This window comes from Achromobacter sp. (genome assembly GCF_050285565.1).
GTDB lineage: Bacteria > Pseudomonadota > Gammaproteobacteria > Burkholderiales > Burkholderiaceae_B > Achromobacter.
Genome location: NZ_JBLZXG010000007.1, coordinates 1 through 55,539, shown reverse-complemented (window position 1 = coordinate 55,539; position 55,539 = coordinate 1). Strand labels below are relative to the sequence as shown.

Genomic DNA, 55,539 nt, shown 5'->3' with positions numbered 1-55,539 from the left:
ATGCCGGCGCCCGCGGCATCACGCTGTGCGACACCACCGGCATGGCCTATCCCACCCAGGTGGGCGCGCTGTGCGCGGACGCCGCGCGGCGCCTGCCGGGCGCCGCGCTCACCGTCCACCTGCACAATACGCGCGGCATGGCGCTGGCCAACGCCGTTGCCGCCTGGCAGGCGGGCATCGTCCGCTTCGACGCCGCCGCCGGCGGCCTGGGCGGATGCCCGTACGCGCCGGGCGCCAGCGGCAACGTCAACACCGAGGAACTGGTCCACATGTTCGAGTGCATGGGCGTGGAGACGGGCGTGTCGCTTGAGCGGCTGCTCGCCATCCTGCGCGGGCTGCCGGGGTTGGTCGGCCGCGAGCTGCCCATGCCATTGCTGCGGGCCGGGTCGCGCCTGGCCGCGCATGCGCCGCCCGCCTGGCTGGCCGAGCGGTTCGGGCCGGCCGCCGAGTCCGCATAGGCTTTCGCTTTACGCCACGCGCCCGCCATCGGGTGCTTCATATAAAAAACAGCAAGGAGACAACCGCATGACCGCATTCCGTCCCGTTCCCGCCCTGCGTGCCTGCGCCCTCGCGCTGGGCCTGGCCGCCGCCGGCGCCGCCCAGGCGCAGGCGGACTTTCCCAATCGCCCCGTGACGCTGATCGTGTCCGCCGCGCCGGGCGGCACCACCGACATCGCCGCCCGGCTCATCGCCCAGCCGCTGGGCGCCGCTCTCGGGCAGAGCGTCGTCGTGGAAAACAAGCCGGGCGCTTCCGGCGGCATCGCCGCCCAGGCCGTCGCCCGCGCCAAGCCCGACGGCTACACGCTGCTGCTGCAATATTCGGGCTTTCAGGTCATTACCCCGCACGTCACGCCGACCTCCGGCTGGGACCCGATCAAGGACTTCGCGCCGGTGGCCAATGTGCTGTCCGCGCCCCAGGTGGTGGTGGTGCGGCCGGATCTGCCGATCAAGTCGCTCAAGGAACTGGTGGCGTACGCCAAGGCCAACCCCGGCAAGCTCAACTACGCCTCGTCCGGCAACGGTTCGTTGCAGCAGGTCGCCACCGAACTGCTCAATCAGATGGCGGGCACGCAAATCACGCACATCCCGTACAAGGGCACCGGCCCGGCCCTGAACGACCTGCTGGGCGGCGCCGTCGACATGACCATCACCACGCCGCCGCCGCTGCTGGGCCAGATCGCCGCCGGCAAGCTGCGCGCGCTGGCCGTCACCGGCAACACGCGCCTGGCGTCGCTGCCCGACGTGCCCACCGCCGCCGAAGCTGGTTATCCCGACCTGATCGTTTCGTCCTGGTTCGCCATGTATGCGCCCAAGGATACGCCGGCTCCGGTGGTGGACAAGATCGCCGGTGAAATCCAGAAGATCATGCAGACCGACGCTTTCCGCCAGAAGGCGGCCGAGCAGGGCGCGGAGGCGGAATTCATGGGGCCGAAGGCGCTGGGCGACTACACCCAGGCCGAGCTGGACCGCTGGGGCAAGGTGGTCAAGGCGGCGGGAATCACGGCTAATTGAGGCCGGCGGCGCGGGCGGAAAACCCGCGCTATAATTTGCGCCTCTGCCCCGGCCCTGCGTCGGGGCACGACATCCGAGCGGGTGTAGTTCAATGGTAGAACGGCAGCTTCCCAAGCTTCATACGAGGGTTCGATTCCCTTCACCCGCTCCACTTCAACTTTCCACGGCGTTCCAAGTAAGTCCATGGAGTGTCGCAAGTCATTGTCGCGGTTCGTTTTTTCCGGAAATTCCTTTCCAGTGACGTCCAGCGAAATCCACTGAAAGCCGGTCCAAACTGGTACAAAAAGTGGCCCAGGCAATGCGCGAACTTCCCTTGCCGCATTGTTGCTGGAGGAGCAGGATCCCGATAGGAAGCATGGCACTCAACTCGCTTTCACGGAGTTGGGATCATGCTTTTGGACCTCATGGCCCGGCAGGCCAAGTCGACCGGCAAGCCATACGCGCTGGCCGACTTCGACGGCCTCTATCTCTACGTTTCTGCCATCCGCACCAAGGCTTGGCACTTCCGCTATTCGTGGTTTGGCAAGCATGAGCGCATCACCCTCGGCAACTATCCCGCGCTCTCCCTGAAGGACGCTCGTGCGCTTCGCGATGAAGCCCGCTCGCTGCTCGCCAAGGGTGTCAATCCCACAGCGAACGCAAGCGCAAGCGGCACGCGATCGTCCTGGCCGGCGAGCACACCTTCATGGCCGTCTACGAGCAATGGCTAACCCGTCCCGGGACCTGGAAGTGATCGCGCTGCCCTTGCGACCGGTCGAACAAAACCCGTCCTGCGCATGCGCGAGTTGCCGGTCATTCTGCACACGCTGCGCAAGTACCGCGGGCGCTTGAACACGCAGTTGGGCATCCGGCTGCTGATGCTTACCGGCGTGCGCACGGGCGAGCTGCGCTTGGCCACGCCCGATCAGTTTCACCTCGACCGGGGCCTTTGGATCACCGCCGTGCGCCTGACCAACTCCTCGCCTCACCGAATCGACCTCGATCCACGGACGCTGCAAGGCGATTTCGTGGCCGCATGCCGAGCGCCTGGCGTGATTCAAGTACCCTATAGCCCATCCCCGCGACCGTACGACAAGCATGCAAGACGATCTTTTCGGAGAGGCGCTACCGGTGCCGCCGGCCAACGCCTCGCGGCCGGCAGCGCCGCGCGACAATCCCGACCTTTCCGCCCTGCGGAGCATGGCCAAAGTGCTTCCCGCGCCCGCGGGGCAAGAATGGCGCGCGCTCGCGCGGCAGTTGCCCACACAGTTGCGCTTTGGCGTCTCCACCTGGTCATACCCCGGCTGGGAAGGGCTGGTCTGGGACGGCGAATACGATTCGAGCACGCTGTCCAGGCACGGCCTTGGCGCCTACCATCAGCATCCGCTTTTGCGCACGGTCTGCGTGGACCGCACGTTCTGGCAACCGCTGACGGCGAGCCAGTATGCCGGTTATGCGGGGCAGGTCGATGATGATTTCCGCTTCGTCGTCAAATGTCCCTCCAGCGTTACCGATGCCCAGGTGCGTGGCGAGGAAGGCAGGACGCGCGAGGCCAACCCGCTTTTCCTCGATCCGTCGCTGGCGGTCCAGGACTTCGTGCGGCCGGCGCTCGAAGGCCTGGGGGCCAAGCTCGGCGTCCTGGTGTTCCAGTTGAGCCCGCTGCCGCTGGGCTTGCTGAGCCGCTCGGCATCGCTGTTCGAGAAGCTGGGGCGCATGCTGGCCGCTGTGCGGGAGGCATTGTCCGCGCACCAGGGCGTGATCGTCGCGGTGGAAGTGCGGGACCCGGAACTGCTGAGCCAGGCGATGGTGGACACGCTCAAGGCGCATGGGGCCACTTTCTGCCTGGGGCTGCATGGCAAGATGCCGCCGATCGACGCGCAACTGCCGATGCTGCGCGCGCTATGGCCGGGGCCGCTGGTCTGCCGCTGGAACCTGAACCGCGTTTTCGGCGCATACGGCTATGCCGACGCGCAGAAGAAGCATGATCCGTTCAATGCCCTTCTTAGCGAGGACCTCCCCACGCGCACGGTGCTGGCGCGCACGATTCGCGGCATTACGGGCGCGGGCCAGCCGGCCTACGTGACGGTCAGCAACGACGCCGAGGGCTGCGCGCCGCTGTCAATCCAGAAGCTGGCCCAGGCCATTGCGGGCTAGATCGGGCCCGCCCGGTTCGTCATGCGGGGCGCCGAGCTTGCCGAGCGGGCGTGCCGGGCGGGGTAAAATTCGCTCCCCATGCGCTACGCCGATTTCCACCAACGTCTCGCCGCCCTAGGCGCCCAGCCTGCTCATCGCGGCCGGGTCATGCGCGCCTGGCTGACTGGTCAGGCGTTCGACAGTGACACGTGGCGGCGGCGCTTCGACAACTATCTGCCGTTGGCGCTGCGCCAGGCGCTGCCCGCCCTGGCGGCGGAACTGGATGGCCTGGCCCGCGTCCGTTCCGAACATGCCGGCCACGATGGCTCGCGCCTGCTGGTCGATCTGGCCGACGGCCAGATGGTGGAAAGCGTGCTGCTGCCGCGCGACGGACTCTGTGTGTCCACCCAGGTCGGCTGCGCGGTCGGCTGTCGGTTCTGCATGACCGGCAAGAGCGGGCTGATCCGCCAGGTGGCCAGCATGGAGATTCTGGCGCAGGTGGTGCTGGCGCGGCGCTTGCGCGCGGTCAAGAAAGTGGTCTTCATGGGCATGGGCGAACCGGCGCACAATCTGGACAACGTGCTGGAAGCCATCGACCTGCTGGGCACCGAAGGCAACATCGGCCACAAGAACCTGGTGTTCTCCACCGTGGGCGATCCGCGCGTGTTCGAGGCGCTGCCGCGTCAGCGTGTCAAGCCGGCCCTGGCGCTGTCGCTGCATACGACCCGGGCCGACCTGCGCGAGCACCTGCTGCCGCGCGCGCCGAAGATCGCGCCTCGGGAACTGGTGGAACTGGGCGAGCGCTACGCCCGTGACACCGGCTACCCGATCCAGTATCAGTGGACGCTGCTCAAGGGCATCAATGACGGCGATGACGAACTCGACGCCATCCCGGGCCTGCTCAAGGGCAAGTTCGGCGTGCTCAACGTGATTCCCTTCAACAGCCTGGAAGGCGACGACTACCAGCGCCCCGAGACCGAACGCATCCGCGAGATCGTGCGCACGCTGCATCGCCGTGGCGTGCTGACCAAGATACGGAACAGCGCCGGGCAGGATGTGGATGGCGGCTGTGGCCAATTGCGCGCCCGCGCCGTGGGGGCCGAGCAGGTGGTGCAACTGCGCCGCAACCGCGCGGCCAGGCAGGAAGCCGCGTAGACCGGCCTGGCCGGGAACGCGGTGGCGCGGCGTCGCGGCCGATCACGCGTCGGCGGGATTGATCAGCGAAGTCAGCACGTGGTCGGCCCAGGCGCCGTTGATCTTCAGATAGGCGCGAGCCATGCCTTCGCGCTCGAACCCCAGGCTGTTCAGCAGACGCGCGCTGCGCGTGTTCTCGGGCCGGTGGTTCGCCATGATGCGGTGCAGCCTGTGTTCGGTAAACATGAAATGTGTCGCGGCGGCGAGGCATTCCCGCATCAGTCCCTGGCCTTGGCGATCTTGCGCGAGCGAGAAGCCGAGATGGCAGGCCTGGAAAACCCCCCGCACGATATTGGTGAAGTTGCAGGTGCCGACCAGGCTGTCGTCGATCCTGTCGAACAGCAGTAGGTGCACCGCCTGCCCGGCGGCGGCGCTCATCTGCATCGCGGCCAGCCGTTCTTCGGTCGACGAGGCGGTGTAGAACGCGTCGGGCCGGGCCGGTTCCCACGGCTGCAGGTGGGCCCGGTTGGCAAGGTGGTACGCCAGCAAGGCGGGGGCATGCTGGCGAATCGCCGGCCGCAGTGACAGGCGTGGCGTGATCAGGGGACGGGCCGGTGCCGTCGGGGCGGGCATCATGGGTCGATGAATGGCGAGCAACGAAAGGCGCAAAGATACCGCGAATGGGGCGGGGCTGCGCAAACGCGTCGGGTTGACGGCCCCGGCTCGGCTATGCCGGCATGTCGGCCGGGTGGTCCGCCGGTTCGCGGTTCAGCTTGGCATGCCGGTACAACGCTTCCCGGTCCACGATCGTCATGCCGCCATAGTGCGTCTGCAAGACGCCTTCGCGCGCCAGCCGCGTCAGCGCGGCGTTGCAGCGTTGGCGCGACACGCCGCACAGGCCGGCGATTTCTTCCTGCGAGATCTTGAGGCGGCCGTTGGTGCCGGAGTGCTGTTCGGCGTTCAGTTGCGCGGCGACTGCGCGGGCCACCGTGGTGTCCACGTCCAGCAGCACGTTGCCGGTGTAGCAGGCCATCAGCCAATTGACGCGCTGCGCCAGGTGTGTCATCAGCGCCTTGGTGAACTCGATGTTGTGGTTCCACAGGCGCTCGCAGGTGTCGCGCGGCAGGATCGCGATCTGGCTCGGGCGCAGCGCCACCACTTCATACTCGAACGGTTCGCGGCGGATCATGGTGGCCTCGCCGAACCAACTGCCGGTGCTGAAGCCGGCCAGCGACAGCGATTTGCCGTCGGAGCCGCGCGACGACCATTTCACCAGGCCGTCCACCACCCCGTACCAGCCCAGCGATTTCGAGCCTTCGCGGAACAGGCGCTCGCCCGCCTGCAATGACACCACCCGCAACTCGGCCCGCACCAGGTCGCGTTCCAGGCGCGGCAGGCCGTTGTACCAGGGTACGACAGCCAGCATCCGGTCCAGCGGGTCTTGCCTGGATCGCCGTTTCGGGCTGGCAGGTTCATGGCCGCTTGCGGCTGCCGCTACGCGCATGGTTGTCCCCGTTCCGCCGTGGTGAGGGCGCCCAGGTAAACCCTAGGGCGCTTTGTCAACATGATGACTGTTCGCATTTGGGGCCAGTCCGAGAATATTCGGGGCCCCAGAGCCAAAAAAACCATAAGAGGAGACAAGTATGTTGTCAATGCCACGCAGGTTTTCGCGCGCGGTCCTGGCCGGCGCCATCGCCGGCGCGCTGCTGCATGCGGGCGCGGCCCGGGCGCAGATTTCCGACGACGTGATCCGGATCGGTTTCATCACCGACATGTCGGGCGTCTATTCGGGGCCGGACGGCCCGGGCGGGGCCGAGGCCATCAAGATGGCCATCGAGGAGATGGGCGGCCAGATCAACGGCAAGAAGATCGAACTGTTGACGGCGGACCACCAGAACAAGGCCGACATCGCGTCGGCCAAGGCGCGCGAATGGTTCGACCAGCGCGGCCTGGACATGCTGATCGGCGGCACTAATTCCAGCACGGCGCTGGCGATGTCGAAGGTGGCGGCCGACAAGAAAAAGCCCATCATCGTGGTCGGCGCGGGCGCGCCGGCGCTGACCAACGAGCAGTGCACGCCCTACACGCTGAACTACGCCTACGACACCGTGGCGCAGGCGCGCGGCACCGGCGCGGCGGTGGTGAAGGCGGGCGGCAAGAGCTGGTACATCCTGACGGCCGACTACGCCTTCGGTCACGCCTTGCAGGCCGATACCACCAAGGTAGTGGAGGCGGGCGGCGGCAAGGTGGTCGGGTCGGTCAAGCATCCGCTGTCGACCAGCGACTTCTCGTCGTTCCTGCTGCAGGCGCAGGCCAGCAAGGCCGAGATCCTGGCGCTGGCCAATGCCGGCGCGGACGCCACCAACGCGATCAAGGCGGCCAACGAATTCGGCCTGACCAAGACAATGCGGCTGGCCGGCATGATCATGTTCATCAACGACATCCACGCCATGGGCCTGCCGACGGCGCAGGGCATGTACCTGACCGACAGTTGGTACTGGAACGCCTCGGACGAGACGCGGGCCTGGGCGCAGAAGTTCTACGAGCGCCGCAACGCCATGCCGTCGTCGCTGCAGGCGGCTGATTATTCGGCGGCCATCCAGTACCTGCGCGCGGTCAAGGCCACCGGCACCGACGATGCCGACAAGGTGCTGGCCTATCTGCGCGAGAACAAGCTCGACGATGTCTACATCAAGAACGGCGTGGTGCGCCCGGACGGGCGCGTGGTGCATGACATGTACCTGCTGCAGGTCAAGACGCCCGAGGAATCGAAGGCGCCCTGGGACTACTTCAAGGTGGTGCAGACCATCGACGGCAACGAAGCCTTCACCACCAAGGCCGAGACCCGCTGCACCCTCTGGAAATAAGAGAACCGCCATGGCAAAACGCAAAGTGATCGTGACCATTGCCCCCACCGGGGGCATGGCGTTCAAGAGCCAGAACCCGCATCTGCCAACCCAGCCGGCCGAGATCGCCGCGGACGTCTACCGTTGCTACAACGCCGGGGCCAGCGTGGTCGCGCTGCACGCGCGCCGTCCCGACGACCAGGCCACCTGCGACGCGGCCATCTATCGCGACATGAACCAGCGCATCCGCGAGCGCTGCGACATCGTGCTGAACAATTCCACCGGCGGCGGCGTGCATGGCGACATGGTCAGGGAGACCACGCCGGGCACCTGGGAGATCCTGTGGGAGGAGCGCCTGAAGGGCATGGATGCCGGCGCCGAGATGTGCACGCTGGACGCTACCACGCTGAACCTGGCTTTCGGCGACCGCGAATACCTGATGAACACGCCCCTGACCCGCGCGCGCGAGCTGGCGGCCGGCATGAAGGCGCGCGGCATCAAGCCCGAGTGGGAGGTGTTCAGCCCGACGCACATCCTGCAGGATGCGACCACGCTGATCAACGAAGGGCTGGACGAGGAACCGCATTTCATCAACCTGGTGATGAACGTGCACCGCAACTTCCAGAATGCGATGCCGTTTTCGCCGCGCCACCTGCAGATGATGGTGGACTTGCTGCCCAAGAACAGCATCTTCTGCGTCAGCGGCATCGGGCCGTCGCAACTGGAGGCCAACATCAGCGCCCTGCTGCTGGGCGGACATGCGCGGGTGGGGCTGGAGGACAACCTGTACTACCGCCATGGCGAACTGGCGACCAATGTGCAACTGACCGAGCGCATCGTGCGCATCATTCGCGAACTGGACATGGAGCCCGCCACGCCCGCCGAGGCGCGCGAGATCATGGGATTGCCGCTGCGTAGCGGCGTGCGGCCGGAATTCGCGCTGTGAGGCACGGCGGCGCGGGTTTTCGAGGGGGAATAGCCTGATGATCGAATCGTTGAAGGGCAAGCGGGTGCTGATCACCGCCGGGGCGGCGGGCATCGGCCTGGCCATCGCGCGCAAGTTCCTGGCCTCGGGCGCGCAGGTGCACATCTGCGATGTGGCCGCGCAGGCGGTGCAGGCGGCGGTGCAGGCGCATCCCGGCTTGAGCGGCAGCGTCACGGACGTGGCCGATGAAGCCCAGGTGCTGGCCATGTTCGCGGATCTGGCCCGGCGCTGGGGCGCGCTGGACGCGCTGGTGAACAACGCCGGCATCTCGGGCCCCACCAGCCGGCTCGAAGACACCGAGCTGGCGGCCTGGCAGGCCACGCTGAACGTGAACCTGACGGGCGCCTTCCTGTGCGCGCGCAGCGCGGTGCCGCTGCTGCGCGAGGCGGGCGGCGGGGCCATCATCAACATCTCGTCGGTCGCGGGCCGCCTGGGCTTTTCGCTGCGCAGCCCCTACAGCGCCAGCAAGTTCGGGCTGGCCGGGCTGACGCAGACCTGGGCGATGGAGCTGGGGCCGTCCGGCATCCGCGTCAACTCGGTGCTGCCGGGCGTGGTGGCGGGCGACCGCGTGGAACGCATCATCGCCGCGCGCGCGGCGGCCGGCGGCGTCAGCCACGACGCCATGCGCGCGCGGTTGGTGGAGAAAGTGTCGCTGCGCAAGATGACCCAGCCCGAGGACATCGCCAATCAGGTGGCGTTCCTGTGTTCGGACGAGGGCGCGATGATCAGCGGCCAAAGCATTTCGGTTTGCGGCAACGTCGAATATCTCGGGTGATGGCGTAGCGGCCGGCGCGCCATGTCCGCACGCCGCGCCGTGATGCCGGCGGCGCGCTCGGCCCGCGCCGCGCCGTCATGTCGCGCGCGCTAGGCCCGCGCCGCGCGTTAACGGTTTTTCACAAAAGCCACACAAAAACCGGCGGAACCCGCGCCGGCTCTTTTCCTATCATCCCCAGGCGCCACGCCGGCTGCGCGCTGCCGGCCGCCGTGCCCGCGCGCCGCGCCTTCTTCCCTTGCCCCTGTCCTCGCTCGCGCCCTGACGCCGGCCCGAAGGCTTTTGATGCTCAAATTTCTCGTTCGCCTTGTCGTCGTGGTCCTGATCAGTCTCGGCCTGGCCTACCTGTTCCTGGACAAGGGGCTGGGGACGCTGCTCAAGCCGATGGTGGAGGAGGTTGCGTTCCAGTCGCTGCGCGGCCAGTTTCACGAATTGCACGCGCGCCTGGACGCGGTGGCCCCGGCGCAGCGCGACAGCGTGCTGCGCGAGCAGGTGCAGCCCCATTACGGCATCGCGATGCGGGTCTTGCGTGGCGACCAGGTGCATCTGACCGATGACGAGCTTGAGCAGCGGCAGACCCTGGGCGTGGTGATGCGGGACGATTTCGATACGCACCTGGTGCCACTGCCCGGCGAACCCGCGCAATGGCTGGAATTGCGCCTGCCGAACGTGTTCGACACGGTGCTCGCGGTGTCCGTGTGGATCTGCCTGGGCGTGGTGGTGGTGGTCGGCCTGCTGGCGCTATGGGCGCTGCCGATGTGGCGCGACATGGACGCGTTGCGCAATGCGGCGCTGCGCATGGGGCAGGGAGAACTGAGCATGCGCGTGCGGCTGTCGCGCATCGCCGGCATCCGCCACGTCGGCGAGAGCTTCAATCAAATGGCCGAGCGCATTGCCGCCCTGATCGACAATCAGCGCAGCCTGACCAACGCCGTCTCGCACGAGTTGCGCACGCCGCTGGCGCGGCTGTCGTTCGAAGTCGACCTGCTGGCCCGCGATGGCCTGTCACCGGCGCATCAGCGCGTCTTGCGCGACATGCGCGCGGACATCGCGGAGCTGGAGAGCATGGTGGCGGAACTGCTGGTCTACGCCCGGCTGGAGCGTCCCATGGAGGAAACCGTGCGGCTGGAAACGGTGGACACACGCGACTGGCTGGGCGAGGCCCTGGCCCAGGTGGCCCATCAGGCCCAGGCCCGCAACGTGTGCTGCGTGGTGGCGGCCGGCCATCCGCCGCATGTCCGCCTGCATCCGCGCTACATGAGCCGGGCCCTGCTGAACCTGGTGCAGAACGCCGTGCGCTATGCCAGCGGCCGCGTCGATATCGCGCTGACGCACACGCCGCCGGGGCATTTCGAGTTGATCGTGGACGACGACGGGCCGGGCATTCCGGTGGCCGACCGCGAACGGATTTTCGAACCCTTCATCCGGCTCGACGAGAGCCGCGACCGCGGCACGGGCGGCGCGGGCCTGGGACTGGCGATCGTGCGACGCGTCGCGGCCGGTCACCGTGGCGCCGTCTGGGTCTGCGACAGCCCGATGGGGGGCGCGCGTTTCGTGCTGCGCTGGACGGTGACGCCGCCGGGTCAGGATGCGGCTGGCCGGTAGCGCGCCGGCTTGCATTTTGTGGCACACGGCGCGCAAAAATGGTGTTTGATACAGGGGTTCGTTTTTCCCATCATAACGAGAACACCATGAGACATTTCCTGCCCGCGCTGGGCGCAGCCCTCGTCTTGTCCCTCGGCGTCCACGCCGCCTCGGCCCAGCAGGCGGCGGCCCAGCCGCCGCGCGACCCCTTCTTCTGGCTGGGCGAGATCAACAAGGCCACGGCCGTCATCAATACCGACCAGGGGCTGCTCGACAAATCCATGGCGCCGCGCCTGGCGGCGGGCGTGGCCAAGGTGATCCATGACGGCAACCAGCCGGGCGCCAAGCGGCCGGCCAGCGTCATCACCTTCGAGCCGTTGCTGATCAAGGCGGCGGGCGAGGACGTGACGCTGCTGCACGCCGGCCGTTCCAGCCAGGACATGCACGCCACCTATCGCAGCGCCATCCTGCGCGACAAGCTGCTGGAGCTGGCGGATCAGCTCAATGCCACCTCGACCACGCTGGTGGAACTGGCCGCCAGGCACAGCGCCACCATCGTGCCCAACTACACCAACGGCGTGGCGGCCCAGCCCAACAGCTACGGCCACTACCTGCTGGGGCAGGCCGCCGGCCTGGCGCGCGACGCGCAGCGCATCCGCGAAGCCTATGTGCGCATCGACCGCTCACCCATGGGCACCACGGTGCTCAATGGCACCAGTTGGCCGCTCGACCGCAAGCGCATGGCGCAGTACCTGGGCTTCACGGCGCTGGTCGACAACGCCTATGACGCCTCGCAGATCTCGTCGATGGACCAGCCGGTGGAAGTGGCGTCGATTGTCACCAGCATCGCGCTGCGCACGGGCAACTTCGTCGAGGACGTGATGACGCAATATGCGCAGTCGCGTCCCTGGATCCTGCTGGAAGAGGGCGGCGGCAACACCTACGTGTCCAGCGCCATGCCGCAAAAGCGCAACCCCGGCCTGCTCAACGACACGCGCAGCGATGCCTCGACCGCGGTGACGCTGGCGATGGGGCCGGTGATCCAGACGCACAACATCACACCCGGCATGAGCGATCCCAAGGACGTCAAGCAGAACTCGGCCATGGTGGATGCCGGCATCGCGGCGCTCAAGCGCTGGGATCGCGTGCTCAAGGCCATGGTGATCAGCCCCGAGCGCGCGCTGGAGGAACTGAACAGCGACTGGACCGCCTCGCAGGAACTGGCCGACGTGCTGATGCGCAAGTACAAGCTGCCGTTCCGCGACGGCCACCATTTCGCCTCGGAGGTGGTGAGCTACGCCAAGGCCAACAACATCAAGCCGCTGGACTTCCCGTACGACCAGGCGCGCAGCATCTACGCCGAGGCGATGAAGGGTTCCAAGTACCCGAACGAACTGCCGATGAGCGAGGCCGAGTTCCGGTCGACGCTGGATCCGGTCGCCATCGTCAGGAACCGCGCCACCAGCGGCGGCCCGCAACCGGCGGAAATGGCGCGCATGATCAAAGAGGCGCGCGAACAACTGGCCGCGCAGGACAAGTGGATCAAGGAACGCCGCGCGCACATCGCCGACGCGCTGGCCAGGCTGGACAGGGACTTCGACGCGCTGGTGGCCAGCGCGCCGAAGGAAAAAACCCAGTAGGGCGCGGCCGGCGCCTCAGAAGCCGGACCGCGGCACGTGCACCCGGCCTTCCATCAGCACGCGCGCGCTGCGGCTCATGATGGCCTTGGTGACCGTCCATTCACCATCGATCAGTTGGGCCTGGGCGCCGACGCGCAGCGTGCCCGAGGGATGGCCGAAGTTGACCTGGTCGCGCTGCCCGCCGCCGGCCGCCAGGTTGACCAGCGTGCCGGGCACGGCGGCGGCGGTGGCGATGGCCACCGAGGCGGTGCCCATCATGGCGTGGTGCAGCTTGCCCATGGACAGGGCGCGCACCAGCACGTCGATATCGCCCGCGCCGATCTGCTTGCCGCTGGAGGCTGTGTAGGCCTTGGGGCCGGCCACGAAGGCCACCTTGGGCGTGTGCTGGCGCGCCGCCGCTTCTTCCAGGGTCTTGATCAGCCCCATGCGCAGCGCGCCATGGGCGCGGATGGTCTCGAAGCGCGCCAGCGCGGCGGCGTCGCCGTTGATGTCGTCCTGCAGTTCGGTGCCGGTGTAGCCCAGGTCTTCGGCATTCAGGAAGATGGTGGGGATGCCGGAGTTGATCATGGTGGCCTTGAAGGTGCCCACGCCGGGCACTTGCAGGTCGTCCACCAGGTTGCCGGTGGGAAACATCGAGCCGCCGTCGCCTTCCTCGGCCGGGTTCAGGAATTCCAGTTGCAGTTCCGCGGCCGGGAAGGTCACGCCGTCCAGCTCGAAGTCGCCGGTTTCCTGCACCGCGCCGTCGGTGATGGGCACGTGGGCGATGATGGTCTTCTGGATGTTGGCCTGCCAGATGCGCACCACGGCGATGCCGTCGCGCGGCACGCGGGCCGGATCGACCAGGCCATTGGTGATGGCGAAGGGGCCGACGGCGGCCGACAGGTTGCCGCAGTTGCCGCTCCAGTCGACGAAGGCCTGGTCGATCGAGACCTGGCCGAACAGGTAGTCGACGTCATGCTCGGGCCGGCTGCTCTTGCCGATGATGACGGTCTTGCTGGTGCTGGAGGTGGCCGCGCCCATGCCGTCGATCTGCTTGCCGTAGGGGTCGGGGCTGCCGATGACGCGCAGCAGCAGCGCGTCGCGCGCCGGGCCCGGCACGCGGGCGGATTCGGGCAGGTCGTCGAGCTTGAAGAACACGCCTTTGCTGGTGCCGCCGCGCATGTACGTGGCGGGAATCTTGATCTGGGGGGCATGGGCCATGGGGGGCAGTCCTGATGTCTTGGGTGGGGAAGGCGGGCGCCTTGGCGCCCGCCATGCGAAGGTGTGTCAGCCGGCCTGCTTGGCCGCGCCGGCGGCCGATTCGGCTTCCAGGAAGTCCTGCGCGAAGCGTTGCAGCACGCCGCCGGCCTCGTAGATCGACACTTCTTCCGCGGTGTCCAGGCGACAGGTCATCGGCACTTCCAGCGTTTCGCCGTTGCGGCGGCGGATCACCAGCGTCAGGTCGGCGCGCGGCTTGCGCTCGCCCACCACGTCGTAGGTCTCGGTGCCGTCCAGGCCGAGCGTTTTGCGGTTCACGCCCGGCTTGAATTCCAGCGGCAGCACGCCCATGCCGATCAGGTTGGTGCGGTGGATGCGCTCGAAGCCTTCGGCGGCGATGGCCTCGACGCCGGCCAGGCGCACGCCCTTGGCGGCCCAGTCACGCGACGAGCCCTGGCCGTAGTCGGCGCCGGCCACGATGATGAGCGGCTGCTTGCGGCCCATGTAGGTCTCGATGGCTTCCCACATGCGCATTTCCTTGCCTTCCGGTTCGACGCGGGCCAGCGAGCCCTGCTTGACCGTGCCGTCGGCGTTCCTGACCATCTCGTTGAACAGCTTGGGATTGGCGAAGGTGGCGCGCTGCGCGGTCAGGTGGTCGCCGCGGTGGGTGGCGTAGGAGTTGAAATCCTCTTCCGGCAGGCCCATCTTGTGCAGGTATTCGCCGGCGGCGCTGTCCATCAGGATGGCGTTGGACGGCGACAGGTGGTCGGTGGTGATGTTGTCGCCCAGCACGGCCAGCGGCCGCATGCCGCGCAGCGTGCGCTCGCCAGCCAGGGCGCCTTCCCAGTACGGCGGGCGGCGGATGTAGGTGCTCTGCGGGCGCCAGGCGTACAGCGGATCCACGGCGGCGTCGCGCTCGTTGCGCAGGCCGAACATGGGCGCGTAGACCTTGCGGAACTGTTCCGGCTTGACGGCGGCCTTGACCATGGCGTCGATCTCTTCGTCGCTGGGCCAGATGTCCTTCAGGCGGATCTCGCGGCCGTTGGCGTCCGTGCCCAGCACGTCGCGCTCGATGTCGAAGCGGATGGTGCCGGCGATGGCGTAGGCCACCACCAGCGGCGGCGAGGCCAGGAAGGCCTGCTTGGCGTAGGGGTGGATGCGGCCGTCGAAGTTGCGGTTGCCGGACAGCACGGCGGTGGCGTACAGGTCGCGGTCGATGATCTCCTGCTGGATCTTCGGGTCGAGCGCGCCCGACATGCCGTTGCACGTGGTACAGGCGAACGCCACCACGCCGAAGCCGAGTTTTTCCAGCTCTTCGGTGAGGCCGGCTTCGTCCAGGTACAGGGCCACGGCCTTGGAGCCGGGGGCCAGCGAGCTCTTGACCCACGGCTTGCGGGTCAGGCCGGCGCGGTTGGCGTTGCGCGCCAGCAGGCCGGCGGCGATGACGTTGCGCGGGTTGCTGGTGTTGGTGCAACTGGTGATGGCGGCGATGATGACGGCGCCGTCGGGCATCAGGCCCGGCTGGTTCTCGACCGTGCCGGCGATGCCGCGCGCGGCCAGGTCGGACACCGGCAGGCGGCGGTGTGGGTTGGACGGGCCGGCCAGGGTGCGCACCACGGTCGACAGGTCAAAGCGCAGCACGCGCTCGTATTCGGCGGTCTTGAGGCTGTCGGCCCACAGGCCAGCGGTCTTGGCGTAGGTTTCCACCAGCGCGATCTGCTCGTCCTCGCGGCCGGTCAGGCGCAGGTAGTCGATGGTCTGCTGGTCGATGGCGAACATGGCGGCGGTGGCGCCATACTCCGGCGCCATGTTCGAGATGGTGGCGCGGTCGCCCAGCGTCAGGCTGGCGGCGCCTGCGCCGTGGAACTCCAGGTAGGCGCCCACGACCTTTTCCTTGCGCAGGAATTCGGTCAGCGTCAGGACCACGTCGGTGGCGGTGATGCCGGGGCCGGCGCGGCCGGTCAGCTCGACGCCGATGATGTCGGGCAGGCGCATCCACGAGGCGCGGCCCAGCATCACGTTCTCGGCTTCCAGGCCGCCCACGCCGATGGCGATCACGCCCAGCGCGTCCACGTGCGGGGTGTGGCTGTCGGTGCCGACCAGCGTGTCGGGGAAGGCCACGCCGTCCTGCGTGTAGATCACCGGCGACATGCGTTCCAGGTTGATCTGGTGCATGATGCCGTTGCCCGGGGGCACCACTTCGATGTTGCGGAAGGCCTGCTTGGTCCAGTCGATGAAGTGGAAGCGGTCTTCGTTGCGGCGGTCTTCCACCGCGCGGTTCTTGGCGAAGGCGTCGGGGTCGTTGCCGCCGTATTCCACGGCCAGCGAGTGGTCGACGATCAGCTGCACCGGCACCACCGGGTTGACCTTGGCGGGATCGCCGCCCTTGTCGGCGATGGCGTCGCGCAGGCCGGCCAGGTCCACCAGCGCGGTCTGGCCGAGGATGTCATGACAGACCACGCGCGCCGGATACCACGGGAAGTCCAGGTCGCGGCGGCGTTCGATCAGCTGCTTGAGCGCGTCGGTCAGCAGCGCCGGATCGCAACGGCGCACCAGGTTCTCGGCGTGCACGCGCGAAGTGTAGGGCAGGCGGTCGTAGGCGCCGGGGGCGATGGCGTCCACGGCGGCGCGCGCGTCGAAATAGTCCAGGCGGGTGCCTTGCAGGGGCTTGCGATAGGATTTGTTCATGCCTCGGTGCGCTTCAGGTTGCCCTGAGCGATCTGTTTTTCAATGTTGAGACGGGATGCGCGGATGTGGCGGCGCATCAGGAGTTCAGCCAGCTCGCCATCGCGGTCGGCGATGGCGTCCAGAATGCGGTGGTGCTCGGCATACGACTGCCGCGGGCGGTTGGGGGTGGTCGAGTACTGGATACGGTACATCCGCGCCAGTTGATAGAGCTCGTCGCACAGCATGCGGAACAGCATCTGGTTGCCGCTGCCCTTGACGATGCGGTAGTGGAAGTCGTAGTCGCCCTCCTGCTGGTAGTAGCCGATGCCGGCCTGGAAGGCCTCGTCCTTTTCGTGGGCGTGCAGCACCTGGCGCACTTGCTCGACTTCGGCCGGCGCCATGCGTTCGGCCGCCAGGCGGCAGGCCATGCCTTCGAGCGATTCGCGGATTTCGTAGAGTTCGGCCAGTTCCTGCGGGCTGAGCGACACCACCCGGGCGCCGGCGTGCGGCACCCGCACCAGCAGGCGCTGGCCTTCGAGCCGGTGCAGGGCCTCGCGCAGCGGCCCGCGGCTGACGCCGTGGATGCGCGCCAGTTCGGGTTCCGAGATCTTGCTGCCGGGGGCGATTTCGCCCTTGACGATGGCGGCCTGGATTTTGCGGAAGATCTGTTCCGCCAGGGTCTCGCTGTCGTCGGGCAGGGCGCCGGGCAAGGTCAGCACTTTGCTCATGGTGTCGACAATCAGGTGATTTTTTGGGTCAAAATCCGCTGCTTAACGCCGCTGGGCGTTGGATTGTCAACAATTTACCCGTGGTCTGAGAAGGCTGCAAGCGGCCCGGCTATCCTTGCGTGACAATAGTAATGTTATTACATATCATTCAATATCCGCCGACGGCCCGCGAGGGCGTTGCGGCCTGTTTGCCCTCTTGCCGGAGCCCCCGCATGAAAGTCCTTTCGTCGCTCAAAGACGCCAAGACCCGCCACCGTGACTGCCAGGTGGTCAAGCGTCGCGGGCGCATCTACGTGATCTGCAAGTCCAACCCGCGCTTCAAGGCGCGCCAGGGCGGGGCCAAGCACAAGTAGCCGCGCAGGGGGGCGCCGGGGCGCGTGGCGTTGCGCCCTGGCCAGCCGCCGCGACCGCGCGCGGCGGGCCGGCGGCGCCGGGCTTTCAGGGGCCGGTGTCCGGATAGTTCGGGCCGGCGTCGCGGAAGCCGCCGCTGCTGTATGGATTGACGGCACCGGGGTGCGGCGGGCCGCCCGGGCCCAGTGAGGAACAGCCGCTCAGAATCAGCAGGGCGGCCAGCAAGGCAAGCGCGCGTGGGGTGGTGGCATGCATGGTCATCTCCGGCGGCTGCCCCTCGGTAGCCGCATACAGCCTATTTTTCTGCTGCCAGTTTACGCCTGACGCCGGCTTATGGGGAGGGCCGTATCGCCGGCGCGTCCGGTGCGCGCGCGTGGCGCCCGAGTTGCGCATCGATGAACGCGACAATGGCGCGGGTGGCGTCATTGTCGCCGCCGACGTCGGTGTCGATCTGCCCGTGGTTGCGCGCAACCGGCAGCACCTGCGCCTGGCCGCCCCGGGCCGTCAGCTGCGCCGCATAGTCGCGCGACCGCTGGCACGAGTGCGGTCGCAGCGACGAACAGACCAGCAGGGTGGGCGGATTGGCCCCGCTCAGTTGCGCGGCCGGCGAGGCCGCGCGCCATTGCGCCGGATCATTGCCGAACGCCTTGTCGTAGAACGGCGCGTGTTCGGCGGCCATGATGCGCGGCAGGTCGAAGGGCGTGCCGTCCAGGATGATGCTGGCCCGCCATGGCGCCGCGCCGGTACGCTGGCGCATGGCGGCATCGGCCGCCAGCAGGGCCAGCAGGTGGCCGCCGGAAGAATGCCCCATCAGCACGAGGCGGCCGGGATCGGCGTGCCAGGCGGCGGCGTGGCGCTGGATCCACGCCACGGCCAGGCCCAGGTCTTCGGCCTGGGCACGCGGCGGCGCGTCGGGCAGCAGGCGTGTGTTGACGGAGACGACCACGAAGCCCAGCGGCAGCCAGCGCGCGAGCTTGTCCTGGATGAAGGCCGGATCGGCCTTGTCGCCATGGGCCCAGGAACCGCCGTGCACCAGCAGCAGGATCGGCGCGGGGGCGGCGCCGGGCGTGTCGGGGCGATAGAGGTCGGCCCGTTGCGCGGCATCCGGGCCATAGCGCAGGTCGGTGGACGCGGCCGCCGCCGCCATGCGCGGCGGCACGCAGAGCAACGCGATCAGGCAGAGCAGGCGGATGACGGGCATGGCGGCGGGCATGGGGGGGCGGTCGCAAGTCGGCTTGCCGCGTAATGTAGCGCGGCCGCCACCGCCGTGGCGGGGGTGTCCGGCGCCTGCCTGACCGCCGTGCTGCGTACCGGTACCTACCGATGGGAAATACCCGACGCGCCGTATCCAACGTCGCGCCCGTCCTGGAACAGTGTGTTGCGCCGCCAGTGTCTGCGGCATGGCCGGCGGAGGGCTTGGCGGCCGGCGATTTGCGCTACATTTGCCCGACGCGGGCGCCGGCCGATGGCCGCCGCGCTCGCCACCCCGCATCGCCACCCGGATCTCCAGGAGCCTCCCCGCATGTCCTCCCTAGACTCGTTCGCCATCACCCGGAAATGGCCCGCCCGCCATCCCGACCGCATCCAGCTGTATTCGCTGCCCACGCCCAACGGCGTCAAGGTGTCGATCCTGCTGGAAGAGCTGGGCCTGCCGTATGAGCCGCACCGGGTCAGTTTCGATTCGCAGGATCAGTTCTCGCCGGAATTCCTGTCGCTCAGCCCGAACAACAAGATTCCCGCCATCCTCGATCCCAATGGCCCCGACGGCAAGCCGCTGGCGCTGTTCGAGTCGGGCGCCATCCTGGTCTATCTGGCCAGCAAGACCGGCCAGTTCATCCCCGCCGACACCGCCGGCCGTTTCGAGACGCTGCAATGGGTGATGTTCCAGATGGGCGGCATCGGCCCGATGTTCGGCCAGTTGGGCTTCTTCCACAAGTTCGCCGGCAAGGACTACGAGGACAAGCGGCCGCGCGACCGCTACGTGGCCGAATCCAAGCGCCTGCTAGGGGTGCTGGACAAGCGCCTGGAAGGGCGCGACTGGGTCATGGGTGAATACACCATCGCCGATATCGCCATCCTGCCGTGGGTACGCAACCTGATCGGCTTCTACGGCGCCGGCGAGCTGGTCGAGTTTTCGCAATTCAAGAACGTGGCCCGCGTGCTGGACGCCTTCGTGGCGCGTCCGGCGGTGGCCAAGGGCCTCACGATCCCGGCCTGACGGCGCGGGCGGCGCGGATCCGGCGGGTGTCGCGGCCCGGCGGATCCGCGCGCAAGTGTGCTTCCGCCTGATCGTTGCCCTGTTAATTAGTCTGAAGGATCGAGGCGGTTTGCGCCGCATCAAACAGGCCCGGTATCCACATGCTTTTTGGTCATATGCTTATTACCAAAAGGCGTAAGCTGGCTCCATAAGCTGGACGACGCAGTACGAACCCCCGACGTGCGCGCTGCCCGGCACGCAACGGAGGGTCAGCATGAAGCATTTCGGGATCAAGGCGGTGGCGCTCCTGGCGCTGGCGGGCCTGGGCGGCGGTATCGGCGGCGCCCACCTGTTGACCGCCATCCGCAAGACCGATCACACCGCCGCCGTCGATCCGCAGGACCGGCGGCTGGCCGAGGCCGGCGCCTACATCGCGCGCACCGCCGACTGTGTCGCCTGTCACAGCGTGCCGGGTGACAAGCCCTTCGCGGGCGGCCTGGCAATGCAGACGCCGGTCGGCACGATCTATTCCTCCAACATCACGCCCGACCAGGTCTCGGGCATCGGCGCCTACAGTTACGCCGATTTCAAGAACGCGGTGCAGTACGGCATCCGCAAGGACGGCGCGGCGCTCTATCCCGCCATGCCGTATCCGTCGTATGCCATCATGCCTGACCGCGACATCCAGGCGCTTTACGCTTATTTCATGTCCGACGTCGCGCCGGTCGCCAAGCCCAGCGCCGATTCCACCATCCCCTGGCCCCTGAACATGCGTTGGCCCATGGCCTGGTGGCAACTGCTGTTCGCCGGCAAGCGCGACTTCGCCGCGCCGGCGGGCGCGGACGAGCGGGTGACGCGCGGCGCCTACCTGGTGGAAGGCCCGGGCCATTGCGGCGCCTGCCACACGCCGCGCGGCCTGGCCTACCAGGAGAAGGCGCTGTCCATGGCAGACGGCGATGCCTTCCTGTCCGGCGCCGTGATCGACGGCTGGCGCGCCAAGAGCCTGCGGGGCGAGGCGCGCGGGCTGGCCTCCTGGAGCGCGGAGGACATCGCGCTGTTCCTCAAGACTGGCCGCACCGACCGGGTGGCGGTGTTCGGCGCCATGGCCGACGTGGTCGAGCACAGCACGCGCTACTTCACCGATGACGACCTGAGCGCGATCGCCGCCTACCTGAAGCAGTTGCCGCCGGTGCCGGGCAAGGCCACCGCGTTCCCCGCCAAGGCCGACAGCACGACCGCGTCGCTGCTGGACGGCCGCTACGACTCGCGCGGCGCCGTGATCTACATGGAGCACTGCGTCATCTGCCATCGCGCCGACGGCCAGGGCATGCCGCGCGTCTTTCCGGCGCTGGCGGGCAATTCCGCCATCTTCGCGCAGAACCCGCAGTCCATCATCCAGATCACCCTGGAAGGCGGCGGGATGCCGGCCAATGACCATGACGCCATGGCCTTCGCCATGCCGCGCTTCAATCACCTGAGCGACCAGGACATCACCGACGTCATCAATTTCATCCGCACGGCCTGGGCCAACCAGGCGCCGCCGATCGCCAGCGACGAGGTGGCGCACATCCGCGCCTTCCTGGCCGGCAAGAAGCCCAACATCGTCTCGGGAGGCAAGCATGAGTAAGCTGCACAAGATCGCCGCCGCGCTGGCGCTGATGGCCGCCGGTGGCATGGCCGCGCTGGCCGCGCCGCCCGCGCCGGCCGAAACCCAGACCTTCGCGGTGCTCGACAAGGACGGCAAGCGGCTGGCCGACTACACCATCCCGTCCGACACCCTGATCGACAAGGAACCCAACGCCGGACAGATCCGCTACGGCCAGCGTCTGCTCAACGAAACCCGCCGGCTGTTGCCGAACAACACCGGCGCCAGCCTCAATTGCAGCAGTTGTCACGTGCAGCAGGGCAAGAAGCCGCTGGGCGCGCCCTATATCAATTCGTTCAATTCGTTCCCGCAGTTCAATCCGCGCGCCGGCCGCGAGGTGTCGCTGGCCGATCGCATCAACGGCTGTTTCCAGCGTTCGATGAACGGCAAGCCGCTGGCCAAGGAATCGCCCGAAATGCGGGCGATGCTGGCCTACATGAAGTGGCTGGCGCAGGACGTGCCGCATGGCGCCAAGGTGCAGATCAAGAACGCCTGGCCCATCGATACCAAGCTGGTTCCCGACGCGGCGCGCGGCAAGACCCTGTACGCGGCGCAGTGCGCGGCCTGCCATGGCGCCGACGGCGAGGGCAAGCGCGATCGCGCCGGCAACATCGTCTTCCCACCGCTGTGGGGCGAGGAATCGTTCAACATCGGCGCGGGTCTGGCGCGCACCTACAAGGCGGCTGCCTTCATCCGCAACAACATGCCGATGGGCGTCAATACCCATGGCAACTGGGGCGAGGGCCGGGTGCTGTCCGATCAGGACGCGGTCGACGTGGCCGAATACTTCACCCACATGCCGCGGCCGGATTTCCCGCCCAAGGACAAGGACTGGCCGGACGGCAAGAAGCCCAAGGACGCGCGCTACTGAGAGGCGCGCCGGGGCAGGGCGGCGGCGCGCCCAGCGGCCTACAATCGGCGGGTCTTCCTACCTCCGGGCCCGCCATGGAACTGCGCCAGCTTCGTTATTTCGTTCGCGTCGTCGAAGCCGGCAGCATTGGCCGCGCGGCCATGTCGCTGGGCATGGTGACGTCCGCGCTGAGCCAGCAGATCAGCCGGCTCGAAGGCGAACTGGCCACGCGACTGCTGCAACGCAGCGCCAGCGGCGTGGTGCCGACCGACGCCGGGCTGGCGTTCTTTCGCCAGGCCCAGCTGGCGCTGCGCCACGCCGACGATGCGATCCAGGCCGCGCAGCAGGCGCGCCTGGCCGGCCATGTCAGCGTCGGTCTGCCGTCCACCACCGCCGCGATCCTGGGCGCGCCGTTCGTGCAGGCCATGAACCAGCGCTATCCGGACATCCGTCTGCATCTGGTCGAGGCGCTGTCGGGTCATCTGGCCGACATGCTCAACGGCCGCCAGCTCGACGTGGCCATCGTGTTCCATGCCGAGGCGGCGCGCCGCTGGCACGTCACGCCATTGCTGGACGAGCCCCTGTACTTGTGCGCCCGGCGCGACCTGCCGGGCCTGCCGGCCGGCCCCACCACCCGCCTGGAGGAGATCGCCGGCCTGCCGCTGGTGCTGCCCGGTGGCCGCCATGGGCTGCGCGCTTCGGTCAACCAGGCGTTCCAGCAGGCCGGCCATGTGCCGCGCGTGGTGGCCGAGGTCGATGGCCTGGCGTTGCTGATGGACGTGGTGCAGTTGGGCTATGCCGCCACCATCCAGCCCGGCTCCGCCACCGCCCGCCTCGCGCCCGGCCAGTTGTTCATGGCGCGCATCGACGAAGCCGACCTGTTCCGGCCCAATCTGTTGGCCAGCCTGTCGGAGGAGGAGTTGTCGCCCGCCGCGCTGGCCGCGCGCCTGGTGCTGGCCGATGTTGCGCGTACCTTGGCGCGCGACGGCAAATGGGCGGTCACGACGCTGCACACCGGCTGAGCGCGGCGCGCCCTTCACGAATCATGAAGACCCGTTGACGGCGCGCTGATATCGCGCCGCGCCGCGCCGGCCTACAGTCCGTTCCTTGATCCGGGAACGATGACATGGTCGATGTATTGGTGATAGGCGGAGGCAATGCGGCGCTGTGCGCGGCCCTGATGGCGCGCGAGGCCGGCGCCAGCGTGCTGCTGCTGGAAGCCGCGCCGCGCGCATGGCGCGGCGGCAATTCGCAGCACACGCGCAATCTGCGCTGCATGCACGATGCGCCGCAGGACGTTCTGGTGGATGCCTATCCGGAAGAGGAGTACTGGCAGGATCTGCTCAAAGTCACCGGCGGCCAGACCGACGAAAAGCTGGCGCGGCTGGTGATCCGCGAATCGGCCACCTGCCGCGACTGGATGCGGCGCCACGGTGTCAATTTCCAGCCGCCGCTGTCGGGCGCGCTGCACGTGGCCCGCACCAATGCCTTCTTCATGGGCGGCGGCAAGGCGCTGGTCAACGCCTATTACCGCAGCGCCGAGGCCCTGGGCGTGCGCATCCGCTACGACGCGCCGGTGGACGCGCTGGAACTGCAGGACGGCCGCTTCAAGGCCGCCCGCATCGGCGCCGAACGCATCGAGGCGCGCGCCTGTGTGCTGGCGGCCGGCGGCTTCGAATCCAACCGCGAGTGGCTGCGCGAGGCCTGGGGCCAGAACGAGCGCGGCGAATGGCCGGCCGACAATTTCCTCATCCGCGGCACGCGCTTCAACCAGGGCGTGCTGCTCAAGTTCATGCTGGACGCGGGCGCCGACCGCATCGGCGATCCGTCGCAGTCGCATTGCGTGGCCATCGACGCGCGCGCGCCGCTGTACGACGGCGGCATCTGTACCCGCATCGACTGCGTTTCGCTGGGCGTGGTGGTCAACCGCGACGCGCGCCGCTTCTACGACGAAGGCGAGGACTTCTGGCCCAAGCGCTACGCCATCTGGGGCCGCCTGACGGCGATGCAGCCGGGGCAGATCGCCTATTCCATCATCGACGCCAAGGCCGTCGGCCGCTTCATGCCGCCGGTGTTTCCCGGCGTCACCGCCGATTCCGTGCCCGAACTGGGGCGCCGCCTGGGCCTGGATCCGGTGGCATTCGAGAACACCATCCGCGAATACAACCAGGCCTGTCGCGCCGGCACCTTCGACCACACGGTGCTGGACGACTGCCGCACCGAGGGGCTGGCGCCCGCCAAGACCCACTGGGCCCGGCCCATCGATACCGCGCCATTCTACGGCTACGCGCTGCGGCCCGGCATCACCTTCACCTACCTGGGCCTGAAGGTGGACGAGAGTGCCGCGGTCCGCTTCAACGGCGTGCCTAGCGACAACCTGTTCGTGGCGGGCGAGATGATGGCTGGCAATGTGCTGGGCAAGGGCTACACGGCGGGGGTCGGCATGTCGATCGGCACGGCCTTCGGCCGCATCGCCGGCACCCGCGCCGCCGCGGCCGCGCAACGCACTCACCGCACCGGAGCACAACATGCGGCAGCTTGAGACCCTGGCCCGCGAGGCCCAATCGTTCGGCCAGCCCGCGCCGGCCGCGGCCGAGCAACCCGTGCGCTGGCATGGCCGTGGCGCCGCCGCGCTCAGCCACGACGAAACCGAAGCGGCGCGGGTCATGCAGATCTGCAACGCCTGTCGCTACTGCGAGGGCTTCTGCGCCGTCTTTCCGGCCATGACCCGGCGCCTGGAATTCGGCAAGGCCGACCTCAACTACCTGGCCAACCTGTGCCACAACTGCGGCGCTTGCCTGCACGCCTGTCAGTACGCGCCGCCGCACGAATTCGCGGTGAACGTGCCGCAGGCCATGGCCCGGGTACGGTTGCAGACTTACACCGAATACGCGTTCCCGGCCGCGCTGGGCAAGCTGTACCGGCGCAACGGGCTGGCGCTGTCGCTGGCCACGGCGGCCGGGCTGGCGTTGTTCCTGGTGCTGACGGTGATGCTGACGGGCGGCCTGTGGCACGCGCCGCTGGCGGGAAATTTCTATGCGGTGTTCCCGCACAACACGCTGGCGTTGATGTTCGGCGCGGTGTTCGGCTTCGCCATGCTGGCGCTGGGCATCGGCGCGGCGCGCTTCTGGCGCGACGTCAGCCCCGGCGCGGCCAGTGGCGCGGCCGTGGCCGAGGCCGCGCAGGACGCGCTGCGCCTGCGCTATCTGGATGGCGGCCATGGCAAGGGTTGCAACAACGCCGACGACGCTTTCACGCTGTGGCGCAGGCGCTTTCACCACTTCACGTTCTACGGCTTCATGCTGTGCTTTGCCGCCACCGGCGTGGCCACGCTTTATCACTACCTGCTGGGCGAGCCGGCGCCGTATCCGTTCTGGAGCGCGCCGGTGCTGCTGGGCACGGCGGGCGGCATCGGCCTGTTGATCGGGCCGGCGGGGCTGCTGTGGCTGAATCTGAAGCGCCATCCGTTGCAGGGCGACGCGGCGCAAAAGCCGATGGATCGGGGTTTCATCGCCTTGCTGCTGCTGACCAGCGCCACCGGCCTGGCGCTGCTGGCCGGCCGCGATACCGGCGCCATGGCGCTGTTGCTGGCGGTGCATCTGGGCGTGGTGATGGCGCTGTTCCTGACCTTGCCCTACGGCAAGTTCGCGCATGGCATCTACCGCTCGGCCGCGCTGCTCAAGTGGGCGATCGAGAAGCGCCAGCCCGACACGTTGCGCGCGGGCGCCGATTGAGGCGCGCCCGCCGCCCCGCGCGGCGGGCGCGCGTTCGCATGACGGCGCCCTCGAAGGCGCCGCGATTCCAATATTCTTCAGGAGACTTGCATGTTCGCTCATCGCCTTGCCCGCCTGGCGTTCGCCGCCGGCTGTCTGCTGCCGGCCCTGCCGGCGGCCCACGCGCAGTCTTTTCCCGCCAAGCCGATCACCCTGGTGGTGCCGCATTCGGCCGGCGGCACCTCGGACATCCTGGCGCGCACGGTGGCGGCCGAGGCCGCCAAATCGCTCGGCCAGACCGTCGTGATCGACAACAAGGGCGGCGCCAACGGCACCATCGCCGCCAAGCAGGTGGCCGCGGCCGCCCCGGATGGCTACACGCTGCTGCTGGCGACCGCCAGCACCCACGGTATCAACCCCTCGCTGTATTCGAACATTTCGTATGACGCCGCCCGGGACTTCAAGCCGGTCACGCTGCTGGCCACGGTGCCCAACGTGCTGGTGGTCGGGCCCAATGTGAAGACCGCCAGCGTGCAGGCGCTGATTGCCTACATCAAGACCCAGGGCGACCGCATCAACATGGGCTCGGCCGGGGCCGGCACGCCGGGCCACCTGGCCGGCGAGATGTTCAAGCGCGCCGCGGCCTTGCAGTTCACGCACGTGCCTTACAAGGGCGGCAGCCCGGCCATTACCGACCTGATCGGCGGCCAGATCGACTTCATGTTCACCACCATTCCGGGCGTGTTGCCGCACGTCAGGGCCGGCACCTTGCGGGCGCTGGCGGTGACCTCGCCGCAGCGCTCGCCCGCCCTGCCGGAAATCCCCACCATGGCCGAGTCGGGCCTGGCGGGTTTCCAGGCCCTGTCGTGGCACGGGGCGGTGGCGCCGGCGGGCACGCCGGACGCGGTGGTGGCCCGCCTGAACGAGGCCTTGAGCGCGGCGTTGGCCGCGCCGGCGGTCAAGCAACGCCTGATGGAGGAAGGGGCGCAGGCGTCAACGCTGCACACCGCGGCCTTCGGCGGGTTCATCCAGCAGGAGATCGCGGCCTGGGCACAGGCGGTGAAGGATTCCGGCGCCACCGTGAACTGAGCGCGGCGTGGCCGCGCCCGTCAGGCTGGGGTGTTCAACGCGCCTGGTAGGCGTCGCACAGGGCCAGGTATTCGTCGCCGCTGATTTCCAGCGCCATCGCCTGGATCAGCACCCGCTTGCGGTCCGGCAGCGAGGTCTTGAGCTGGATCTGCCGGGCGGTCGGGATGCCGACGTAGGTCTGGTTGACGTAGGTGTTCTCATTGATGGCCTGCCACGCAATGACGGTGCCGTCCGTCAGCCGCAGGCCTTCGCGCGTGAAAGTGATCACCGGTTTGGCCGGGCCGAAGGCGCGCATCAGGCTGCGGATCACCAGCCAGACGCCGATGGCCGCGATGGCGGCGAAGAACGCCATGCCGCCGAGATTGTCGCGGGCGCGCACCGCCAGGGCGCCGAACGCCAACGCGGCCACCGTCCAGATGACGGCGCCGGCGATGAGGCGGTTGCGCGAGTAGTACACCGGGCGGTCGGCCAGGGTCTGGGCTTGGTGCGAAGCGGAGCTGTAGATTTCCATGTCGAGGTTGCGTGCTAGGGAGAATGGCCGCCTAGGGGGCGGGCGTCGGGATCAGGCGGGCAGGTAGTGCCGCAGACAGGCCAGCATTACCGGTTCGTTGTCGATACCGGAGCGGTCGACCTTGTGGATCTTGTCGCGCGCGACGATGATCAGCGTCTCGTCGGTTTCCATGCCTTCGCTGTCGGATTGCGTGCGGATGGTGTCGATGCTGGCCCAGGGAATCTGCCGGCCCTTGTAGACCATGCCGGCCGCGTTCATGCCGAGCGTGCCGAAGTCGACGGTGGCGCCGGCGTCGATGCGGCGTCGGGCGTCGGCTTCGAGATTGCCGCCCACACGCGCATCCAGTTGCTCCAGCAGTACCTCGGCATGGTTCCAGAGCGCCAGGCGCAGGCGCACGCGCCGGCCGTCGGTCAGCGTCAGCAACAGGTGATCGCGGTTGTGCCGATGGCGCATGGCGGCGATCTCGGCGTAGGGCACCGCGAGCGTGCCGAGGTGCAGCGCCCGCTCATCCAGCGTCAGGGCGGCGGGCGCGCGCCACCACGCCACCAGGTCCGAACCGCGCCACAGCAGGTAACCCACGGTCGGCAGGGTCAGCAGGAAGATCAACCACATGGCGCGATAGCGCAGCATCTCGACCAGCAGGCGGCGCGGCAGCAGCCAGATATCGATGACGGCCAGCAGTTGCGCGGCGAACAGGTAGAGCAACGCCGCCGCGCCCAGGTAACAACCCAGCGCGTGGCGCGGTAGAACACGAGGAAACGAAGTCGTCATGGGAGTCGAGCCGCGACGCGGCACCGTCCTGATGTTGAAGGCTTCGCACTCTAAGGGATGGGCGCCGGGGTGGGGTTTCCATCTGTATCAATATGGCGTATTTCATGTCGCCATCAGCTTGCCCAGCGTCGCCATGCCCTGTTCCAGCGCGTCGGTCCAGGGATGGCCGCAGTTCAAGCGCAGGAAATTGCCGAACGCGCCCGAGGACGAAAACAGCGGCCCTGGCGCGATGCTGATGCCATGATCCAGCGCCGCGCGGTGCAGGCGCAGGGTGTCGATGTGCGCAGGCAGTTCGACCCAGGTGAAGTAGCCGCCCAGCGGCCGCGTGGCGCGCGTGCCCTTGGGAAAGAAGCGCGCCACCGCTTGCAGCATCTCGCCTTGCTGCAAGGCCAGCGTCTGGCGGAACTGGCGCAGGTGGCGGTCATAGCCGCCCTGCGCCAGGTAGGCGGCGATGGCGGCCTGCGTCGGCGCGGCGGTGGCCAGGCTGGTGGTGAGCTTGTTGCGCATGATGGCGCGGGTATAGCGCCCGGCCGCGACCCAGCCGACCCGGTAGCCTGGCGCCAGCGTTTTCGAGAACGACGAGCAGTGCATCACCAGGCCCTCGGTATCGAACGCCTTGGCCGGACGTGGCCGGCTGCCGCCGAAATACAGCTCGCCGTAGACGTCGTCCTCGATCAGCGCGACGCCGTGGCGCGTCAGCAGACTGACCAGCGCTTCCTTCTTGGCCTCGGGCATCAGGCTGCCCAGCGGATTCTGGAAGGTGGTCATGAGCCAGCAGGCGCGCGGCTGGTGTTGCACGATGGCCTGCTCCAGCGCCTGCAGGTCGATGCCTTCGCGCGGATGCGTCGCCACTTCGACGGCGTGCAGCTGGTTGCGTTCGAGCGACTGCAAGGCGGCGTAGAACGTGGGGGATTCCACGATCACCGCGTCGCCGGGCCGCGTGACCGCGCTCAGACACAGGTTGAGCGCATCGAGCGCGCCGTTGGTGATGATGATGTCGTCCACCGGCACCGCCAGCCCGTCGGCCAGGTAACGCAGCGCGATGGCGCGGCGCAGCGCCGCGTCGCCCGGACTGAGATCGTCGATCGAGCCCCACGGATCCAAGTGCTGCACGGTGGTCGCCATGAAGCGCGCCAGCCGGCCGTAGGGCAGCAGCGAGGGACTGGGAAAGGCCGAGCCGAACGGCAGCATGTCGCGCCGCAGGGTGGCGTTCAGCACCTGCAGCACGTTGTCGCTGACGTCCACCGCATGACGGCCGGCGGGCGCGCTGGACAGCCCTTCCGGCTCGGGCGGCGCGGCCTGCGTGGCGGGCAGCACGTAGTAGCCGGAACGGTCGCGCGCGCGGATCAGGCCGCGCGCTTCCAACAGGTAGTAGGCCTTGAACACCGTCGACGGGCTGACGCCGCGGCTGGCGCTGGTCTGGCGCACCGAGGGCAGGCGGTCGCCGGCCCGCAGCAGGCCCGACAGGATCGAGGCGGTGATCTCTTCGGTCAGACGTTCGTAGCGCTTCATGCGAGGCTCCAGGGAAGGCGGCGCGTCAGGTGGACATGCCGATGGCGCGCATGGCCAGTCGCAGCACGGCGGCGGCCAGCCCCAGCGCCGCCACGCCGGCGGCCCATAGCAACAGCAGCCACAGCAGCCGGCCGCGCCAGGACGGCAGGCAGGGCGGGGCGGCCATCAGTGCAATGCCTCGCCGGTGCGCACCTTGCCGCGGAACACATAGTAGGACCAGGCGGTGTACATCAGGATGATCGGAATGATGGCGAGCGCGCCGACCAGCGCGAAGCCCAGGCTCTGCGGCGGCGCGGCGGCGTCCCAGAGCGACACGTCGGGCGGAACCACGGCGGGCCAGATGCTGATGCCCAGGCCGCTGTAGCCCAGGAACACCAGGCACAGCGCCAGCACGAACGGCCCGGCGTTCGGGGTGCCGCGCACGCGCCGCATCAACTCGATGCCGGCGGCCGCCACCAGCAGCGGCACCGGCAGGAACCAGAACATGTTCGGCAGGCTGAACCAGCGCTGCGCGATCCGCGGCTGCGCCAGCGGCGTCCACAGGCTGAGCGCGGCGATCACCGCCAGCAGCGCCAGCGTCAACGGCCCCGCCAGCGCGCACATGTGGCGATGCAGGCGGCCCTCGGTCTTCATGATGAGCCAGGTGCAGCCCAGCAGTGCGTAGGCCACCACCAGGCCCGCTCCGGTGAACAGCGAGAACGGGCTGATCCAGTCCCACGGCCCGCCCTGATAGACGCGGTCGAGCACCGGAATGCCTTCGAGGTAGGCGCCCAGCGTCACGCCCTGGAAGAAGGTCGCGCACAGCGAACCCAACACGAAGGCACGGTCCCATAGCGCGCGATGGCGCGGATCGGCCTTGAAGCGGAACTCGAACGCCACGCCACGGAAGATCAGGCCCAGCAGCATGAAGACCAGCGGCAGGTACAGCGCGCTCAGGATCACCGAGTAGGCCAGCGGAAACGCGGCCAGCAGTCCCGCGCCGCCCAGCACCAGCCAGGTCTCGTTGCCGTCCCACACCGGGGCGACGGTGTTGACCATGGCGTCGCGTTCCTCGGCGTCGGACACCAGCGGAAAGAGGATGCCGATGCCCAGGTCGAAGCCGTCCATCACCACGTACATCATCACGCCGAACAGGATGATGACGGCCCATATCAATGCAAGGTCGATGCCCATGAGGTCAGGCTCCTTTGAATCCAGGTTGCGCGGATGCGGCGGGCGCCGAGGTCGAGGCGGCCGACAGCGGCCGCGATGGCTGGCGCGGCTCGCCCGGGCCGCCCGACAGCGGCGCATGGCCGGGCGCCGGGGTGGGGCCCATGCGGATCAGGCGCAGCATGTACGACACGCCGGCCCCAAACACGCACAGGTACACCGCCACGAACAGCACCAGCGTCAGCGTCAGCTCGCCCAGGCCGTGGCGGGTGGCCGCGTCGGCCGTGCGCATCACGCCATAGACGACCCACGGCTGGCGGCCGATCTCGGTCACGTACCAGCCGGCCAGCATCGCCACCAGGCCGGACGGCCCCATCCACAGCGCGAAGCGCTGCAGCGCGCGCCACTGGTACAGGCGGCCGCGCCAGCGCGCCCACAGCGCCCAGGCCGCCAGCAGGATCATCAGCATGCCCAGCCCCGCCATGACGCGGAACGACCAGAACACCACGGTGGCATTGGGGCGGTCTTGCGGCGGATACGACTTCAGGCCCGGGAACTGCCCGTCCCAGCTATGCGTGAGGATCAGGCTGCCCAGGCGCGGCACGTTGAGCGCGTAACGGGTCGCTTCGCCTGCCATGTCGGGAATGCCGAACAGGGTCAGCGGCACACCTGCGCCCGGTTCGTTGTCCCAATGGCCTTCGATCGCGGCGATTTTGGCGGGCTGGTGCCTGAGCGTGTTCAGGCCGTGGACGTCGCCCACCACCGCTTGCAGCGGCGCGGAAATCGCCAGCATGGCCATCGCCATTGCGAACATCTTCTTCACGGCCGGGCCGCGGTCGCCGCGCAGCAGGTGCCAGGCCCCGGACGCGCCCACCATCAGCGCGGTGGCCAGGAACGCGGCAATGCCCATGTGCGCCAGGCGGTAGGGAAACGACGGGTTGAAGATCACCGCCAGCCAGTCGGTCGGCACCACGCGGCCGTCCAGGATCTCGTAGCCGGCGGGGGTCTGCATCCAACTGTTGGAGGCCAGGATCCAGGTGGCCGACACCAGCGTGCCCAATGCCACCATGATGGTCGAAAAAAAGTGCAGGCCCGGGCCCACCCGCGACCAGCCGAACAGCATCACGCCGAGAAAGCCGGCCTCCAGGAAAAACGCGGTCAACACCTCGTAAGCCAGCAGCGGCCCGGTGACGCTGCCGGCGAAATCGGAGAAGAAGCTCCAGTTGGTGCCGAACTGGTACGCCATCACCAGCCCGGACACCACGCCCATGCCGAAGTTGACGGCGAAGATCTTGGTCCAGAAGTGGTAGAGGTCGCGGTAGACGGTGTCGCGGGTGCGCAGCCAGCAGCCTTCGAGCACGGCCAGGTAGCTGGCCAGGCCGATGGTGATGGCCGGAAAAATGATGTGGAAGGAAATCGTGAAACCGAACTGTATTCGGGCAAGCAGTAGCGCGTCGCTATCCATGACGGGAGATTCCTGACTTCAAGAGCCGCGCGCTCCTGCCGCCACCAGGCGGCGCGCGCGGGCAGGCCGATGCCTGTTGCGTCAAGATAGGCCGCACGCGCGGTGCAGTACAGATTCAGAAGCGTCAGGAAAAAGCGGATCAGTTTCGCGGCGGCAGCCGGCTCGCGCCACGGTCTCCCTGGGAAAACCGGCTTGGCGCAATGAAAGGGCCAGATGGCGGCGTTACAAAAAAAACAGCACAGCGATCATGCCGTGCTGCCCGGTATCGTCCGTTTGCCGATCGCCATCGGCGCGCGGCAGGTCAATACATGTGCTGCCCGCCGTTCATGGCGACATTGCTGCCGGTCATGAACGCCGCCGCGTCGCTGCAGATGAACGCCACCAGCGCGGCGATTTCGTCGGGTTGACCCAGCCGGCCCAGCGGAATCTGCGGCAGGATCTTTTCCTTGAGCACGTCTTGCGGCACGGCCTCGACCATGCGCGTGGCCAAGTAGCCTGGCGACACGGTATTGACCGTGACCCCTTTCCTGGCCAGCTCCAGCGCCAGCGACTTGGTGAAGCCATGGATGCCGGCTTTCGACGCGGCATAGTTGGTCTGCCCGAAGGCGCCCTTGGAACCGTTCACCGACGAGATGTTGACGATGCGGCCCCAGCCGCGGTCGGCCATCGGCCCGCACAAGGGCTGCGTCATGTTGAACAGCGAATCGAGATTGCTGCGCAGCACGTCCTGCCAGTTCTCGTAGCTCATCTTGCGCAGGCTGGCGTCGCGCGTGATGCCGGCGTTGTTGATCAGGATGTCGATCTGGCGGCCGTCGTCGGCCAGGCGCCGCGCCAGGGCCTGGCAGGCGTCGTAGTCGGCCACGTCGACCTTGACCAGGTCGAAATGGCGTCCCTGGGCCGCCTCCTGGTCGATCCAGGCGCGGGCCCCCGCGTCGTCGGAGTGGCAGGTGATGATGACATCGTGGCCGGCGTCATGCAGCGCCCGGGCAATGGCGCGTCCCAGGCAGCCGGTGCCGCCGGTGACCAGCGCGGTGCGTTCAGTCGCCATGGCGCGCTCCCGATTGGCTCGCTTCGCGCATGGCCGAGCAGGCCGAGGCCATCTGATCGCAGTACGACGACCACATGCGCGTCAGCGGCGAATCGGCCAGGCCGCCGCTGGCGGCGGCCGAGGCGTTGCGCAGCCAGCTGCTCACGGCCTCGCTGACGCCGGCGGCCAGCGCCGCCTGGTCTTCCAGCGCGGCGTGGGTGATGGCCTGGCCGGCTTCGAGCTGGCACTGCCAATGCTTGCGGGTGGCCTCGCCCAAGGCGGGGGCGATGTTCTGCCAGTTGCCGTCGACCTTCAGCGGCGCCAGGCTCGACAGGTACTGGCCGGTGCCGTCGCTGGCCAGGCGCTGGCCGAGTTGCAGCCAGCGCTGTTGGCTTTCGCGCGCCAGTTCACCCAGGCGTTGGCAATAGGTGGCAGTGGCGCCGGCGAGGTCCTGGGGCGCGGGGGCGGTTGTCTTTTTCATCATGCGTCCTTTTAAGAGATTGGTAAGGGGCAACGACTGCACAGGCCTCACGCCATCTGGCTGAGGGTCTTGCGGAAACGGGTCAACGAGAAGGCGAACAGGACGCTGCCGATCAGCGCCAGCGCCAGGAACGGTTGCCATACGACGCTCAATCCCGCGCCGCGAAAGAGAATGGCCTGGCCGAGTTCCACGAAATGGGTGGTGGGGGCGGCCAGCATGATGTTCTGCACGAATTCCGGCATGCTCTCGCGCGGCGTGGTGCCGCCGGACAGCAGTTGCAGCGGCAGCAGCACCAGCACCAGCAGCATGCCGAATTGCGGCATGCTGCGCGCGAGGGTGGCCATGAAGATGCCCATGGAGGTGGTTGCGAACAGGTGCAGCGCTACCCCAGCCAGGAACAGCGCCACCGATCCCTCGACCGGCACGTGCAACAGGCCACGCACGATGAATGTCAACGATAGCCCAGCGGACACCCAAACCACCAGCCCCATCGACCAGACCTTGGCCAGCATGATCTCGGTCGGTGTTACAGGCATGACGAGCAGGTGCTCGATGGTGCCGTGCTCGCGTTCGCGGATCAGCGCGGCGCCGGTCAGGATGATGGACAGCATGGTGACGTTGTTGATGATCTCCATCAGGCTGCCGAACCACGCCTGCGTCAGATTGGGGTTGAAGCGCATGCGCACCGCCAGCTCCACCGGCAGCTCGGTCGGCTTGCGGTAGCGCTTGACGAATTCGTTGATTTCGTCGGTCAGGATCTGCTGGATGTAGCTGCTGCCGGTGAATGCCTGGCTCATGCGGGTGGCATCCACATTCAACTGGATCTCGGCCGGCCGGCCCGCCAGTACGTCGCGTTGGAAGTCCGGCGGCACGTTGACCACGAAGGTGTAGCGCCCGGCGTCCATACCGGCATCGGCTTCGGTCGCGGTGATCATCGCCGGCCGGGTGAAATGCGGCGGGTAGAACGCCGAGGCGATGCGCGCGGACAGCGGCGAGACGTCCTCGTCCACCACCGCGATGGCCGCGTTGTGCAGCGACTCGGGCACGGCGGTGGCGGCGGTGTAGATCATCAGCGTGAACGACACGAAGATCAGCACCAGCATCATCGGGTCGCGCGCCAGGCTCCACAGTTCCTTGACGCCCAGGCGGAAGATATTGGCGGCGTGTCGCGGCATGGCTCAGGTCTCCTGCTTTTTCAGAAGCAGCACCGACGCGCCCAGGATCACGGGAATCGCGGCGATCAGGGGCCAGAACGATCCCTGCAGGTTGGAGAAATCCAGCGCCTTGCTGAACACGCCGCGGCTGATGGTGAGCATGTGGGTGGCGGGGTAAACCTCCCCGATCAGCTTGCCCCCGCCTTCCAGCGACGACACCGGATTGAGCAGGCCGGCGAACTGCACCGCCGGCACCAGCGTGCCGATCATGGTGAAAAACAGCGCCGCGATCTGGCTGCGGGTGAAGGTCGAGGCCAGCAGGCCGATGGCGGTGGCCACGATGTTGTAGAGCAGCGCGGCCGCCAGCAGCGTGGTGAAGCTGCCGGTGATCGGCACGCCGAACAGGGTCACGGCCATCAGCGTCATCAACAGGAAATTCAGCATCGCCAACGCCACGTAGGGCGCCTGTTTGCCCAGCAGGAATTCCAGCCGCGTCACCGGCGTGACGTACAGGTTGATAATCGAGCCCAGTTCCTTCTCGCGCACCACCGCCAGCGCTGTCAGCATGGCCGGCATCATCAGCAGCAACAGCGGAATCACCGCCGGCACCATCGCCGGCAGGCTGCGCACGTCGGGGTTGTAGCGAAAGCGCGTCTCGATGCCGACTCCCTGGGTGGCGGCGGCGCCCAGGCGTTCGCGCGCCTGCTGCTGCAGCCAGCCCTGGTGCATGCCGAGCACGTAGCCGCGGATGGTTTCGGCGCGCTGCGGCATGGCGCCGTCGATCCAGACGCCGATCTGGGCGTTGCGGCCGCGCTCGGCGTCACGCGCGAAACCCTGCGGAATCTCGATCGCCAGCGACAGTTCGCCACTGCGCATGCGCGCGTCCATGTCCTGGTAGCTGGTGATGGGCGGCTGTTCGATGAAGTAGCGCGAGCCCGCCAGGTTCAGGCTGTAGTTCTGGCTCAGCGTGGTCTGGTCGCGATCCATGACGGCATAGCGCAGGTCTTCCACGTCCAGGCTGATGCCGAAGCCGATCACGAACATCAGCAGCAGCGAGCCGGCCAGCGCCAGGGTGGCGCGCACCGGATCGCGGCGCAGTTCCAGCGCCTCGCGCCACATGTAGCTGAACATGCGTTGCGGGCTGAAGCCGCGCGGCTCGGCGGCCGGCGCCGGCGCGAGCGCGGCGGGGGACGGTTCGGTTTCCCGGGCGGTCTCGGGCGCGGTGCCCGCGCCCGCATCGATCAGGTAGGCGATGAAGGCCTCTTCGAGCGTGCGGGCGCCGCGCATCCGGGTGATTTCGTCGGGCGCGGCGCTGACCAGCACCTTGCCCGCGTGCATCAGCGACATGCGGTCGCAGCGCTGCGCCTCGTTCATGAAATGGGTCGAGATGAAAATGGTGACTTGATCCTGCCGCGCCAGCGCGATCAGCAGGCGCCAGAAGTTGTCGCGCGCCACCGGGTCCACGCCCGAGGTCGGTTCGTCCAGGATCAGCAGCTCGGGTTTGTGCACCATGGCCACCGCCAGCGACAGGCGCTGGCGCACCCCCATGGGCAGCTTTTCGGGCAATTCGTCCAGCGATTCACCCAGGTCGAAGCGCGCCACCATTTCGTCCACGCGGCCGGGGATTGCCGACTCGGGCACATGGAACAGCCGCGCATGCAGCACCAGGTTCTGCCGCACGGTCAGCTCGCCATACAGCGAAAACGCCTGCGACATGTAGCCGACGCGGCGGCGCGTGTCGAGGTTGCGCGGGTCGACCTCGGCGCCGAACAGCCAGGCCTGGCCCTCGCTGGCCGGCAGCAGGCCGGTCAGCATCTTCATGGTGGTGGATTTGCCGCAGCCGTTGGAGCCGAGAAAGCCGAAGATCTCGCCCTTGCGGATGCGGAAGTTGACGTGGTCGACGGCGACGAAGTCGCCGAAGCGCATGGTCAGGTCGCGCGCCTCGATGGCGATGGGCGCGTCGTCGCCCAGCGCCAGGGGCGTGATCTCGACGGGTTTGTGCCCGCGCCGCTTTTCCTCGGGCAGCAGGGCGATGAAGGCGGCCTCCAGCGAGCCGCTGCCGGTGCGCTGGCGCAGTTCGTCCGGGGTGCCGGTGGCCAGCACGCGGCCGTCGTCCATGGCGATCAGCCAATCGAAGCGTTGGGCCTCGTCCATGTAGGCGGTGGCGACGATCACGCTCATGCCCGGGCGCTCGCGCCGGATCTGGTTGATCAGGTCCCAGAACTGCGCCCGCGCCAGCGGATCGACACCGGTGGTGGGTTCGTCCAGGATCAGCAGATCGGGGTCGTGGATCAGCGCGCAGCACAGGCCCAGCTTCTGCTTCATGCCGCCGGACAGCTTGCCCGCCGGGCGCGACAGGAACGCGGCCATGCCGGTGCTGCGCGTCAGGTTGTCGATGCGGCGGCGGCGCTCGGCCGCGCCGTGGCCGAACAGGCGGCCGAAGAATTGCAGGTTCTCTTCCACCGACAGCGTGGGGTAGAGATTCTTGCCCAGCCCCTGCGGCATGTAGGCGATGCGCGGACAGACGTCATCGCGATGGCGCTTGTCGGCCATGTCGCCGCCCAGCACCTCGACCTTGCCGGCTTGCACCGCGCGCGAGCCGGCCGCCAGCGCCAGCAGGCTCGACTTGCCCACGCCATCCGGGCCGATCAGGCCGACCATGCGGCCGGCCGGAATGTGCAGCGAAATGTCGTCCAGCGCCAGCGTCTTGCCGTAGCGCAGCGACACCCCCGACAGCTTGACCACCGCAGCGGGGGAGGCCGTCGTGGCCGCGCTCATCACGGCACCTTGACTTCAAGGTTGGCGGGCCATTGCGCATCGCCATCCAGCTTGAGCCAGGCCACGCCGGGCAGGCCGGTCTTGACCTGGCGCAGATGCTGGCGCAGCAGCTCGGGGTCGATCTGCGCCTTGACGCGGAACATCAGCTTCTGGCGCTCGGTGGCCGTCTCGACCGTCTTGGGCGTGAACTGCGCGGTGCTGGCCACGAACGACACCTTGGCCGGAATGACGTATTGCGGCGCCGCATCCAGCACGATGCGCACATCCTGGCCCAGGGCGACGCGGCCGGCGGCCTGCTCCGGCAGGAAAAACGTCATGTAGACATCGGCCAGGTCGACCATGTTCAGCACCTTGCCGCCGGCGCCCAGCACCTCGCCGGCCTGGGCCACGCGATACTGCACGCGGCCATCGCGCGGGGCGCGCAGTTCGCTGTCGGCGATATCGGCCTCGATGCGGGCGATGGTGGCCTGGGCCGCGTCGATCGCCGACCGGGCGCCCACCTGCGCGGCGCGGGCGGCGTCGATGGCGGCCTGCGCCGCCTTGACCTGGGCGCGGCCGGCGTTGACCGCGGCCTGGGCGCTGCGCACCCGGGCGCGGTCGTCGTCCAGTTCCTGGATCGACGAGGCGCCTTCCTTGGACAGGGTCTCGGATCGCGCCAGGCGCCGACGGGCGGCGTCCAGCTCGCTTTCGCGCTGCACCACCACGGCCTCGGCGGCGAGCTTGTCGCTTTCGCGCTGCGCTACCTGCGCGGCGGCGCTGGCGGCGTTGTTGACGGCCTGCTGGTACTGGGCGCGGGCCTCTTCGCGCTGCGCCTGCAACGTGTCGATCTGCATCCGGGCCAGCGGCTGGCCGGCGCTGACGAAATCGCCCTCGGCCACCAGCACGTCCTGCACCCGTCCGGCCAGCTTGGTGGCGACGTCGACCTCGGTGGCCTCGATGCGGCCATTGCCGCTGATGAAGCCCGGGCCGGGGCCATTGTCCGACAGCATGCGCCAGCCGTAGTAGCCGGCGGCGGCCACGGCCACGATCGCGAACAGGGGAATCAGTTTTCGGGTGGGCAGCTTCATGAGGCGGATCCTGTGTGGGGCGGGGCGGCGGCGGGAGCGGGCGGGGCGGGCGGCGTGGCGCGCGCCTGCGTGCCGCCGCCTAGCGCGGCGTACAGGCCGACGCGGGCCGACAACAGCGCGCGGCGGGTCTGCACCAGCGTCTGCTGGGCGGCCAGCAGGTCGCGTTGCGCGTCCAGCACCTCCAGGTAGGGCGAGGCGCCGTGGTCGTAGCGCAACTTGGCCAGCCGCGCGCGCTCGCTTTGCGCGTCCACGGTGGCGCGCAACACCTGCACCTGCTCGGCCAGCCAGCGGCGCGCCGAGAGCGCGTCGGCCACGTCCTTGAAGGCGCTCTGGATGGCGCGTTCATAGCTGGCCACGGCCTGGTCGCGGCGGACTTCGGCCAGATCCAGGTTGGCGCCGCGGCGGCCGGCGTCGAAGATCGGCAGATCGAGGGTCGGTGCGAAGTTCCAGGCGCGGCTGCCGGCGCCGAACAGGCCGTCCAGCTCGGCGCTGGCGGTGCCAAAGGCGCCGGTCAGCGTGATGCGGGGAAAGAAAGCGGCGCGGGCCGCGCCGATGTTGGCATTGGCGGCGCGCAACTGGTGCTCGGCGGCGACGATGTCGGGCCGGTTGGTCAGCAGATCCGACGGCAATCCGGCCGGCAAGTCGCGCATCACGCTGTCGTCATCCAGGCCGGCGCGCGGCAGGGGAAGCGGCAAGGGCTGGCCGGTCAACAGCTCCAGCGCGTGCGCTTGCGTGGCGCGGGCCTGCTCCAGGTCGGCGCCCAGCGCGCGGGCTTGTTGCCACAGCGTTTCGACCTGCGTCAGGTCGAGTTTCGAGATCGCGCCGACCTCGTAGCGGCGGCGGAAGATGCGCAGCGATTCTTCGCGCGAGGCGATCGTCTCGCGCGTCAGCGCCAAGCGCTCATCCAGCTCGCGCAGCGACAGATAGCTGTCGGCCACCTGCGCGATCAGGCTCAGTGTCGCGGCCTCGGCGGCGGCGTCCGACGCCAGGTAGTTCTCCAGCGCGGCGTCCTTGAGGCTGCGCACGCGGCCCCAGAAGTCCAGTTCCCAGGCCGCCATGCCCACGCCGACCTGGTACTGGCTCGCCACTTGCGGTTGACCGGTAAGGTTCAGGTCGCCCGGGGTGCGGCCGCGGCTGCCGTCCGCCTGGACGCCGAGGGTGGGAAACTGGTCGGCGCGCTGGATGCCGTAAAGCGCGCGCGCCTCCTCGACCCGCAGCAGGGCCACGCGCAGATCGCGGTTGTGCGCCAGGGCGTCGGCGATCAGGCCTTGCAGCACGGGGTCGGTGAAATAGCCGCGCCAGTCGATCCGGGCCGCGGCCGGCGCCGCGTCGCCGGGCGTGGCGGCCTGACCGGGAAAGACGGCGGCCACTGGCGCCGCGGGCCGCGCATACGGCGGCGCCAGCGAGACGCAGCCTTGCGCCAGCAGCACGGCCAGGGCGGCCGGCGCCAGCCGCGCGAGGCGCCATCGCGCAAGGGGGCGGCGGGGCATGCTCATTTCTCCATCACGTAAGTGCCCGGCGCATCGCCCAGCACGGGATAGCCCTTGCGCGCGGCGCCCAAGGGGGGCGGGCGGCGCGGCGCGCCGGATCGCGCGTCCAGCCAGGCGCGCCAGTGGGGCCACCAGGAGCCTTCGTGCGTCGCCGCCGCCGCCAGCCAGGCGTCCGGTGCCAGCGCCGGTTCCCCCGCCGCGCGCGTCAGGCTGCGAAAGTGCCGCCGCGGATGGCCCGGCTCGCTGACGATGCCGGCGTTGTGGCCGCCGCTGGTCAGCACGAACGTCAGCGGCGCCGGCGACAGGCCGTGCAGCTTGTAGACCGAGCGCCACGGCGCGACGTGGTCGGTTTCGGTGCCAACGCAGAAAGTCGGCAGGCGCAGGTCCGCCAACCGCACGGGCTTGCCGTCCACGGTGAAGCGGCCGGCGGCCAGGTCGTTGTCCAGGTACAGGTGGCGCAAGTACTGGCCGTGCATGCGCGCCGGCATGCGGGTGGCATCGGCGTTCCAGGCTTGCAGATCGTTCATGGGACGGCGCTGGCCCAACAGGTATTCGGCGGTCATGCGCGACCACACCAGTTGCTGTGCGCGCAGCAACTGGAACGCGCCGCTCATTTGCCGCGCCGGGAAGTAGCCCAGCGCCGCCATCTCGGTTTCCATCAGCGCGACCTGGTATGCATCGATGAACAGGCCCAGCTCGCCCGGTTCGCTGAAGTCGGTCTGCGCCGCCAGCAGGCTCAGGCTGGCCAGGCGCCGGTCGCCGTCGCGCGCCATGGCGCTGGCGGCCATCGTCAGCAGCGTGCCGCCCAGGCAGTAGCCGACCGCGTGCACCGCGGCGCCGGGCACGATTGCCGCGATCGCGTCCAACGGTTCGCGCACGCCCAGGCGCAGGTAGTCCTCCAGGCCCAGCTCGCGATCGGCGGCCGTGGGGTTCTTCCACGACACGCAGAACACTGTGTAGCCCTGGCCGACCAGATAGGCGATCAGCGAGTTGTGGGGCGACAGATCCAGCACGTAGTACTTCATGATCCAGGCCGGCACGATGAAGATCGGCTCGGGCCTTACCCGGTCGGTCGTGGGCCGGTACTGGAGCAATTCCCCCAATCGGTTGCGCAGCACCACCTTGCCGGGCGTGGCCGCGACCTCATGGCCGGGGCGGAAGCGCTCGGCCCCGGCCGCAGGCAGCCCGGCCCACTGGCGCAGGCCGTCCTCCCAGGCGTTATACGCGCCGCGCAGCAGGTTGGCGCCGCCTTCCCGCGCGGTCTGGCGCCACACCACGGGATTGGTATACGGATTGTTGTCGGGCGCCAGCAGTTCCAGCCACTGGCGCGCGGCGAAGGCCGCCAGCGCGCGCTGGTGCGGGTCGGCCAGGGGCAGGGCGCGGGCAAACGCGTCCCAGCCCAGTTGTGCCTGCGTGAAGCCCTGGCGCCAGAGCGCAAAGGGCCACTGCCGCCAGGCGTCGTCATCGAACCGGCCTGCGTGCGCCGCATTCTGCTGGGGGGCTGACAGGGGCGTGATCGGCATGATGGCTCCGGGGCGCACGGGCGGCGAGATTGCCGCGCATGGGGGACGGATCGTCGCGCAACCGGGCTTGTGGCCTGATGCAGGACAAATCCGACTTTGTAGCCATTTTGCCGTCGCCCTCCTGATCAATCCTTGATCGGGATCAAGTTAGCGACTGACTGGTCGGTTTTTAATGGCGTTGTTGGCCGGCGCCGTGAGCGCGCGCCAACTTGCACAGGGAGCAGTGGTGATGAGCACGCAACGTCTGCGTCTCCCTCCAACCGTGCGCGCCGGGCAGATCCTCGACGCCGCGTTGCAGGAGTTCTCGGTCGCCGGCTATGCCGGCGCCCGCATGGATGACATCGCCTTGCGCGCCGGGTTGTCCAAGGGCGGCCTGTACGCGCATTTCGCCAGCAAGGAAGAGGTCTTCGAAGCGCTGTTGGCGCGCTACCTCTGCCCGCCGCGGCTCGATGCCCGCGCCCTGGTCGAAGGCGCGGCCACTCCCCGCCACCTGGCCGAGCGTCTCGTCAATCACCTTTATGCCAGCCTCGCCAATCCCGCCATGATCACCGCCATGCGCCTGCTGCTGGCCGAAAGCCTGCGGGTGCCGCACCTGGCGCGACGCTGGCGCGAGCAGACCGCCGATGCGCACCAGGCCGACATCGCGCAGTTGCTGGAGCTGGCGCGCGCGCGCGGCCTGTGCGGCGATGGCGCGGCGCTGCGGCACCCCTGGCTGCTGCTGTCGCCGGTGGTTCACGCCATCTTCATGGCGATCTTGCTGGGCCCGGACGAACGCCTCAATCTGCCCGAGCGGCGCGAGGCGCACGTGGCGCTGATCTGTGCCTTGCTGTAGTGGCGTCGGTCGATCCTCCGGGCGCGGCTGCCGCCAAGGAACGCGCCGGCATGGATGCGCGGGGCCGCATCGCCCTGTATCCTTGCGTCACCCCCAACGACTGACGCTGCGAGGAAGATGTGCCCACCTCAGGAATGACGGTTCGCGTGCCGTCCTGGCGCTATTTCCCGGTGGCGCTGGCCTTGGTGCTGCCCGTGCTCGGCTGCATCGGCTGGAGCTGGCTGCACGCCTTGAGCACCGAACGCGCCGAGGCCGCCACGGCGGGGCGGATCGTGCGGCTGCAGACCGAACAGATCATGGCCGGCGCCATGGACATCCTGCCGCGCGTCACGGCCCTGTCCGGGCAATCCTGCCAGGCGGCGCGCCCCGACCTGTACCGCTGGGGCACGCTCAATCCCTATTTCCGCTCGCTGCTGCTGGTCAAGCGCGAGCACATCTATTGCTCGTCGGCCCTGGGCGAGGTGGATTACGACACCGGTGCATTCCACCGCTGGCCGGCCGACACGCCGCCGACGCAATGGTTTGTCAGCGTGTCCGGCACACCCCAGGCGCCCGAGCGGCCGGCCCTGCTGCTGGGCATGGCGGGCGAGCAGGGCCGTGGCGGCGTGGTGGTGGTCGACGGCCGCTATGTGCAGGATCTGCTCAACGCGGTGTCCTCGCTCGGATCCTATCAGCTTGAGGTGACGCTGGGCCGGGGCGCGCCCATCCGCAACGATGGCTGGAACGCGGCGCTCTCCGAGCGCCTGTTCGAATCGGCCGAGCCGGTCGCCGGCCGCGGCGACCTGGTTGTCAGGGTGATGGCGCCGCCCGAGATCGTGGTGCGCGCCTGGCAGCAATTGCTGATGGCCTATCTGCCCGTGGCGCTGCTGTGTGGCGCATTGCTGGCCTTTGGCGCCTACCGGCTGCAGGTGAACCGGCAATCGTTCAAGGAACAACTGCGCCGCGCCATGCTGGCCGACGAATTCCACGTCGAATACCAGCCGGTGTACGGCAAGGCCACCGGACGCTGCGAAGGCGTCGAGGCGCTGATGCGCTGGCACCGTCCCGGCGTGGGGCCGGTGCGGCCCGACATCTTCATCGCGGCGGCCGAGGCCGAGAACATGATCGTGCCGCTGACGCAGCATCTGCTCAAGCTGATCCGGCGCGACATGCAGGGCTGGGACACACCGCCGGATTTCCATATCGCCGTGAACGTGGCGCCCGAGCATCTGTCGTGCGCGACGCTGGTGGCCGATGTGCAGGCGTTCCGCGCCGCCATCCGGCCGTCATTGATGGTGCTGGAAATCACCGAGCGCAGCCTTATCGCCGATAACGGCCAGGCCCGTCGCAACATCGACGCGCTGCGAGCCGAAGGCGTCTTCGTGGCCATCGACGATTTCGGCACGGGCCATTGCTCGCTGTCGTACCTGCAGAAATTCCCGGTCGATTACCTGAAGATCGACAAGGGCTTTGTGCACGCCATCCAGCCCACCGGGGAAGAGGCGCCGGTGCTGGACGTGATCATCACCCTGGCGCATCGCCTGGGCCTGGCCGTGGTGGCCGAGGGTGTTGAAACGCCCGAACAGTTCAACTACCTGACGCAGCGCGGCGTGCCGTTCATCCAGGGTTACCTGTTTGCCCGGCCCATGCCGTCGGCCGATTTCGTGCGGTGGTATGCCGAGAAAGCGGCGCAGCCGCCGGTGCCCGCGGCGTCATAGCGCGCGCAGCGGCAGGTTCAATAACGAAAAGCGGTTTCCCAGCGACCACAGAACGCCGCCGCGCCCACCTTGCGCGAAGGCCGCGCCGCGGCACGGCCGTTCGCCCGGGTCGGCCGCGCGGCCGCATGGGGCTGAAAACACGAAGTACAGCAGCACGGCAAGCAGCGATGCCACCGCCAGGGAGACCCGCATGGTTTTCCTTTTTCGGGATAAAAACTTATTGTTAAACGATAATTTATTGCTACACTACAGCAACTTCGTCACCCCAGCAATGTCATCCGGAGACCGCCATGACAGCCGCGCCGACCGCTTCATCCACCCAGCAGACCTTGCCACCCGCCAGCGGCGCGCGCCGCCTGGCCCGCATTCGTGGGCTGTCGCGCTGGATGCGTGGCCTGCTGATCGTGGCTGCGGTGATCCTGGTCGCGGCACTGATCGGCATGTGGTTCTTCACCCCCGAGGCCGTGCTGGCCCGCGGCCTGTATTCCTTTCTCGGCGTCACGGCGCCGGCCTATGCGGAACCGGCCGCGCCCGTCACCTTGCCGCGCCTGAACCTGGGGCCCGCGTACCGGGTGCTGGGCTTTGCCTTGTTCGGGGTATTGGCGGCCTTGGCGTTGCGCGCCATTGCTCATGCCCATGCGATGTTTTGCGACTTCAGCCGCGGTGATGTGCTGACCGTGGCCACGGCCCGGCGGCTGCGCGGCATTGCCTTGCTGGTCACGGTGTTCAGCGTCGCGGTGCCGGCCTTGAAAACCGTATTGATGTTGGCGCTGACGCTGGCCAATGGGCCGGGCGGGCGCTATTTGATGGTCGGCATCGACATCAGCGACATCCTGCTCGGCTTGCTTGGCGGGCTGCTTTTCACCCTGGCCTGGGCCATGGAAGAGGCGGCCCAGGTCGCGGAAGAGAACCGGGGATTCATCTGATGGCGATCATCGTACGGCTGGATGTGATGCTGGCGCAGCGCAAGATGAAGGCGCGCCAACTGGCCCAGGAGATCGGCATTACCGAGCCGAACCTGTCGCTGCTCAAATCGGGCAAGGTCAAGGGCATGCGCTTCGATACGCTGGAGCGCATCTGCGAAGTGCTGCAATGCCAGCCTGGTGACCTGCTCGAATATCAACCCGGTCCGGCGCCCGGCGACGCAACCGCCGACTGACGCCGCCTCCGCTTTGCCGTTTTCCGCCGCGCGCCCGGTCCGAGGCCGGGCGCCGGGTTCCCACGTCCTTTCGATGGATGCCTGCTGTCATGCAAACCCTGTTCGCGCTGTCCCGCGATACGCTGCGTATCGCTTCCCTCATGGCCTGCGCCGCCACGCTGGCGGCCTGCGCACCTACCGCGCTGGCGCCCGGCGCCGCCGCGAGCGTGCGCATCACCCACAACGAACCTGGCAAGGAATGCGTCTTCCTGGGCGATGTCACCGGCAGTCAGGGCAATTTCCTGGCGGGGGCGATCACCGCCAACGCCGACCTGGAGACCGGCGCGCGCAATGACTTGAAGAACCGCGCCGCGGCCATGGGGGGAAACGTGGTGTATCTGTTGACGCAACGCGCCGGGCAGACCGGCGGCAAGGATCACCTGGAACAGACCAACGTCACGCTGTCGGGCAACGTCTATCGCTGTGGCTGACGGCGCCGCGCAATCGGCGCGGCCACGCGGGCCGCGCCGGCCGCGCGTCAGCCGGCCTTGGCCTGCGGCGTGGCCTTGGCGAAGAACAGATCGGTGATCGATTGGCTGTCCAGCGGTTCGCCGTTGATGGTGCGCGCCAGCAATTCGGCCCCCAGCAATTGCACCGAGAACACCAGGTCGGGCTGCACCCGGCGGATCTTTTCCAGGTGCTTGCTGGTGTTGACCAGGGCCACGGTCTTGGCGCCCTGTTCGCCGGTGGCCTCCTTGACGGCCAGCACGATGAAGGCGTTCTCGGCGTCGTCCTCGCGCAGCGCCAGCACGTAGCGCGCGCGGGCCACGCCGGCGCTGCACAGCACCTCGACGCTGGACGGATCGCCTTCGATCAGATCGGTGGCGGCCGGGTATTCCTGCGGCACGCCGGCCGGCACGATGACCGTGACCTCATCGCCCCGGCGGCGCAGGCCGTCGTAGACGCTCAGGGCCAGGGGCGTGGCGCCAGCGATGATGATGTGGTTTTTTCTCATGGCGTTGGAAAACCGGCCCTTGACCAGCCGCTTCAGGTTGCCGCCGATCACCGGGCCGGCGATCGCGCTGATGGAGGTGGCGAAGACGGTGATGCCGAGAATGATAATCGACGCCGTGAACAGCCGCGCCGCGTTGCTGTGTGGTGTGATGTCGCCATAACCCACTGTCGACATCGAGACGATGGAAAAATACAGCGCGGTCGCCGCATCCTTGATCGGCGGGTTGAATTCCTCGCCCAGATACAGTGTGCCGAACACCGCGTAGATCAGCAGCGACACCATGCTGACCAGGGCGAACAGCGAGCCCGCGGTGACGCTGGCGCGGTCGAAGCGGCGCCAATAGGCGATCAGCGCGACCACCAGCACCAGCGTGTAGATGCCCAGGCCGGCGCGGCCGCTGTCGCCCAGGATGGCGAAGGTGCCGATGCCGATCAGCAGCACCAGCGAAAAAGCCCAGGCGATGCGCGCCTTCAGAATCAGACCGAGCGCGATGATCTGCAGGCCCACGCCCAGCACCAGCCGCGGAATCTCCAGCAGGCCCACCACCTGCATCACGTCATGCCAGTTGTCCAGCGCCAGCCAGAACGAATACTCGCGCGCGCGCACTTCGCGCAGCACCGGGTGCATGAAGGCATACCCGTCCAGCGCCACCAGGATGGCAAGGCACCAGTTGGGTGGAATGAGGGCAAGCACTCGGCGTGCGCGGTGCGCGAAGCCGGTCAGGGGATTGGGCATGGCGGGGGGGCATCCTTTGCCAGCATTCTATAGGCGCGCGCGCACGGCTTGCTATACCTAGCGCGCATGGCTTGCTATATCCAATATGTATAGAAGGCTATCAACAAAGAATTACTTGAATTGCGGCCGACGCCCTAAACTGCCTTCATCACGCGGCTATCCGAGAGGAACGCCGCTGATACGGGCGATAAGCCCGCCAGCTGCCAGGGCGGACGAAATCCCCGGGCGTTATCACGCTGCAGCTTGGACGGGGACTAGAGACCCCGGCCGGGCTCACGGCCAGTCCGTGCGTGAGTAGTATGAGGCACGAATGTTGGAATCGCGTGATCTAGGTAGAAGGCATCAGTGCCGGCTGATGACTCCAGGCTCACGTGTTGTTTTAGCGCGGCGTCTTACCTTCGGGGCAGCGCCGCGTTTTTTTCGCCTCGCGCCGGCCGTCCCGTAGCGTATCAATAAGATGGCGCGTTCGCATCCACCGCGTCGCGGCGCCACGCCTCCCGTCCTTCCTGACGACCCTCCTCGCCTGTCTCCCGCGGATCCAGCTCCAGCGCGATATCCGCCGCGAACATATAGCCCCAGCCATGCACCGCGCGGATCGGCAGCGTCATGTGGTGGGCGGCCGCCTTGCGCCGCAGGCGGCTGATCATCACGTCGACGAAGCGGCGCCGCGTAATCGCCCCGTCGGCATCCTCGGCGCCGTCCGGATGGAAGGCATCGCGGCTGATCTTGCGGTCGGGGGCCTTGACCAGCCGTGTCAGGAAATCACGTTCGCCGGTCGTCAGTCCCAGGCTGTGGCCCGCGGGACTGACCAGCGTCCAGCCCTTGTTGGCCAGCCGCCAGGTTTCCTGCAGCGGTTCCTCGGGCGCCGGCTCGGCCGCCGGGTCGGACAGATCCAGGCCGACGGCGCGCCGCACCAGGGCCTGCAGCACCGCCGCCAGTTCCAGTCCCGTCACTTCCGGGGGCAGGCAGGCGTCGGCGCCACAGAGCAGCGTGCGGATGCGGTTTTCCTCGGCGCCGAACGGCGCGATGGCGACGATGCCCAGACTGCGGTCAATGGCGCGCAGGCGCACGGCGGCGTTGTGGATATCCTGCAGGGGCGCTTCCAGGATGATCAATGGGCTCGGTCGGCGCGAATAGCGGTCATAGACGTCGGCGAGGTCATGGCAGCGCCGCACACTGAAGCCCAGATGGGACAAGGCCTCGACCAGCCGGGCGTGGCGGGCGTCGTCGTGGCCGAGAAAGATGACATCGAGCGTGTTGTTGTTCATGGATGCCCGCCTGCGCCTGCGACCGCGTGATTCCTGCGTGTCATGCCCTCTCCCTCTGCTGCGCCATGATGTGGCGGCATCTGGCGGTGTTGTGTGGTGGCGGGCGAAGGTCTGAACAATGGATCTGCGTCTGGGCCGCGGTCGAGGCCGCGATCGGGGTCTGGGACGGCGCCTGGTTCGGGCGTGTCACGCCCTGGCCGCCGATGATCCGATTCCGCATGGAAGTCACGCCCGTGTTTCATTTAAACACGGGCGTGTTTTTTTGTGAAGATACGTTTCTGTAGTTTCTTCTGGTAACAGCGATGCGGACGCCCATCGCGGCGAAACGCTTGCGCCGCGTTTGTTTGTGCCTTTACGACAATAAAATATTAAGTATTACCGATACATTATTTTCTATTCTGTCGTTGGAAAACACATAAACTCGGCCGGCTTCAACCATTCCGGCCGGCGCGGCGGCACCGCCGGGCGGCCCGGCAAGGCATCGCGGGCACGGGCGCAAACCGATGATAGCAATGGTTTTTTTTGCGATGCCGCGCAGGCCGTCGCGGTGATGTGGTGGTGCCGCCGGGCGCGGGTCGCGGGGCCGCCCGCGATTTACGGATTAACCACGGAATTGGGGTGTAATCCGTTTATTTGCCGGCCGTATTGAGATGTTTTAATCAAATAAATAAATTCATATTAATGTCTCAGGTTGATCGATTGGACACGTTTAGCCATCGTCTGCGCAATGCAAGAATGCTTCAGGGATGGACACAGAAGGATCTGGCAGTCGCGAGCAACCTGTCGCAAAGCGCCATCGGTAACTATGAAAGCGGCCAGCGCCTGCAACCCTCCAGCGACGCGCTCATCAAGCTGACCCGCGCGCTGCGGGTCAATCCCATGTGGCTCAGCACCGGCGAAGGCCCGATGCTCAATCCCGCTCCTGCCGAACCCGTCGTCAGCGCGGGCTGCTGCGCCGCTGCGCCACCTTGGCCATTTGAGACAGTGTCCTACGCCACCTATGCGCGCCTGAGCCAGCAGGAAAAACGCCAGATCGAGCAGGTGCTGGCGGCCTATATCAAGGCACGCGGCGAATAGTCGAAGGCGCGCGGCGCATCGTTCCCACCGCGCCGCCGCTGGCGCGCGCCTGCGGCCGGGGCGCGGTGGCGCCTGGCGGGGCGCGGCGCAGGCGCCGGCGCAGCCGCTCCACGGGATCGGCGATCCACGTATTCAACAGCGCCGCGAAACCGATACAGCCGGCCACCACCAGCGCGGTGAACATCGCCGGCTGGTGCATCCGTGTGCCATCGAGCAGCCAATCGAAGAACAGGATCACCAGCGCGTGACAGATGTAGATCGGGTAGCTCAGTTCCCCGACTACTTTGTCCAGGCGGTGGCGCGACTGGAACAGGAAGGCTAGTGGCAGCAGCGCGGCGAACAGCAGCACCGCCAGGCCGTCGCGCACGGTGTGCGGCAGGGCGATCGAAAAATGCGCCAGCATATAGAGCAGCAGCAGTCCCGTGCCCACCTCGGGCAGGCGCGGCGCGCGGGCCATCCAGGCCTGCCAGCGCGGCAGCAGCACCTGGTGCGACAGCGAACCGGCCAGGAACAGCGCCAGCTCGGTCGGAAAGAAGCGGTAGGTCCAGGGATCACTCACGCCCAGGCCGCTGGCGACCAGCGCCACCCGCAGCGCCAGCGACGCCAACAGCAGAACCAGCAGGCGCCGCGGCGAATGCAGCACGAAGGGCGCGATCAGATAGAAGCTCAGTTCGACTCCCAGCGTCCAGGCCTGCGGCACCAGCAGGCCCTGATACAAGGGCACGTCGCTATGCGCGAAGCTGCCGGTGAACGCCAGCGCGCCGTGCTCGATGCCGAAGAACATGAGCCAGTCCTGTCCCAGGATCACCAGATTCGACAGCGCCAGGAACACGCTCGCGGCCAGCGGCAGGCCGTCGTAGACCCGCCAGAATGCGGCGCCGCCGTTGCCGGCATAGGCCAGCAGGGTCAGCGCGGCCACCGCCAGGTAGACCGGGTACAGGCGCAGCGCGCGGTTGGCATAGAACCGGCCCGGCGCGCCGCGGTAGTGGTCGGTGGCGGTCAACACATACGAAATCAGGAAGCCCGAGATCACGTAGAAGAGCTGCACGGCGAGGCGTCCGCCCACCAGCCAGTCGGTGGTGCCGCCGCCCAGGTGATCGAGCACGACGGACAGTGCCAGCAAGGTTCTCAGCATGCCCATCGCCGCGTCTCCGGAAATAGTTGTTGTCGTCCCCCCCCGCCCGTCGCCGGCCAGGCGCGAAGCGTCATCCGATTCTGCGCGTCGTGGCGGCCGGCCGCCATGCGGCAAACGATGCACCCCGTCGGACGCGCGGCGTAACGCGCGCGGCGGCGTTGTGCGGCTTTGGGATTCGGCTGTCGGGAGGAGGCACGCGACGCTTGAGCCGGCACGCGACGTGCCGGCCCCATGGCGGTTACAGTCGAGGTTGTGTCTTTTCAGGAGTGCTGTCCATGATTAACTTCCTGTTGTCTTCGCCTTGCCGCCTGGTCGGCGCCGGGCTGCTGGCCATGGCGCTGGCCGGCTGTGCCGGCTCGACCGGCGGCGCGCGCGCCCAGGGCGCGGCCGCCGCCAACGCGGCCAGCAGCGCGGATTCGCTGGCCCAGACCAGTTGGGAACTGGTGCGCTGGACCCAGCCCGGCGGCGCCCTGCGCGACATTCCGCATGGCGACAATGGCGAGCCGATCCGCCTGACCTTCCTGGCACAGGGCAAGCAATACCGCGCCGAAGGCTTTTCGGGCTGCAATCGGTACCTGGGCAGCTACAAGCTGCAGAGCGGCAAGCTGTCGATCGACGCGCCCGCCGCCACCCGCATGGCCTGCGTGCCCGCGGCGCGCGCCGCACTCGAGAACGACTACCTGCGCGGCCTGGGCGCGATTGAAACCTTCACGCTGGACAGCGGCGGCGCGCCGCGCCACCTGACCTTCAACCTGCGCGGCGGCGACGTGCTCGAATTCGAACGGCGCCAGGATCCCCCGACACCCTGACGCGAAGCCTGCCCGGGCTGGCCGCCCGCGCCCGAGCCCCGGCCGCCCCTACAATGGGCGCTGCCCGTCGCCACCGCAAGCGTGCGGTGGCGCGGTTCCTGGTTTCTTGCGGGAGATTTCCATGCCCTTGTCCCCTTCCTGGCGCTGGATCGCGCCCTGCGCGCTCGGCCTGATGCTGGCGGCCTGCGCCGCGCCGCCGCGCACTGCCGACGGACGCGACCCACGCTTTCAGCCGGCGGCCGCCTCGGACGTGCTGGCCCAGACGAATTGGGATCTCGCGCGCTGGACCCGCCCGGGCGGCGCGTTGCGCGAGATTCCGCATCCTTCGTCCCATTCGGTGCCATTGACCATCGGCTTCCTGCATGACCAGGGCGCCACGCGCGCGACCGGCTTTGCCGGCTGCAACACCTACAGCGCGCCCTATACCGTGGCCAACGGCCAATTGATCATCCAGTCCGACCCGGTGGCGACGATGAAGGCCTGCGCGCCAGTGAACATGGCGCTCGAAAGGGACTTCCTGGCCGCGATGACGCGCATCACCGCCACCTCGTTCGACAACAGCAACAACCCGCAGCGCATGACGTGGGCCCTGAGCAACGGCGACACGCTGGATTTCGGCCGCCGCCTCGATCCCGTCGCCGGCGGCCAGGTGGGCGCGACCAAGCTGGTCTACGTCAACGCCGAACGCGTGCCGTGCAACGCTGGCGCCGGCCGTGCCATGTGCTACCAGGTGCGCGATACCCCGGCGCAGCCTTGGCAGCTCTGGTATGGCGACATCACCGGCTTCAATTTCCAGCCGGGCATCCGCTATCGCCTGCGCGTGGTCGAGGTCAGGGATCCGAATCCGCCGGCCGATGCCTCGGGCCTGCGCTGGGTGCTGGATACGGTGGTGGAACAGGAAATCGTGCGGCGCTGAGCCACGGGCGCGGCGGCCCGCGCCAGCTTCGCGCCGAGCAGCCGGCGCGGGGCTGCGATTACTATTACGGCCTTCGTCGTTTTTCGCCACGCTTTGCCATGTCTTCCGTCGTCAATATCGCCGCCTACAAATTCGTTTCGCTGGACGCGCTGCCCGAGTTGCGCGCGCGGCTGCTGGCCGAGGCCGGGGCGGCCGGGCTGAAAGGCACTATCCTGCTGGCCGAGGAAGGCATCAACCTGTTCCTGGCCGGCACGGCCGACGGCATCGACACGTTCCTGCGGCAGTTGCGTGGCGACGGCCGCTTTGCCGACCTGGAAGTCAAATTCAGCCACAGCGCGCAGGTGCCGTTCCGCAAGCTGCTGGTGAAGATCAAGCGCGAGATCATCCGCATGAACCATCCGGCGATCCGGCCCGAGGCCGGCCGCGCGCCGGGCGTGGACGCCAAGACGCTGGCGCGCTGGCTGGCTCAGGGCGCCGACGACAGCGGCCGCCCGGTGGTAATGCTGGACACCCGCAACGCCTTTGAAGTCGACGAAGGCACCTTCCGCGATGCGATCGACTGGCGCATCGACCGCTTCACGCAGTTTCCCGCCGCGGTGCAGGCGCATCGCGCCGAGCTGGCGGGCAAGACGGTGGTCAGCTTCTGCACCGGCGGCATCCGCTGCGAGAAGGCCGCGATCTACATGAACGAAGCCGGTATCGAGAACGTCTACCAGCTCGACGGCGGCATTCTCAAGTACTTCGAGGAAACCGGTGGGCCGGGGTTCGAAGGCAAGTGCTTCGTGTTCGACGAGCGCGTCTCGCTCGATCCGGCGCTGGCGCCTAGCAAGGACTGATCGCGTCCCGCGCGGATCGGCGCCGCATGAAAGCGCCCGCCGATCGGCGGGCGCTTTCACCGGGAGCGCTTGCTGCTCAGCGCACGCGCATGCCGGGTTTGGCGCCGGGGAACGGTTCCAGCACGTAGATGCCGGTGTCGACCGCCTCGTCGGCGTGGCTGGCGGCCAGCACCATGCCTTCCGAGACGCCGAATTTCATCTTGCGCGGCGCCAGGTTGGCGACCATGACGGTCAGCTTGCCGATCAGGTCTTCCGGTTTGTAGGCCGACTTGATGCCGGAGAACACGTTGCGGTGGCGGCCTTCGCCCACGTCCAGCGTCAGGCGCAGCAGCTTGGTCGAGCCTTCGACGTGTTCGCAGTTGACGATCTGCGCGATGCGCAGGTCGACGCGGGCGAAGTCGTCGATCGAGATGGTGTCGGCCAGCGGCTCGCCGCCGGGGATCACGGCGGGGGCGGCGGGCGGCTCGAACAGGTCTTCCAGCATCTGCGGCTCGACGCGCTGCATCAGGTGCTTGAACGGCGCCACGCGCCGCGGCAACACCGCGGCGTCGGCCCAGGTGAAGTCGGCGTCGGCCGCGAACAGTTCGCGGGCGACGCGCTCGGCCAGGGCCGGCAGCACCGGCGCCAGCATTACCGACAGGGCCTTGAAGCCGGCCAGCGAGCGCGAGCAGATGTCCTGCAGCGCGGCCTTCTGCGCGTCATCGGCGCTGGCGATGCCCTTGGCCAGCACCCACGGCTGCGCCGTGTCGAAGGCCTGGTTGATGCGGTCGGCGTAGGCCATGATTTCACGGATGGCGCGGTTGTACTCGCGCGCCTCGAAGGCGGCGCGGATCGACTCGGCCTGCGCGGCGTATTCGGCCGACAGCGCGGCGGTGTCGCCCGAGTAGGCCAGGGCGCCGTCGAAGTGCTTGGTGATGAAGCTGGCGGCGCGGCTGGCGATGTTGACGTACTTGCCGACCAGGTCGCTGTTGACGCGGGCGATGAAGTCCTCGGGGTTGAAGTCCATGTCCTCGACCCGGGCGTTCAGCTTGGCGGCGATGTAGTAGCGCAGCCACTCGGCGTTCATGCCGAGTTCCAGGTAGCGCAGCGGCGAGATGCCGGTGCCGCGGCTCTTGGACATCTTTTCACCGCTGACGGTGATGAAGCCGTGCACGTTGATCGCGTCCGGCGTCTTGCGGCCCGCGAACTTCAGCATGGCGGGCCAGAACAGCGCGTGGAAATAGACGATGTCCTTGCCGATGAAGTGCACCTGTTCGGTGCTGCCGGCCGGGTCGAGCAGGGCGTCGAAGTCCAGGCCGCGGACGGCGCAGTACGACTTGAGCGAGGCCAGGTAGCCCACCGGCGCGTCCAGCCAGACATAGAAATACTTGCCCGGCGCGTCCGGGATCTCGATGCCGAAATAGGGCGCGTCGCGCGAGATGTCCCAGTCGCCGAGCTTGGCTTGGCCGTCCTCGGCGCCCAGCCATTCGCGCGTCTTGGCCAGCATTTCCGGTTGCAGGTGCTTGCCGCCGTGCGCATTGCTGCCGGTGGTCCATTGCTGCAGGAATTCGACGCAGCGCGGGTCGGACAGCTTGAAGAAGAAGTGATCCGACGACTTCAGCACCGGCGTGGCGCCGGTCAGGGCCGAGTAGGGGTTGATCAGGTCGGTCGGGGCGTAGACCGCGCCGCAGACCTCGCAGGAGTCGCCGTATTGGTCCTTGGCGTGGCACTTGGGGCATTCGCCCTTGATGTAGCGGTCGGCCAGGAACATGCCCTTGACCGGGTCGTAGAACTGCTCGATGGAACGGGTCTCGATCAGGCCCTGGGCCTTGAGCGCGCGGTAGATGTCCTGCGACAGCGCGACGTTCTCGGGCGAGTCGGTGGTGTGCCAGTGGTCGAACCGGATGTGAAAGCCATTCAGGTACTGCGGACGTTCGGCGGCGTAGCGCGCCACCAGCGCCTGCGGCGTGATGCCCTCTTTCTCGGCCTTGAGCATGATCGGCGCGCCGTGCGCGTCGTCGGCACCCACGAAGTGCACCGTGTGGCCCGCCATTCGCATCGAACGAACCCAGATGTCGGCCTGGATGTACTCCATGATGTGGCCGATGTGGAAGGATCCGTTGGCGTAGGGCAGCGCAGTGGTGACAAAGAG

At 68.1% G+C, this 55,539-nt stretch carries 51 protein-coding genes, 1 tRNA gene and 1 pseudogene (1 of these 53 only partly in view); 28 read left to right on the top strand and 25 right to left on the bottom strand.

From position 1 onward, the window contains the following. The 6 genes and pseudogenes from ACN6O8_RS15895 to ACN6O8_RS15870 form a co-directional block, all read left to right on the top strand. A protein-coding gene (locus ACN6O8_RS15895; protein WP_427991997.1) for a hydroxymethylglutaryl-CoA lyase crosses the window boundary here: on the top strand, positions 1–458 show its end. It extends 505 nt beyond the left edge of the window; the window shows 458 of its 963 coding nt (coding positions 506–963); its start codon lies off the left edge, out of view; its stop codon occupies positions 456–458. A 67-nt stretch (positions 459–525) separates the two neighbouring features. Next, positions 526–1,512: a Bug family tripartite tricarboxylate transporter substrate binding protein gene (locus tag ACN6O8_RS15890; protein ID WP_427991996.1), complete on the top strand. Its 987-nt coding sequence runs from the start codon at positions 526–528 to the stop codon at positions 1,510–1,512. 77 nt (positions 1,513–1,589) lie between these two features. Beyond that, positions 1,590–1,663 (top strand) — tRNA-Gly (locus ACN6O8_RS15885). Between the two features lie 238 nt (positions 1,664–1,901). Next, positions 1,902–2,447: pseudogene (locus tag ACN6O8_RS15880) on the top strand (tyrosine-type recombinase/integrase); the annotation flags it as partial. Positions 2,448–2,589: 142 nt separating this feature from the next. Next, a complete protein-coding gene (locus ACN6O8_RS15875; RefSeq protein WP_427991995.1) occupies positions 2,590–3,645 on the top strand; it encodes a DUF72 domain-containing protein in 1,056 nt (351 codons plus the stop codon). A 78-nt stretch (positions 3,646–3,723) separates the two neighbouring features. Further along, the gene (locus ACN6O8_RS15870) at positions 3,724–4,779 is read left to right on the top strand and encodes an RNA methyltransferase (protein WP_427991994.1); all 1,056 of its coding nucleotides are present in this window, start codon (positions 3,724–3,726) and stop codon (positions 4,777–4,779) included. Positions 4,780–4,821: 42 nt separating this feature from the next. Here the strand turns inward: ACN6O8_RS15870 and ACN6O8_RS15865 are convergent, their stop codons facing one another. Next, the gene (locus ACN6O8_RS15865; RefSeq protein WP_427991993.1) at positions 4,822–5,394 is read right to left on the bottom strand and encodes a GNAT family N-acetyltransferase; all 573 of its coding nucleotides are present in this window, start codon (positions 5,392–5,394) and stop codon (positions 4,822–4,824) included. A 91-nt stretch (positions 5,395–5,485) separates the two neighbouring features. Further along, on the bottom strand, positions 5,486–6,184 hold the full coding sequence (locus tag ACN6O8_RS15860) for a Crp/Fnr family transcriptional regulator (protein ID WP_427991992.1): 699 nt from the start codon (positions 6,182–6,184) through the stop codon (positions 5,486–5,488). 217 nt (positions 6,185–6,401) lie between these two features. On the opposite strand from ACN6O8_RS15860, the gene ACN6O8_RS15855 reads away from it, so the two are divergent. The 5 genes from ACN6O8_RS15855 (at position 6,402) to ACN6O8_RS15835 (ending at position 12,585) form a co-directional block, all read left to right on the top strand. Then, a complete protein-coding gene (locus ACN6O8_RS15855; RefSeq protein ID WP_427991991.1) occupies positions 6,402–7,625 on the top strand; it encodes an ABC transporter substrate-binding protein in 1,224 nt (407 codons plus the stop codon). 10 nt (positions 7,626–7,635) lie between these two features. Then, positions 7,636–8,550 carry a 3-keto-5-aminohexanoate cleavage protein gene (locus tag ACN6O8_RS15850; protein ID WP_427991990.1) on the top strand — a complete coding sequence of 305 codons (915 nt, stop codon included), beginning with the start codon at positions 7,636–7,638 and terminating at the stop codon, positions 8,548–8,550. Between the two features lie 37 nt (positions 8,551–8,587). Further along, positions 8,588–9,364, top strand: coding sequence for an SDR family oxidoreductase (locus ACN6O8_RS15845; RefSeq protein ID WP_427991989.1), 777 nt, complete (start codon positions 8,588–8,590; stop codon positions 9,362–9,364). Between the two features lie 282 nt (positions 9,365–9,646). After that, the gene (locus tag ACN6O8_RS15840; protein WP_427991988.1) at positions 9,647–10,966 is read left to right on the top strand and encodes an ATP-binding protein; all 1,320 of its coding nucleotides are present in this window, start codon (positions 9,647–9,649) and stop codon (positions 10,964–10,966) included. An 86-nt stretch (positions 10,967–11,052) separates the two neighbouring features. Beyond that, entirely contained in the window at positions 11,053–12,585 is a 1,533-nt protein-coding gene (locus ACN6O8_RS15835; protein WP_427991987.1) for an argininosuccinate lyase, read from the top strand. Positions 12,586–12,600: 15 nt separating this feature from the next. Here ACN6O8_RS15835 and prpF read toward each other — a convergent pair whose 3' ends face one another. The 3 genes from prpF to ACN6O8_RS15820 form a co-directional block, all read right to left on the bottom strand. Further along, positions 12,601–13,785, bottom strand: coding sequence for a 2-methylaconitate cis-trans isomerase PrpF (gene prpF / locus ACN6O8_RS15830; RefSeq protein WP_427991986.1), 1,185 nt, complete (start codon positions 13,783–13,785; stop codon positions 12,601–12,603). A 66-nt stretch (positions 13,786–13,851) separates the two neighbouring features. Then, positions 13,852–16,470 carry a Fe/S-dependent 2-methylisocitrate dehydratase AcnD gene (gene acnD, locus ACN6O8_RS15825; RefSeq protein ID WP_427991985.1) on the bottom strand — a complete coding sequence of 873 codons (2,619 nt, stop codon included), beginning with the start codon at positions 16,468–16,470 and terminating at the stop codon, positions 13,852–13,854. After that, positions 16,467–17,177 (bottom strand): GntR family transcriptional regulator, encoded by a 711-nt coding sequence (locus ACN6O8_RS15820; RefSeq protein ID WP_427991984.1) that lies wholly within the window; start codon positions 17,175–17,177, stop codon positions 16,467–16,469. Before ACN6O8_RS15820 ends, acnD begins: the two co-directional genes overlap by 4 nt. Positions 17,178–17,389: 212 nt before the next feature. On the opposite strand from ACN6O8_RS15820, the gene ykgO reads away from it, so the two are divergent. Then, positions 17,390–17,530 carry a type B 50S ribosomal protein L36 gene (gene ykgO / locus ACN6O8_RS15815; protein ID WP_006385796.1) on the top strand — a complete coding sequence of 47 codons (141 nt, stop codon included), beginning with the start codon at positions 17,390–17,392 and terminating at the stop codon, positions 17,528–17,530. An 85-nt stretch (positions 17,531–17,615) separates the two neighbouring features. On the opposite strand, the gene ACN6O8_RS15810 is transcribed toward ykgO, so the two are convergent. Together ACN6O8_RS15810 and ACN6O8_RS15805 are read right to left on the bottom strand one after the other, a co-directional pair. Further along, positions 17,616–17,783, bottom strand: a complete 168-nt coding sequence (locus ACN6O8_RS15810; RefSeq protein WP_427991983.1) for a hypothetical protein — start codon at positions 17,781–17,783, stop codon at positions 17,616–17,618. A gap of 76 nt (positions 17,784–17,859) precedes the next feature. Further along, positions 17,860–18,741, bottom strand: a complete 882-nt coding sequence (locus tag ACN6O8_RS15805; protein WP_427991982.1) for an alpha/beta hydrolase — start codon at positions 18,739–18,741, stop codon at positions 17,860–17,862. Positions 18,742–19,050: 309 nt separating this feature from the next. Between ACN6O8_RS15805 and ACN6O8_RS15800 the strand changes: the two genes are divergently transcribed. The 7 genes from ACN6O8_RS15800 to ACN6O8_RS15770 all read left to right on the top strand — a co-directional run bounded on the left by ACN6O8_RS15800 (position 19,051) and on the right by ACN6O8_RS15770 (position 27,022). Further along, entirely contained in the window at positions 19,051–19,746 is a 696-nt protein-coding gene (locus tag ACN6O8_RS15800) for a glutathione S-transferase N-terminal domain-containing protein (RefSeq protein ID WP_427991981.1), read from the top strand. A 253-nt stretch (positions 19,747–19,999) separates the two neighbouring features. Beyond that, positions 20,000–21,352 (top strand): c-type cytochrome, encoded by a 1,353-nt coding sequence (locus tag ACN6O8_RS15795; RefSeq protein WP_427991980.1) that lies wholly within the window; start codon positions 20,000–20,002, stop codon positions 21,350–21,352. After that, on the top strand, positions 21,345–22,241 hold the full coding sequence (locus ACN6O8_RS15790) for a c-type cytochrome (protein WP_427991979.1): 897 nt from the start codon (positions 21,345–21,347) through the stop codon (positions 22,239–22,241). Before ACN6O8_RS15795 ends, ACN6O8_RS15790 begins: the two co-directional genes overlap by 8 nt. Before the next feature lie 74 nt (positions 22,242–22,315). Next, a complete protein-coding gene (locus ACN6O8_RS15785) occupies positions 22,316–23,242 on the top strand; it encodes a LysR family transcriptional regulator (RefSeq protein ID WP_427991978.1) in 927 nt (308 codons plus the stop codon). Between the two features lie 104 nt (positions 23,243–23,346). Next, a complete protein-coding gene (tcuA, locus tag ACN6O8_RS15780; RefSeq protein WP_427991977.1) occupies positions 23,347–24,762 on the top strand; it encodes an FAD-dependent tricarballylate dehydrogenase TcuA in 1,416 nt (471 codons plus the stop codon). Beyond that, entirely contained in the window at positions 24,749–25,954 is a 1,206-nt protein-coding gene (gene tcuB, locus ACN6O8_RS15775) for a tricarballylate utilization 4Fe-4S protein TcuB (RefSeq protein ID WP_427991976.1), read from the top strand. Before tcuA ends, tcuB begins: the two co-directional genes overlap by 14 nt. Positions 25,955–26,044: 90 nt before the next feature. Continuing rightward, on the top strand, positions 26,045–27,022 hold the full coding sequence (locus ACN6O8_RS15770; protein ID WP_427991975.1) for a Bug family tripartite tricarboxylate transporter substrate binding protein: 978 nt from the start codon (positions 26,045–26,047) through the stop codon (positions 27,020–27,022). 34 nt (positions 27,023–27,056) lie between these two features. On the opposite strand, the gene ACN6O8_RS15765 is transcribed toward ACN6O8_RS15770, so the two are convergent. The 13 genes from ACN6O8_RS15765 to ACN6O8_RS15705 form a co-directional block, all read right to left on the bottom strand. Beyond that, complete coding sequence (locus tag ACN6O8_RS15765) at positions 27,057–27,533, bottom strand: hypothetical protein (RefSeq protein ID WP_427991974.1); 477 nt, start codon at positions 27,531–27,533, stop codon at positions 27,057–27,059. Positions 27,534–27,584: 51 nt separating this feature from the next. Beyond that, positions 27,585–28,304, bottom strand: a complete 720-nt coding sequence (locus tag ACN6O8_RS15760) for a hypothetical protein (RefSeq protein ID WP_427991973.1) — start codon at positions 28,302–28,304, stop codon at positions 27,585–27,587. Positions 28,305–28,406: 102 nt separating this feature from the next. After that, positions 28,407–29,816 carry a PLP-dependent aminotransferase family protein gene (locus ACN6O8_RS15755; protein ID WP_427991972.1) on the bottom strand — a complete coding sequence of 470 codons (1,410 nt, stop codon included), beginning with the start codon at positions 29,814–29,816 and terminating at the stop codon, positions 28,407–28,409. A gap of 25 nt (positions 29,817–29,841) precedes the next feature. After that, positions 29,842–29,982, bottom strand: a complete 141-nt coding sequence (locus tag ACN6O8_RS15750) for a DUF2474 family protein (RefSeq protein WP_427991971.1) — start codon at positions 29,980–29,982, stop codon at positions 29,842–29,844. Continuing rightward, positions 29,982–30,989: a cytochrome d ubiquinol oxidase subunit II gene (gene cydB / locus ACN6O8_RS15745; protein WP_427991970.1), complete on the bottom strand. Its 1,008-nt coding sequence runs from the start codon at positions 30,987–30,989 to the stop codon at positions 29,982–29,984. The genes ACN6O8_RS15750 and cydB overlap by 1 nt, the downstream gene beginning before the upstream one ends. 4 nt (positions 30,990–30,993) lie before the next feature. After that, positions 30,994–32,430: a cytochrome ubiquinol oxidase subunit I gene (locus ACN6O8_RS15740; protein ID WP_427991969.1), complete on the bottom strand. Its 1,437-nt coding sequence runs from the start codon at positions 32,428–32,430 to the stop codon at positions 30,994–30,996. 301 nt (positions 32,431–32,731) lie between these two features. Continuing rightward, positions 32,732–33,478, bottom strand: a complete 747-nt coding sequence (gene phbB, locus ACN6O8_RS15735) for an acetoacetyl-CoA reductase (RefSeq protein WP_427991968.1) — start codon at positions 33,476–33,478, stop codon at positions 32,732–32,734. Continuing rightward, complete coding sequence (locus ACN6O8_RS15730; protein WP_427991967.1) at positions 33,468–33,941, bottom strand: hypothetical protein; 474 nt, start codon at positions 33,939–33,941, stop codon at positions 33,468–33,470. Before ACN6O8_RS15730 ends, phbB begins: the two co-directional genes overlap by 11 nt. 44 nt (positions 33,942–33,985) lie before the next feature. Further along, entirely contained in the window at positions 33,986–35,113 is a 1,128-nt protein-coding gene (locus tag ACN6O8_RS15725; RefSeq protein WP_427991966.1) for an ABC transporter permease, read from the bottom strand. Between the two features lie 3 nt (positions 35,114–35,116). Further along, complete coding sequence (gene rbbA / locus ACN6O8_RS15720) at positions 35,117–37,870, bottom strand: ribosome-associated ATPase/putative transporter RbbA (RefSeq protein ID WP_427991965.1); 2,754 nt, start codon at positions 37,868–37,870, stop codon at positions 35,117–35,119. Beyond that, entirely contained in the window at positions 37,870–38,937 is a 1,068-nt protein-coding gene (locus ACN6O8_RS15715; RefSeq protein ID WP_427991964.1) for an HlyD family secretion protein, read from the bottom strand. Before ACN6O8_RS15715 ends, rbbA begins: the two co-directional genes overlap by 1 nt. After that, complete coding sequence (gene adeC, locus ACN6O8_RS15710; protein ID WP_427991963.1) at positions 38,934–40,427, bottom strand: AdeC/AdeK/OprM family multidrug efflux complex outer membrane factor; 1,494 nt, start codon at positions 40,425–40,427, stop codon at positions 38,934–38,936. Before adeC ends, ACN6O8_RS15715 begins: the two co-directional genes overlap by 4 nt. 2 nt (positions 40,428–40,429) lie before the next feature. Beyond that, on the bottom strand, positions 40,430–41,950 hold the full coding sequence (locus ACN6O8_RS15705) for a PHA/PHB synthase family protein (protein WP_427991962.1): 1,521 nt from the start codon (positions 41,948–41,950) through the stop codon (positions 40,430–40,432). Positions 41,951–42,179: 229 nt separating this feature from the next. Between ACN6O8_RS15705 and ACN6O8_RS15700 the strand changes: the two genes are divergently transcribed. Both ACN6O8_RS15700 and ACN6O8_RS15695 read left to right on the top strand, forming a co-directional pair. Next, a complete protein-coding gene (locus ACN6O8_RS15700) occupies positions 42,180–42,782 on the top strand; it encodes a TetR/AcrR family transcriptional regulator (protein ID WP_427991961.1) in 603 nt (200 codons plus the stop codon). 119 nt (positions 42,783–42,901) lie between these two features. Then, a complete protein-coding gene (locus tag ACN6O8_RS15695; RefSeq protein ID WP_427991960.1) occupies positions 42,902–44,479 on the top strand; it encodes an EAL domain-containing protein in 1,578 nt (525 codons plus the stop codon). Here the strand turns inward: ACN6O8_RS15695 and ACN6O8_RS15690 are convergent. Next, entirely contained in the window at positions 44,474–44,671 is a 198-nt protein-coding gene (locus ACN6O8_RS15690) for a hypothetical protein (RefSeq protein WP_427991959.1), read from the bottom strand. The two genes, ACN6O8_RS15695 and ACN6O8_RS15690, sit on opposite strands and share 6 nt — an antisense overlap. A 98-nt stretch (positions 44,672–44,769) precedes the next feature. On the opposite strand from ACN6O8_RS15690, the gene ACN6O8_RS15685 reads away from it, so the two are divergent. The 3 genes from ACN6O8_RS15685 to ACN6O8_RS15675 all read left to right on the top strand — a co-directional run bounded on the left by ACN6O8_RS15685 (position 44,770) and on the right by ACN6O8_RS15675 (position 46,108). After that, positions 44,770–45,405, top strand: a complete 636-nt coding sequence (locus ACN6O8_RS15685) for a hypothetical protein (RefSeq protein WP_427991958.1) — start codon at positions 44,770–44,772, stop codon at positions 45,403–45,405. After that, on the top strand, positions 45,405–45,638 hold the full coding sequence (locus tag ACN6O8_RS15680; protein WP_427991957.1) for a helix-turn-helix domain-containing protein: 234 nt from the start codon (positions 45,405–45,407) through the stop codon (positions 45,636–45,638). The genes ACN6O8_RS15685 and ACN6O8_RS15680 overlap by 1 nt, the downstream gene beginning before the upstream one ends. Positions 45,639–45,727: 89 nt before the next feature. Beyond that, positions 45,728–46,108, top strand: coding sequence for a DUF4156 domain-containing protein (locus tag ACN6O8_RS15675; protein WP_427991956.1), 381 nt, complete (start codon positions 45,728–45,730; stop codon positions 46,106–46,108). A 47-nt stretch (positions 46,109–46,155) separates the two neighbouring features. On the opposite strand, the gene kch is transcribed toward ACN6O8_RS15675, so the two are convergent. Both kch and ACN6O8_RS15665 read right to left on the bottom strand, forming a co-directional pair. Further along, a complete protein-coding gene (gene kch, locus ACN6O8_RS15670; RefSeq protein WP_427991955.1) occupies positions 46,156–47,367 on the bottom strand; it encodes a voltage-gated potassium channel protein in 1,212 nt (403 codons plus the stop codon). Between the two features lie 449 nt (positions 47,368–47,816). Continuing rightward, on the bottom strand, positions 47,817–48,635 hold the full coding sequence (locus ACN6O8_RS15665; protein ID WP_427991954.1) for a response regulator transcription factor: 819 nt from the start codon (positions 48,633–48,635) through the stop codon (positions 47,817–47,819). Positions 48,636–49,316: 681 nt separating this feature from the next. On the opposite strand from ACN6O8_RS15665, the gene ACN6O8_RS15660 reads away from it, so the two are divergent. Continuing rightward, the gene (locus ACN6O8_RS15660) at positions 49,317–49,712 is read left to right on the top strand and encodes a helix-turn-helix domain-containing protein (RefSeq protein WP_427991953.1); all 396 of its coding nucleotides are present in this window, start codon (positions 49,317–49,319) and stop codon (positions 49,710–49,712) included. On the opposite strand, the gene ACN6O8_RS15655 is transcribed toward ACN6O8_RS15660, so the two are convergent. Continuing rightward, positions 49,693–50,847, bottom strand: a complete 1,155-nt coding sequence (locus ACN6O8_RS15655; protein WP_427991952.1) for an acyltransferase family protein — start codon at positions 50,845–50,847, stop codon at positions 49,693–49,695. The genes ACN6O8_RS15660 and ACN6O8_RS15655 overlap by 20 nt on opposite strands. Positions 50,848–51,122: 275 nt before the next feature. On the opposite strand from ACN6O8_RS15655, the gene ACN6O8_RS15650 reads away from it, so the two are divergent. The 3 genes from ACN6O8_RS15650 (at position 51,123) to ACN6O8_RS15640 (ending at position 53,408) form a co-directional block, all read left to right on the top strand. Continuing rightward, positions 51,123–51,656: an META domain-containing protein gene (locus tag ACN6O8_RS15650; RefSeq protein WP_427991951.1), complete on the top strand. Its 534-nt coding sequence runs from the start codon at positions 51,123–51,125 to the stop codon at positions 51,654–51,656. A 121-nt stretch (positions 51,657–51,777) separates the two neighbouring features. Continuing rightward, complete coding sequence (locus ACN6O8_RS15645; RefSeq protein ID WP_427991950.1) at positions 51,778–52,572, top strand: META and DUF4377 domain-containing protein; 795 nt, start codon at positions 51,778–51,780, stop codon at positions 52,570–52,572. 98 nt (positions 52,573–52,670) lie between these two features. Further along, positions 52,671–53,408, top strand: coding sequence for a sulfurtransferase (locus ACN6O8_RS15640; protein ID WP_427991949.1), 738 nt, complete (start codon positions 52,671–52,673; stop codon positions 53,406–53,408). Between the two features lie 76 nt (positions 53,409–53,484). On the opposite strand, the gene metG is transcribed toward ACN6O8_RS15640, so the two are convergent. Further along, a partial coding sequence (gene metG, locus ACN6O8_RS15635) for a methionine--tRNA ligase (RefSeq protein ID WP_427991948.1) occupies positions 53,485–55,539 on the bottom strand: 2,055 nt, incomplete at its 5' end.

What these genes read in the sequence shown, in the direction of transcription:
- ACN6O8_RS15690 (WP_427991959.1), bottom strand. Translation starts at nt 44,671, where the DNA reads ATGCGGGTCTCCCTGGCGGTGGCATCGCTGCTTGCCGTGCTGCTGTAC.
- cydB (WP_427991970.1), bottom strand. Translation starts at nt 30,989, where the DNA reads ATGGGCATCGACCTTGCATTGATATGGGCCGTCATCATCCTGTTCGGC.
- ACN6O8_RS15705 (WP_427991962.1), bottom strand. Translation starts at nt 41,950, where the DNA reads ATGCCGATCACGCCCCTGTCAGCCCCCCAGCAGAATGCGGCGCACGCA.
- ACN6O8_RS15850 (WP_427991990.1), top strand. Translation starts at nt 7,636, where the DNA reads ATGGCAAAACGCAAAGTGATCGTGACCATTGCCCCCACCGGGGGCATG.
- ACN6O8_RS15890 (WP_427991996.1), top strand. Translation starts at nt 526, where the DNA reads ATGACCGCATTCCGTCCCGTTCCCGCCCTGCGTGCCTGCGCCCTCGCG.
- ACN6O8_RS15855 (WP_427991991.1), top strand. Translation starts at nt 6,402, where the DNA reads ATGTTGTCAATGCCACGCAGGTTTTCGCGCGCGGTCCTGGCCGGCGCC.
- ACN6O8_RS15860 (WP_427991992.1), bottom strand. Translation starts at nt 6,184, where the DNA reads ATGCTGGCTGTCGTACCCTGGTACAACGGCCTGCCGCGCCTGGAACGC.
- ACN6O8_RS15640 (WP_427991949.1), top strand. Translation starts at nt 52,671, where the DNA reads ATGTCTTCCGTCGTCAATATCGCCGCCTACAAATTCGTTTCGCTGGAC.
- ACN6O8_RS15730 (WP_427991967.1), bottom strand. Translation starts at nt 33,941, where the DNA reads ATGATGAAAAAGACAACCGCCCCCGCGCCCCAGGACCTCGCCGGCGCC.
- kch (WP_427991955.1), bottom strand. Translation starts at nt 47,367, where the DNA reads ATGCCCAATCCCCTGACCGGCTTCGCGCACCGCGCACGCCGAGTGCTT.
- tcuA (WP_427991977.1), top strand. Translation starts at nt 23,347, where the DNA reads ATGGTCGATGTATTGGTGATAGGCGGAGGCAATGCGGCGCTGTGCGCG.
- ACN6O8_RS15665 (WP_427991954.1), bottom strand. Translation starts at nt 48,635, where the DNA reads ATGAACAACAACACGCTCGATGTCATCTTTCTCGGCCACGACGACGCC.
- ACN6O8_RS15750 (WP_427991971.1), bottom strand. Translation starts at nt 29,982, where the DNA reads ATGGCCGCCCCGCCCTGCCTGCCGTCCTGGCGCGGCCGGCTGCTGTGG.
- ACN6O8_RS15740 (WP_427991969.1), bottom strand. Translation starts at nt 32,430, where the DNA reads ATGGATAGCGACGCGCTACTGCTTGCCCGAATACAGTTCGGTTTCACG.
- ACN6O8_RS15870 (WP_427991994.1), top strand. Translation starts at nt 3,724, where the DNA reads ATGCGCTACGCCGATTTCCACCAACGTCTCGCCGCCCTAGGCGCCCAG.
- ykgO (WP_006385796.1), top strand. Translation starts at nt 17,390, where the DNA reads ATGAAAGTCCTTTCGTCGCTCAAAGACGCCAAGACCCGCCACCGTGAC.
- ACN6O8_RS15760 (WP_427991973.1), bottom strand. Translation starts at nt 28,304, where the DNA reads ATGACGACTTCGTTTCCTCGTGTTCTACCGCGCCACGCGCTGGGTTGT.
- prpF (WP_427991986.1), bottom strand. Translation starts at nt 13,785, where the DNA reads ATGGCCCATGCCCCCCAGATCAAGATTCCCGCCACGTACATGCGCGGC.
- ACN6O8_RS15755 (WP_427991972.1), bottom strand. Translation starts at nt 29,816, where the DNA reads ATGAAGCGCTACGAACGTCTGACCGAAGAGATCACCGCCTCGATCCTG.
- adeC (WP_427991963.1), bottom strand. Translation starts at nt 40,427, where the DNA reads ATGCCCCGCCGCCCCCTTGCGCGATGGCGCCTCGCGCGGCTGGCGCCG.
- ACN6O8_RS15700 (WP_427991961.1), top strand. Translation starts at nt 42,180, where the DNA reads ATGAGCACGCAACGTCTGCGTCTCCCTCCAACCGTGCGCGCCGGGCAG.
- ACN6O8_RS15725 (WP_427991966.1), bottom strand. Translation starts at nt 35,113, where the DNA reads ATGCCGCGACACGCCGCCAATATCTTCCGCCTGGGCGTCAAGGAACTG.
- ACN6O8_RS15675 (WP_427991956.1), top strand. Translation starts at nt 45,728, where the DNA reads ATGCAAACCCTGTTCGCGCTGTCCCGCGATACGCTGCGTATCGCTTCC.
- ACN6O8_RS15875 (WP_427991995.1), top strand. Translation starts at nt 2,590, where the DNA reads ATGCAAGACGATCTTTTCGGAGAGGCGCTACCGGTGCCGCCGGCCAAC.
- rbbA (WP_427991965.1), bottom strand. Translation starts at nt 37,870, where the DNA reads ATGAGCGCGGCCACGACGGCCTCCCCCGCTGCGGTGGTCAAGCTGTCG.
- ACN6O8_RS15805 (WP_427991982.1), bottom strand. Translation starts at nt 18,741, where the DNA reads ATGCCCGCCGCCATGCCCGTCATCCGCCTGCTCTGCCTGATCGCGTTG.
- ACN6O8_RS15715 (WP_427991964.1), bottom strand. Translation starts at nt 38,937, where the DNA reads ATGAAGCTGCCCACCCGAAAACTGATTCCCCTGTTCGCGATCGTGGCC.
- ACN6O8_RS15685 (WP_427991958.1), top strand. Translation starts at nt 44,770, where the DNA reads ATGACAGCCGCGCCGACCGCTTCATCCACCCAGCAGACCTTGCCACCC.
- ACN6O8_RS15790 (WP_427991979.1), top strand. Translation starts at nt 21,345, where the DNA reads ATGAGTAAGCTGCACAAGATCGCCGCCGCGCTGGCGCTGATGGCCGCC.
- acnD (WP_427991985.1), bottom strand. Translation starts at nt 16,470, where the DNA reads ATGAACAAATCCTATCGCAAGCCCCTGCAAGGCACCCGCCTGGACTAT.
- ACN6O8_RS15840 (WP_427991988.1), top strand. Translation starts at nt 9,647, where the DNA reads ATGCTCAAATTTCTCGTTCGCCTTGTCGTCGTGGTCCTGATCAGTCTC.
- ACN6O8_RS15650 (WP_427991951.1), top strand. Translation starts at nt 51,123, where the DNA reads ATGATTAACTTCCTGTTGTCTTCGCCTTGCCGCCTGGTCGGCGCCGGG.
- ACN6O8_RS15765 (WP_427991974.1), bottom strand. Translation starts at nt 27,533, where the DNA reads ATGGAAATCTACAGCTCCGCTTCGCACCAAGCCCAGACCCTGGCCGAC.
- ACN6O8_RS15795 (WP_427991980.1), top strand. Translation starts at nt 20,000, where the DNA reads ATGAAGCATTTCGGGATCAAGGCGGTGGCGCTCCTGGCGCTGGCGGGC.
- ACN6O8_RS15845 (WP_427991989.1), top strand. Translation starts at nt 8,588, where the DNA reads ATGATCGAATCGTTGAAGGGCAAGCGGGTGCTGATCACCGCCGGGGCG.
- ACN6O8_RS15680 (WP_427991957.1), top strand. Translation starts at nt 45,405, where the DNA reads ATGGCGATCATCGTACGGCTGGATGTGATGCTGGCGCAGCGCAAGATG.
- ACN6O8_RS15820 (WP_427991984.1), bottom strand. Translation starts at nt 17,177, where the DNA reads ATGAGCAAAGTGCTGACCTTGCCCGGCGCCCTGCCCGACGACAGCGAG.
- ACN6O8_RS15835 (WP_427991987.1), top strand. Translation starts at nt 11,053, where the DNA reads ATGAGACATTTCCTGCCCGCGCTGGGCGCAGCCCTCGTCTTGTCCCTC.
- ACN6O8_RS15785 (WP_427991978.1), top strand. Translation starts at nt 22,316, where the DNA reads ATGGAACTGCGCCAGCTTCGTTATTTCGTTCGCGTCGTCGAAGCCGGC.
- ACN6O8_RS15645 (WP_427991950.1), top strand. Translation starts at nt 51,778, where the DNA reads ATGCCCTTGTCCCCTTCCTGGCGCTGGATCGCGCCCTGCGCGCTCGGC.
- tcuB (WP_427991976.1), top strand. Translation starts at nt 24,749, where the DNA reads ATGCGGCAGCTTGAGACCCTGGCCCGCGAGGCCCAATCGTTCGGCCAG.
- ACN6O8_RS15655 (WP_427991952.1), bottom strand. Translation starts at nt 50,847, where the DNA reads ATGCTGAGAACCTTGCTGGCACTGTCCGTCGTGCTCGATCACCTGGGC.
- ACN6O8_RS15810 (WP_427991983.1), bottom strand. Translation starts at nt 17,783, where the DNA reads ATGCATGCCACCACCCCACGCGCGCTTGCCTTGCTGGCCGCCCTGCTG.
- ACN6O8_RS15660 (WP_427991953.1), top strand. Translation starts at nt 49,317, where the DNA reads ATGTCTCAGGTTGATCGATTGGACACGTTTAGCCATCGTCTGCGCAAT.
- ACN6O8_RS15800 (WP_427991981.1), top strand. Translation starts at nt 19,051, where the DNA reads ATGTCCTCCCTAGACTCGTTCGCCATCACCCGGAAATGGCCCGCCCGC.
- phbB (WP_427991968.1), bottom strand. Translation starts at nt 33,478, where the DNA reads ATGGCGACTGAACGCACCGCGCTGGTCACCGGCGGCACCGGCTGCCTG.
- ACN6O8_RS15865 (WP_427991993.1), bottom strand. Translation starts at nt 5,394, where the DNA reads ATGATGCCCGCCCCGACGGCACCGGCCCGTCCCCTGATCACGCCACGC.
- ACN6O8_RS15770 (WP_427991975.1), top strand. Translation starts at nt 26,045, where the DNA reads ATGTTCGCTCATCGCCTTGCCCGCCTGGCGTTCGCCGCCGGCTGTCTG.